The following is a 57,671-nucleotide window of genomic DNA, read 5'->3' as shown; positions in this document are numbered from 1 at the left end:
ATTTAATAAACTAATGTTTTATTTCTAAGCAGCTAAAGGGATTAATTCTTGTAGTTTATTAGGACAGTAAGACTCGTTTCGTCGTGCTATTCCTACAAAAATCCTTGCTAGTTTACCGATCAGTTTCATTATTGATTTCATTTTCTTTATCTTCTTGACCTTCACATTATGGGAATGTAGGGCTTTAAATTCAGGGTTATTCATCACAAGGCTCATGGTTGCTAAGTAGAGGAAACGTCGTAGTCTCGACCTTCCACGCTTCGAAATAACAATCTGACCTTTCCACTTGCCAGAACTTGCTTCAGCTAGATGTAATCCTGCATGACGTAATAGAGAGTTTCCGTGAGAGAATCCACTTAGATCACCTGACTCACCTAGTATCCCAGCTAATGAAATTTCACTTATTCCTTTAATCATAAGTAGTTTTTTTGCAAATGGTATTTTGTTGAGAACTTCTTTTACTTGTTGTTCAACTCTTTCGAGTTGTTTACGAGATAAGTCTTTCCGGTAGTTAAGCGGACAGTTGATTGCTCCACGTTGTAATCGCCTGTAGGTCTTATCGTTATCTCCGTTTTATTTCCAAGATAATTGACCAGTTTTACTTTAATCTTTGGCTCTATTTTTTCGGCTGATACACTTGGTATGAACACGTTAATTAATAGTATAAAGGCAAGAAAACCTGCGCCTAAATTTTTCAAAATCATTCTCCGTTCCTATGAGGATAAAATACTTATATAACGATATTACTTTATTAAACTATTCGTTTACAACATGCTATTATTGGTAAGTCGTTCTACTAAATATAAATAATTGTAGAAATAAAAAACTCACCAAATTAGGTGAGAAAATAGGTTTTCCGACAAATATCTACATATCTCGAGTTGAATCAGCAAACACATTCAAAATATGTTATAATAAAAATAACCTACTGATTTTTCAGTGAGTAACACTAAAGATAGTAGCTCCTAATCGACTCAAATTGCCATAAGTTTCTTAAAAACTGACTCATTGGAAAATCAACTTAATGACTCGGCAACAGAATTTAAAATATAGAAAGGGTGTTTATATGGAAAATTTTATTGAAACGGTTTATTTCTTAGAAAATCCTGAAAAGAATATTATTAAATTTGCAACTGGCACCCAGCTGCGCTATGAGGACGTAATAAAAGAAGTTTTTGGCGTAGCCTGTATCAATGATTTGCATATGATGATCCAGTATAACAAGAGTTTTCAGACAAGCATTTGTAACAGTCATGGCATTAGTGAAAAGAAGATAACTCTTGATAAAATCCTTCGTGTCGCTTCAAAACTGGACATGCTTCGTCTAAAAAAAGAATTGATGGACCAAAAGAATAACTGCCTATATGAAACACCTGCAGATGGTGATTTAGCCATTACTTGCCCTTTTGATGCCACCATAAAGCTTCAAGAAGGTATTTTCCAATGGGATGACAGCAATTTTTCATATAATGCAGTGAAAACTGGTGCCTAATACCTTTGTTGTTAATAAAATAACTAACAAAGGCTAGGTGCCTTTTTTTTGTTTCGGGAGGTTTGGTCCTAAAAAAATCCGATGTTCTAAGGCGACTGCATATCAAAAATAAGTGGTTCCATTGTTTACGCACTTTTTTAGCAGAATTTAAACCCACACAAAACCCCCCCATCTGCTTAAAATGGGAGGTTGAAGGATTGCAGTTAGTTATCGTTGGAATTTAGGTCATTAACGTCGTTTTTTCTTATCCGCCTTAGTCATTCTTCCTAATAGAAATGCCCCTGCTGCTACACCAATCAATGTGTTCGTTTTTTTATTAAAAACTTGTTTAGCGACAAGATTTAAGTTTTGTGGTCTTTCAGCTAGTCGTCTCATAAAATAACCATACCAGTCATTGCCGAAAGGAACATAGGTACAAAAATTGTAGCCTTCACTTGCTAATTGCAGCTGCATATCTTTCCTAAACCCATAAAGCATTTGAAATTCGAATTTCTCATTCGGAATATCGTGCTTCTTAACAAATTCTTTCACATGATTAATAATTCGATGATCATGTGTGGCAATTGAAGTGAATTTACCATTTAATAGATGCCATTCGGTAATCTTGATAAAGTTTGCATCAATATCCTTCTTATCTTGATAGGCAATTTCTGCGGACTCTTTGTAGGCACCTTTAACTAGACGAATACGGAAGTTTTTATATCTTTCAAGGTATTCTTGTGCTTTGTGGAAATAAGATTGAATGACGGTTCCAACATTATTATATTCCAGCGACAGGTCGTCCAATAAATTAAATGTTGGCTCCAGATGTTTGAAGTCCTCCATATCAATATTGACAAAAATATCGTATCGATGTGCTTGATCGACGATTTCTCTTACATTATTTAGACAAAATTCATATTCAATATCTAATCCTACTTGAGTTGGTTTTAAGGAGATATGTGCATCCACTTTATTCTCATGAATCGCGTCGATTACTTTGAGGATTTGTTCTTTCGCAGCTGTCGCCTCTTCTTCTTTAAAAACGAATTCCCCTAAGTTATCAACAGTACAAGAGATTCCCTGAGCATTCAGTTCCTTAATACTTTTAATCATTTCAGGTATATTTGTTCCAGCCACAACACTTTGTGCACCTAATTTTAGGCCGTATTTTTTAGCTGTATTATTTAAAAATTGATTTTGAGATAAGCCGATAAAAATATCTTTCAACATAGCGATTTCTCCTTGCTGTTGTTTTTACGACCATTATAGCATACGCTTTCAATAAAATTTATTTTGCGAATTTTCCAACATAAAATGCGTAACACCGGTTTACAAGTTGGTATTATTTTAATAGTTTCTGTCGTACAGAATCAAGGTGAAGGAACATGTGATGAAATGCTTCAAACGGATCCCTTTTTACCAATGCCTCGTAAATAGCTATGTGTTCTTTGAGTGTTCGCTCACGCTCACGATATTTAATTTCGCTATCGATTTTTTTAAAAGTGATAATTAATGAATCGATCATTCCTTCGACAATTGGATTATCTGCACTTAAGGCAATGGTTTGATGAAATTCCTTATCCGCTTCGACATAGTTATTGTCTTTGCTGTTAGCGATAATATCAATCGTCTCTTTTAATTTTGAAAGCTGTTTCTCACTTATTTTCTCTGCTGCAAGTGTCACTAATCCTAGTTCTAATGCCATCCGTGCCTCTATGATTGCTGGCAAATTATCATGGGCCAGAGCTAACATGACTGAAAATGGATGACTGCCGATTTTATTGTTAAAAAAAGTTCCTTCACGGGTTTTACGTGTTATTACACCAAGTGTATCGAGTGAACTTAAAGCCTCACGTAACACAGGCCGGCTGACATCTAGAACTTCTATTAGTTCCATTTCAGTCGGCAATTTATCACCTGGTTTCAATTGTCCACTAATTAATAAGTTAATAATACTTTCAACAACCTGCTTCGATAAGGTATTTCGATTTACGGATTCTACAATTATTTTTTTCGGAGAACCAACCATCATTTCGCCCCTTGAATTTTTTATCTTTATTTGTAAGACTAATAATATTATACCTATATTAGGCAACAATTTATATGAAAAAAAGCTGTCGAAAGCTCGACAGCTACTTTTTTTGGAATAAATATTATATTTTTAATACCCGGCAAATATTTTCTGCTGTGAAAGCAAGATTTGCTTCACCTGATTCTAGTGCTTCATTTAAAGATGTAACACCCCTTAAAATTCCAATAATTGCGGTGAATCCATGATCATATAATGGCTCGATACCAGTTCCAATTCTACCTGCAAATGCAATGACTGGAATAGAATATTTCTGTGCGATGGTAGCAACCCCAAACGGTGTCTTCCCAAATAAAGTTTGGCCATCAATACTGCCCTCGCCAGTAAAAACATAGTCTGCACCCTTAACTCTTTCCTCAAGTCCAGTATACTCGATTATAAGTTCTACGCCCTTTTTTAAATGAGCATTTAGAAATGCCATTAACCCTGCACCTAGACCACCAGCGGCTCCTGCACCTTCCGTATATGCGATATCCTTTCCGAGTTCTTGCTTGATTAAGTCAGCATAAAGAGCTAAATTTTGATCAAGAAGTTGGACTATTTCAGGTGTTGCACCCTTTTGCGGGCCAAAGATTGCGGATGCACCGTTTTCTCCAATTAGTGGATTCGTGACATCACAGGCTACATCAATTTTGACTTGATTAATTCGGTCATCTAAGCCACTTAAATCAATGGAATGTAATTGACCCAACGCACCTCCGCCAAAGACAAGTTCTTCTCCGTTCTTATCCTTAAATGAAACTCCAAGTGCTTGAAGCATTCCAACGCCGCCGTCATTGGTTGCACTTCCGCCAATTCCTATAAGGATACGGGTTATACCCTTATCTAGGGCAGATTTAATTAACTGACCGGTACCGTATGTTGTTGTGATTAATGGATTGCGATCTTCTGGTTGGATTAATTCTAATCCACTCGCTGTAGCCATTTCAATAACAGCTGTTTGCCCTTCCCCTAACAGACCAAACTCCGCAAATCTTTTCTCTCCTAAAGGTCCTAGAACTTCAGTTTTGATGATTTCTCCATTAGTCATACTAACAAGAGACTCAACGGTTCCTTCCCCACCGTCCGCCATTGGCACGATTACGCATTCCGCATCAGGGAAGACCTTTTGGATTCCTTTCTCCATAGCAAGGGCAGCATTTTTCGCTGTCATGCTTTCCTTAAATGAATCAGGCGCTAACACAAACTTCATAGTAATCTGTCCTTTACACTTTAAGTAGAAAAAATTAATAAATAATTACTCAACCGTTCTATGACAAAGTATGAGTTTAATGGTTTTTTAGTTATGTCCCAACCTTGTAGTAAGAGTAAAAAGTTTAGGGTGACCTTTCAGCCACCCTAATTTTTTTATCGGACTAAACAAGGACGTTTATTATCGAATTTCCAGTCTGAAATTAAGAATTGCATTCCGACTGCATCATCTCGAGAGCCTAGTCCCATGTTGTTATACATTTCATGAGCTTTCATGATTTGATCCATATCCACTTCAACGCCTAGACCTGGTTTGTTAGGAACTGTAATGTCACCGTCAACAATTTGGAATGGCTCCTTAGTTAACCGTTCTGTCCCTTCCTGCCAAATCCAGTGAGTATCTATTGCAGTAATCTCGCCAGGAGCTGCAGCGGCAACATGTGTAAACATAGCCAGTGAGATATCGAAATGATTGTTTGAGTGGGAGCCCCATGTAAGTCCCCATTCATTACACATTTGCGCTACACGTACTGAACCCTGCATTGTCCAGAAATGTGGATCGGCAAGTGGAATATCTACTGATTGTAAGGAAATGGTATGGCCCATTTGACGCCAATCGGTTGAAATCATATTCGTTGCTGTTGGAAGACCCGTTTGTCTTCTAAACTCAGCCATAATTTCACGTCCAGAATAACCATTTTCAGCACCGCAAGGATCTTCAGCATAAGCAAGAATTCCATGCATATCTTTACATAGCTCAACTGCTTCTTTTAATGACCATGCTCCATTTGGATCAAGAGTGATTCTTGCATCAGGAAAACGTTCTTTTAATGCTTTGATGGCTTTCATTTCTTCCTTGCCCTCTAATACGCCGCCTTTTAGCTTAAAGTCTTTGAAGCCATAATGCGCTTGAGATGCTTCTGCAAGACGAACAATTGCTTCCGGTGTTAACGCTTCTTCATGACGAATTCGATACCAATCTACATCAGAATCTTGATTACTATAATAAGGTAAATCAGTCTTATTAGGGTCTCCAATGTAGAACAGATAACCAAGTGTTTTTACTTTATCACGCTGCTGACCTTCTCCTAAAAGAGCTGCAACTGGTACATTTAAATGCTTTCCTAAAAGATCTAGTAAAGCTGCTTCGATAGCAGTTACTGCATGAATCGTGATTCTTAAATCAAAGGTTTGTAATCCACGTCCGCTAGCATCACGACCTGCAAACGTTTTTCTTACATTATTTAAGATATTATTATAGTTTCCAATCGATGATCCTAGTACAAGTGGTTTGGCATCTTCTAAAGTTTTGCGTATCCCCTCACCGCCAGGTACTTCTCCAACACCAACATTTCCATTGCTGTCCTTTAGAATGACAATATTACGTGTAAAATAGGCACCATGAGCACCACTTAAGTTTAAAAGCATACTATCTCGGCCTGCAACAGAGTAAACGGACATTTCTGTGACAACTGGAGTAACATTAACTTGGGTCTGAACTTTATTCATATGGAAGTCTCCAATCTAATTTTTTAGTAGATTTTATTGGTAAGGAAAGTGGTATATATTGAAACACTTCCCTTACACTAAATAAGAACTAGCGACTTACTTCTACGTTAGCTAACTTTTCATAGAACTTCACAAGACTGCTGTGATCCTCGAACTCATGTCCATCGACTTTAAGTGCATACATCATTTCTAGGACAGATGATGTTAATGGAAGTGGTACCCCAAACTCATGTGAAGTTTCAAGCGCATTTGTAAGGTCTTTAATATGAAGGTTAATTCTAAAACCAGGATCAAAATTACGATCTAGCATCATTGGACCCTTTGCTTCAAGAACAGTACTTCCAGCTAATCCGCCGCGGATTGCTTCAAATACTGCAGCTGGTTCCACACCTGCTTTTTGAGATAAAACAAGCGCTTCGGAAACGGCTGCGATGTTTAGAGCAACAATAACTTGGTTGGCAAGCTTTGTGATATTTCCAGCACCAATCTCGCCCACTAGCACAACGGAACCAGCCATTGCATCTAAAACTTCTTTACATTTTTCAAACACTTCTACTTTCCCGCCAACCATGACAGACATTGTACCATCAATAGCTTTTGGTTCTCCTCCGCTAACTGGTGCATCTAGCATATCAACGCCCTTTTCAGCTAATCTCTGATACACTTCACGGGAAACACCTGGTGAAATAGAACTCATGTCAATATATACTAATCCTTCGTGCGCACCTTCTATTAATCCGTTTTCTCCCAAGGCAACTGCTTTTACATTCGGAGAGTTTGGCAGCATGGTAATGACGATATCAGATTTTTCTGCGATTTCTTTAGGAGTAGAACCGAGTTCAGCCCCTAATAGTTCTAATTCATGAACAGCCTCTTTATTAAAATCACTTACAATTAATTGATATCCTGCTTTGATTAAATTTTTACTCATCGGTTTACCCATAATTCCGAGTCCAATAAATCCAATTTTCATTTTTTATTCCTCCTGAAGTATGATCTAAGAAGAAGTAAAAATGTCTTTTTTACTCCCAGCTTAGTCTTTATTTTTTTTTAGCCTACAAACATATTTAGGATTAATACCCCTGCTAAACCAAGGATTGCGAGTGCTGTTGTATAAGTGGTTCTTGTTTTAATCGCTTCACCTACTGATAAGTTGAGATATTCTTTATACATCCAGAACCCAGGGTCAGTAACGTGTGAAAATGCGACACTACCACATGTAACGGCAAGAGTCATTAATTCCATACTAACACCAGAAGATTGTGCGATTGGCAGAACCACACCAGCTGCAGTCATTACAGCTACAGTTGCTGAACCAAGGGCAATACGTAACAATGCTGCAATTAACCAAGCAAGGATGATAGGTGAAATATCCCATCCGCCTGTTAAATCTTTGATATAATCAGCAATGCCGCTATCAACAAGTACTTGTTTAAACGCACCGCCTGCACCGATTACAAGAATGATCATTGCCATCGGTTTTACACTATTTGCACATGATTGCATGACATCTTTTAATGAACGGCCTACTCTAGTGCCAAGAAGATAGAATGAAAGTAAAAGTGAAATCATCAAGGCGATTGTAGCAGAACCAAAGAATTCCATGATATGCCTAAAGCTATTTCCTTCTGGAAGTGCTACTTCACATACTGCAGATATTCCCATTAAGACAACAGGGATAAGGGCAGAAGTAATACTTGCCATGAAGCTTGGCATTTCTTCATCTTTAAAAATTTTCGAACTTCCAAGTCCTTCTGGAATGCTTGGATTCATCTTATTAATGAATGGCAATCTTGGCCAAGTTAATGCGATAAAAGCACCAACAGGAATGGCAATGATGAGTCCGTATAATAATGTTAAGCCCATGCTTGATCCGAAAACCCCTACTACTGCAGCTGGTCCTGGATGCGGCGGTAAAAAACTATGTGTTGTGGATAATCCAACTGCTGTTGGAATTGCTACCCAAAGTAAATTTAATTTTGTTTGACGAGCAACGGTGAAAACTAGAGGAATCAATAATACAAATGCGACTTCAAAGAACATTGTAATTCCAAGGATATAAGCAGCAATCAACATGGCGATTTGTACTCGTTTAACACCCATCTTGTCAATTAAAGTGTTGGCAATACGTTGAGCAGCTCCGGCATCTGCCATTACTGTTCCTAACATGGCTCCAAAACCTAGAATTAACAGCAGGTCATCGAGTTGTCCACCAATTCCTCCATAAATGGATTCCATCAACTTTTCTATTGGCATACCTTGGAGAAAACCTACAAATAAAGCAGCAATGATTAAGGCAATAAATCCATTCATTTTAAGTGGAATCATCAAAATAAGTATGAGGGCAACTGCTAATGCAACATATACTAATGGCATAGTGGTTACTTCCTTCCGCTAGGAATTAATGTGTTTGATATAATTCTAGATCTTTCAGTACATTTACTAATAATCGCTTACCTTCAGGACTCATCTCTCCTGCTGGTGCTAATGCATAACCTACATCAATGCCGACCATTTTCAATCCTTCTTTTAAGACAACTGGGAAGGTCGCTTTATCGACACAGAGTCGTAATGGTGAGAGCTTTAATTGCAATTCTAGTGATTTTTGATGATCACCTGACACAAAAGTATTGTAAATCTCTGAAACTAATTTTGGAGCGATGTTCCCTGTACTTGCAATGGCACCAGTTCCCCCGTGACAGAGCCCTGAGTAAATGAGGGTGTCACGACCTGCTAGAACAGAAAAGGTCTCACGATCAGTAACTCGAAGATACTCAGCCATTTTGGTCATGTCCCCGCTGCTATCTTTAATTCCGATAATGTTGTCCACCTTACTTAATTCCTCGCAAGTCTTGACATCGATTTTCACTTGGGTTCGTGCTTCATTTCCATACAGGATAATTGGTAGATCTGTCGATTTTGCAATCGCTTTAAAATGGTCCATTAATTCACCCTGGTTCGGCGTCAAGAAATAAGGAGTAAGGACAGATAATGCTGACACGCCCCCGATTTCCTGAACCATCTGTGCTGTTTGGATACAGTCTCGAGTGGTAATTTCACTTGCACCACAATAAATAGGGACTCTACCTGCTGTGTGCTCAACTGTCACTTCAACAACACGGCGTTTTTGCTCATTCGTTAATCCATAAATTTCACCGCTGCTTCCTAAAATAAACAGCCCATGGACACCACCTGAAATGGTGTAGTCAATTAATTTTCTGAGTGCATCCTCCATTAATTTCCCACTTTTGTCCAACGGTGTTACTAACGCAGGAATGACTCCTTTTGGTTTAAACATTTTTGTTCCTCCTAGTTCTTCCGATTTGGCATTGGAACTCCATCTAAACGTTTCTTCTTGTTTATTTCTAGTAACCGTTTACATTTATATTGTATAATTGTCTTACAAATAAATCATCATTCAAATTAATAATAAATCTACTATTTATTTGTGCAAATAGACAAGTCTTATTTTATTGTTTTACAAGGCTTTATAATTACGGGGGTAAAACTATGAAAATTAATAAGGTATTAGCTCAAGAGATTGCTAACAAAGTAATGAAGGTCCTCCCCTATAATGTAAATATTATGGATGAAATTGGATTAATTATTGGCAGCGGCGATCAGGACCGAATCGGCACCTATCATCAAGGAGCGATAGCAGCCATTGAGAAAGGCACCATTGTTTCCATTTACAATTCAGATGCTGGAGCAAAGCCAGGAGTGAACATCCCCATCCATTTTAGAAATAAAATTATCGGTGTGATTGGTATTAGCGGCGATCCAAATATTGTTGAGCCTTTTGCTGAATTAGTTCGAGTAACAGCTGAACTATTAATCAACCAAGAGTTTTTATATAAAGAACGTAGAATTAAGGAACAAATGAAGGAAGAATTTTTGTATCACTGGATTTTTCGTAACGAAGAATATGATGAAGCATTTATTCATAGCGGTGAAGCGGTTGGGATAAATCTGGAGCTTATAAGAAAAGCGGTAATCGTTAAAGGCAATAACCTTAAAGAACCGTTTTTACTTGATCAAGAATACACCTTTCGTCTGAGCCAAACTACGATACTGTATATTGTTCCTGAAGACAGTGATATTTTAAAAAGATTTGAAGCTATTGTCTCGAAAAGTGAAACAAAAATCGGAATCAGTACAAGTCACATTCACATAGGCAAGTCGGTCAACGAAGCAAAACGAGCCCTTGATATTGCTGAAAAACTCAGGCTAACCGAATGGCACTGTTATTACAACAATTTAAAATTTATCGACTACTTAACAAATAAAAATATCGAGTTTGAAGAAATTAGTGGATTTTATCGAGACCTTGAAACAAGTCCTAAGGGTATGGAGCTGATTGAGACCTTAATTAGTTTTATTGAAAATAGTGGTGATATGAATGCCATTTCAAAGGAACTGCATATTCATCGGAACAGCTTAGCCTATCGATTACAAAAAATCGAAATCCTAACGAACAAAAACCCAAAAAAATTTACGGATTTATTTGAACTTTTCACTGGATACGTCCTTTATAAAATGAAGTATTGCCAAAAGGGTTAAAACCCAAAACTAGTTGCGAAAAGAAATGGAAAAACAGACTTCACACCGATTTGGTCCTGACAAAGTCACTTCACTCCTTTATTGTCGAATAATATTATTTAACTAAAAATGGAAATAATTATAATCTTTTCCATATAACACATCAATAAACTTTAGAAATTGAGGGTTATATAAAAAAAGATGTCTGGCACTTGATGAAAGAATTGATATTATACCCATCTATTTGTTATAATGAGGTGGTTGTAACATTATTGAGGAGGAACATTTTTTTATGTCAATCGAGGTAGGTACTAAGGTACAAGGTAAAGTAACAGGCATCACTAGTTTTGGGGCATTCGTAGAATTGCCTGGTGGCACAACAGGGTTAGTCCATATCAGTGAGGTAGCGGACAGCTATGTTAAAGACGTAAATGACCATCTTAAAGTTGGCGACCTAATTGAAGTAAAAGTAATTAGTGAGAAGGACGGAAAGACTGCCTTGTCCATCAAAAAAGCTATAGATAAGCCCGAAGGACAAACCTCGTCTTATTCCCAACGTCCACCACGTCAGGGAAGAGTAGATAGCCGTCCGAAAGATTTCCGTGCAAAAGGCGGCAGCAATTTTAAACCTAAAGAAAATTTTGAAGACAAAATGGCTAAATTTTTAAAGGCTAGTGAAGAGAACTTATCCACTTTAAAACGCAGTACTGAAACAAAACGTGGCGGCAGAGGCGGAAGACGCGGATAACTGTATCGTTTTTAATACATCACTATATAGCGAAAGGCAAACGTGTTTTAGGCATGTTTGCCTTTTTTATATGCAGATTAAAAATTCCATATGAGTTAAAAGGCAAAAGAGACAGGGATTTTAATTCCCTGTCTCTTTTAGTTAATTGATTAATTGTGAAAATTGGTACCGTCAGTTGTAGCTTCGATCACACCGGCTCGAATGACATAATCACCGAAGTGCTCGCCTTCTTCCCGTTCTTTTGCATAGCGAGGGAGCAACACTTGCAGTTCGTTTAAAATATCTTCTTCTCCAATGTTTTCACGATACATTTTGCTTAGACGGCTGCCATCATGGGCGGCACCAAGATACATATTGTATTTGCCTGGTGCTTTCCCGATAAAGCCAATTTCCCCAAGGGCATGACGAGCACAGCCATTCGGACAACCGGTCATACGGATGGTAATCTCTTTGTCGCTCAGACCGTTTTCTTCGACAATGGTTTCGATTTTACTGATTAAAGATGGTAAATACCGCTCTGCTTCCGCCATCGCCAAACCGCAGGTTGGAAGTGCAACGCATACCATTGAACTGCGGCGCAGCGCTGAAGCATGCTTGCCATCTGTTAAACCATATTGTTTAATCAAATCATCAATTTTTTTCTTTTCCTGGGTTGATACATTGGCTATAATTACGTTTTGATTTCCTGTTAAGTGGAAATCACCGGTATGAATTTTAGCGATTTCACGCAAGCCTGTCTTCAACTTGTAATCATCAAAGTCTGCGACACGGCCGCCTTCAATAAACAGTGTTAAATGCCATTTCCCTTTTACGCCCTTTACCCAGCCATAGCGGTCACCATTATGGTCAAAATGGTAAGGCTTTGCTTCATCTAATGTCCAACCAAGTCGATGTTCCAATTCAGCCTTAACGGTTTCAAGGCCAAGTCTGTCTACAGTGTACTTGAAACGAGCATTTTTGCGGACAGAACGGTTACCGTAGTCCCGTTGAATCGTAATCGTTTTTTCAGCTATATCATACAATTGATCAGGTTTACAGAAGCCAATGACTTTTGCAAGCTGTGGATAGGTTGCTTTGTCGCCGTGCGACATCCCCATTCCGCCGCCAATCGCTACGTTGAAACCGATAAGCTTATCATCTTCAACAATCGCAATAAATCCAAGATCCTGTGAAAAGACATCAATATCATTGCCAGGCGGAACAGCAATTCCAATTTTGAACTTCCGTGGCAAGTAAAGCGGTCCGTACATTGATTCAACTTCGTCGATCTCCGGTGTTCCGGCTACTTTTTCTTCATCCAGCCATATTTCGTGGTACGCTCTTGTTCGCGGTAATAAATCATTGCTCAATTTTTTTGACCATTCATATACTTCTGCATGAAGCTCCGATTGGTATGGATTAGAAGTACACATGACATTTCTGTTCACGTCTCCGCAAGCTGCAATCGTATCCATCAGCGCGTTATGAATCCCCTGAATGGTACTCTTCATATTCCATTTTAAAATCCCATGCATTTGGAATGTTTCACGAGTAGTCAGTTTTAATGTGCCATTCCCATATTTATCTGCAAGCTCATCCATAACAAGCCATTGATCCGGTGAGGCAACCCCACCAGGCAAACGGACACGCAACATGAATTGGTAGGCAGGTTCTAACTTCTGTTTTTGACGTTCATTGCGGAGATCCCGGTCATCTTGCAAATAACTACCGTGATGTTTCATCAGACGGTTATCATCATCCGGTATACCGGCGCTAATCCGATCGAGCATTACTTCTTTTAGAGTTCCGCGCAAATAATTACTTCTTTCTTTAATACCTTCTACATCACTTGGCGGGCCATCTGGCGCCTTTAATTTTTGATTTACCATGTTGTTAAAACTCCTTTCCATCCCAAATCAGTATACATCACGCTGATAACGTTTTTGCTGCTGCATCTCGGCTAAATAATCTTCGGCCTTTTCACGACTCAAGCCGCCTTCTATTTCAATAATCTCAAGTAAAGTGTTATGAACATCATGTGCCATGTGTTTTTCGTCACCGCAAATATAGAGGTGAGCACCTTCTTGAAGCCACTCAAATAACTCTTGACTATGTTCTAACATACGTTGTTGAACATATACTTTTTGATCTGTGTCTCGTGAAAATGCAACATCCATTTTTGTAAGTACGCCGTTTTCCAGCCACTTTTGCCATTCTGTTTGATAAAGAAAATCCGTCACGAAATGCTGGTCTCCAAAGAACATCCAAGATTTACCTGTTGCTCCGGTTTCTTCACGTTCTTGCATAAAGGAACGAAACGGTGCTGCACCTGTCCCCGGACCTACCATGATAATTGGGGCATCTGCGTTCTTTGGCAACTTAAAGTTTTCGTTATGTTGAATATACACTGGCACTGTTTCGCCTGGCTGCAGACGTTCCGCAGCTAGAATGGAACAAACACCCTTTCTCTCACGTCCATGTGCCTCATAGCGGACCGCACCTATCGTCAAATGGACTTCATCAGGATTTGCAGATAAACTGCTCGCGATTGAATAAAGACGGGACGGCATCTTTCGAAGGATTGAGACAAACTCTTGAGCTGAGCCAATCCATGGTGTAAAGTCCCGAACCAAATCAAGCAAATCACGTCCATCAATGTACGTTTTTAATTGATCTTCATTCCCCGCTGATATAAGTTCCTGTATTTTCTCATTGGCAGAAAGTGATGCTGCCTTCTCAAGAAGCGGTTTGGTTAAGGTCGTTATTTCAAAGTTTGAGAGAAGTGCGTCTTTAAGTGAAAGCACATCTCCCTTTTTATTAACAGTCACCACTTGTTCCGGATCCCAGTTCATTTCTTCTATAAGTAAATGAACTAGCGCGGGATCATTTTCCGGATAAATACCAAGACTATCCCCTGGTTCAAATGTAAGTCCAGAACCTTCGAGTGACAACTCAAGGTGACGAGTTTCTTTATTAGATCCACGGCCGTTTAGATTTATATTTTCAAGTACTTCTGCTTTAAACGGATTGGTCCTTGAATACGTTGATTCAACTAGTTGTGATGCTAATTCTTGTTCAGGAATTGGAATGACGCCCACGGCTTCATTTAGGCTGATAAGGACACCTGCCAGCCATTCAGCTGCTGGCTCATCATAATCAAGGTCACAGTCAAAGCGTGGATATAGCCTTGTTCCGCCTAATTCTCCCAACCGGGCATCGAAGTCTTTACCCGTTTGACAGAAAAACTCATATGAGCTGTCTCCTAGAGCCAAAACGGAGAAGCGAAGATTATCAAGCTTTGGAGCCCGCTTTCCGTTTAGAAACTCATGAAATGACAGCGCGTTATCAGGCGGAGTGCCTTCACCATGGGTACTTGTAACAATCAGCAGGTTTTGGACCTTTTTTAAATTATTAGGTTTAAAATCGCTCATCGACTGAATAGTTACTTGAAAGCCCTCTCCCTCAAGCTTTTTGCCTGCCTTCTTAGCAAGGCCCTGAGCATTACCCGTTTGTGATCCAAAAAGGATGGTCACATCTTTGGAAATCGTTGGGGTGTTCCCTGCTGAAAGTTCTGCCACCTGAATACTTCCTGAACCTGGAACCGAAGCAAATTGGGCTGCTGCCAAAAACCCGCTCAGCCAGACTTTTTGTGATTCTGTCAAGGTAGGCAGAATGCGGTTGAGGAGCTCTGCCTGCTCCTGATTAAAAGGACTGTTCAATACTTGAAGTTGCACCAAAATCCACCTCACAAAGAATTATTAACTTACAGTGATCATTTATTTATCATGACTAGTTTCAACAATCTTACAATACATACTTTTCAGTCAAAAAATGATTAATATAATAATAGTTTTACTATTCCTATAAGTCAAGTCGGTTTTAACGATTTAAACGATTAAAATCAGATTATTTCTTATTTTTATTAAAATATTTTATTGACTATTGCCAAATTATAACAATGGCGCAAGGTAGGAGTTCACCGGGACATCTTCCTATTTAGGCTGTTGTCCTGTGCACACTACTCATTGCGCCGGATGCAGGAAATGCTATCGATTCCTTTTGTTTCGGTTACGCAAAAACGTCGGAATGTCGAGCGAATCCTCTGATTCCTGCCCATATTGATCGTTAACATGAATTGGTTCTTCATGTCTCACTTGCTCACGTCGGGTTGGGGCATTTATTTGTGATTTTGATTGACTTTCCATTTGTGAATGGGTGGATGGTTTGGTTCGTGCCTGTTTATCAACAAAACCAGTAGCAATGACCGTGATCATAATTTCATTTTTAAAATTTTCATTAATAATTGAACCAAAAATCATATTTAGTTCCTTATCTGCTGCAGAAGCCACAAGGTCGGCTGCCTCTTGCACCTCATAAAGACTTAAATCTTTACCACCTGTGATGTTCATGAGTATCCCTTGAGCTCCGTCAATCGATGTTTCTAATAATGGACTAGAAATAGCTTTTTTTGCTGCTTCAACCGCGCGTCCATCCCCTTTTGCAACCCCTATGCCCATTAAGGCTGTCCCTTGATTACTCATGATTGTCTTAACATCTGCAAAATCCAGATTAATTAAACCTGGGACAGCAATTAAATCCGAAATACCTTGAACCCCCTGACGAAGGACATTATCCGCCTCCCGGAACGCTTCAATCATCGGTGTTCTTTTGTCAACAATTTGCAATAATCGATCGTTAGGAACAATAATTAAGGTGTCAACAGCTTCCCTCATTAATTCAATACCGTTTGCTGCATTTTGCGCACGTTTACGTCCCTCAAATCCAAACGGACGAGTAACGACACCGATAGTCAATGCACCAAGTTCGCGTGAAATTTCAGCAATCGCTGGAGCAGCACCGGTTCCCGTACCACCACCCATTCCAGCGGTAACGAACACCATATCTGCTCCTTTTAATACATCTTCCAACTGCCTTCTGCTTTCTTCAACTGCTTTCCTGCCTACTTCTGGATTAGCACCTGCCCCTAATCCTCTTGTCAATTGTGCACCAATTTGCATTTTTATCTCAGCATTTGATAGGTTAAGAGCTTGTGCATCAGTATTCACTGCAATAAATTCGACCCCTTGAACTCCACCTTCAATCATACGATTGACAGCATTATTCCCTCCGCCGCCAACACCAATTACTTTAATTCTTGCAACTTGATCTATATTCATGTCAATATCCCACATATTCTTCCTCCTCATCATGCGTTTATTTAATTGCCTCACTATTCAAAAAAATACTCGTAGACTTATGATCTAATTGAAGATTTTAATGATCTAGTAGTAGAGATTGTTGAATGATTAACTTTACAACTAATCTTTTTTGAGTATGTATAATTTTGCTTATTGATATTTTACCAAAATAATGGAGGATTTAATATAGAAAGGTGACACTTGAATTAGATTATTTTGTAGAAAAATGTAGAAATATTTAACATAAATGCAAAATTAATAAAACGTGCAGAAAAAGTAGTTCTTTTGATATACAACCAACGATATATAAAGAGAAACCCGGTAATAGGATAGCAATATCAAATATATATTAGTTTGCTAGCACTATGATACATTGCACTAGCACGTTAGGCATAAAAATAGCACACCTTTGTTAAGTGTGCTTGAGAGTCTAGTATGTACATTACATTTATAGTGCTGGAGCTTTCATCCCCATTTGACTCCATTCGTTTCTTGATGGGCCATACACTCCAGGGACATTTAATCCAGCTTGGCGCATTAAGACTGTCATTTGTCCGCGGTGATGAATGATGTGTTTGATTAAAAGAGAAAGTGTTATTGCTTTTTGCATATCCATCCCGAAGACATTTTTCATTTCTTTTAAGGATGCATCTGTCCACTGCTTCTTGACAGCGTCCATAGTGTCTTCACTAACCTTGCGAAAGGTGTCCGCTATTTCTTTTGCTGAGGACGGAACCGTACTTGAGTTTTCAACATTTTCAACCGTAACTCCGAACTCGTTAAGCATTTCAGGTGTACTTGTTACGACATGCCATGCTATTCTCCCTAGTGTACGGTCATCTGGGGACACCGCTTGTTGAAGTGAACCATCTGTCAAAGCATCCAAAACCTTTTGCGTAGAAGCCGCTTCTTGATTCCAATCCTCAATAAATTCAGATATAGAAGTATACATTATTCATTCCTCCATCATTCAACAGTTTTACAGTAAAAAGTATATCATTGTTTAATTATATAGCAAAATTTCCCACACGAAAGAAGTTTTAGAACCCAATCCCTAACACTCTTCAACAGTGGAGATATGAGGTAAATTTCTATACTTTTGGGCAAAGTCAATCCCATAGCCGACAATGAACTCATCTGGGATTACAAAGCCAACATAATCCACCGGTAAATCGACTTTTCTTCTTTCGGGCTTGTCTAACAATGTACAAATTTTAATTTGCTTTGGCTTGTGTGATTTTAAATGGTCCCGTAAGAAATGTAATGTCAGGCCGCTGTCGATAATATCTTCAACCACGAGGACATTCTGATTGGTAATATTCGAATCAAGATCCTTCAATAACCTTACTTTTCCTGTTGACTCGGTTTCATCTCCATAGCTGGAAACCGAGATGAAATCAATTTTTATTTCCCCCTTCATCTCACGAATCAGATCTGCAGCAAAAACAAACGACCCCTTCAGGACAACGATGAGGATAATTGCTTCGTTATTAAATTCACTTTCAATTTGCTCTGATAATTCCTTCACTCTGTCTTTAATCTCTGTCTCGGAAATCATCACATCTTTAATTCTGTACCCCACAAAATACACCCTCTTCTTAAAAAATAAAATGCCAATACGAAAAACCAATTAGTTTGATTTTTCGTATTGGCAATGATTATTATACCCCTTTATAGGCTTGGCGGTAAATTTCAGCCAATTCTGTTACTAATGGAAGCTTAGGGTTTGCAGTGGTACATTGGTCTTCGAAGGCCCGGTCTGCTAAATAGTCAACCTTGCTTTCGAACTCGATTTTATTTATATTATTTGCTTCAAGGCTCATTGGAACTTCAAGTTCCTTCGCCAATTTAATAATGGCTTGAACGAGGCTCTCTACACCTTCCTCAGTAGAACTAGCAGGTAAATCTAGTATTCTAGCAATTTCAGCATACCGTTTGTCAGCTTTGAAATGATTGTACTTCGGAAAGGCTGTGAATTTCTTCGGTTTAGTCGCATTATAGCGAATCACATGTGGCATAAGTACAGCATTTGCCCGTCCGTGGGCGATATGGAATTCCGCTCCCAGCTTATGTGCAAGACTATGATTAATGCCTAAAAATGCATTTGCAAAGGCCATGCCGGCAATGGTTGAAGCATTATGGACCTTTTCGCGCGCTTCTTCATCCTGACCGTTTTTGTAGGCTCTAGGCAGGTATTCAAATACAAGCTGGATTGCTTTTATTGCAAGGCCATCCGTGAAATCATTGGCCATACAGGATACAAATGCTTCAATCGCATGTGTCAACACGTCCAATCCCGTATCAGCAGTAATATGTTTAGGCACCGTCATCACAAACTGCGGATCGATAATGGCTACGTCAGGAGTCAATTCATAATCAGCAAGCGGATATTTAATATTGGCCTCTTTATCCGTAATAACCGAGAATGACGTTACCTCCGAGCCTGTTCCAGAGGTGGTAGGAATGGCCACAAATTGTGCCCTTTGGCCGAGATTCGGATATTTAACAATTCGTTTTCGAATATCTAAGAACTTTTGTTTCAAGCCAAAGAATTCTGTATCTGGATGTTCATAGAATAGCCACATTCCTTTAGCCGCATCCATTGCAGAGCCACCGCCAAGCGCAATGATAACATCTGGCTGGAAGTTAGCCATCATTTCTGCACCTTTCATCACTGTTTCAATCGATGGGTCTGGTTCAACCTCTGAGAAAATTTCGCAGTGAACATAATCTTGACGCTTTCTTAAATAGTAAAGGACTTTATCCACATATCCTAATTTTACCATTCCAGGGTCAGTAACAATAAATGCTTTCGAAATTTTCGGCATTTTGGCAAGATATTGAGTTGAATTTTTCTCGAAATAAATTTTAGATGGAACTTTAAACCATTGCATATTAATATTCCTTTTCGCCACTTTTTTAATATTAATTAAGTGAATAGTACCTACATTTGTAGAGACAGAATTTCCACCATACGTTCCACATCCGAGGGTTAAGGACGGCATATAGGCATTGTAGATATCACCGATCGCACCTTGTGAAGATGGGGCGTTGACAATAATACGTCCCGCTCTCATCCGCAGTCCAAACTTCTTAATCACTGTTTGATCAGTGGTATGAATAACAGCTGAATGACCTAGCCCGCCGAACTCCAGCATTTCTTCGGCCCGTTTTAATCCTTCCTCAAGACCACTTACCTTGTAACAAGCAAGCACTGGGCTCAATTTTTCCCTTGAAAGTGGGTATCCTGGTCCTACACCTTTTAATTCTGCAATAAGGATTTTTGTATCATCAGGAACCTTTACTCCTGCTAACTGTGCAATCTTTGAAGCAGCCATCCCAACAATTACTGGATTAACAGCACAGGATTGCTCATTAATAACTAATTTTTCAACCTTCGCTTTTTCTTCTTCATTTAAAAAATAACAATTATTTGCAATCATTTCTTGTTTTACAACGTCGTATATTTCTTTATCAATAATAACTGCTTGTTCGGAGGCGCAAATCATTCCATTATCAAACGTTTTTGATAAAATTAAGTCATTAACTGCCTGATGAAGATTGGCTGTTTTTTCAATATAACAAGGGACATTTCCTGGCCCAACTCCGAGTGCTGGCTTACCTGAACTGTAAGCAGATTTAACCATCCCCGCACCACCAGTGGCAAGAATTAAAGATATTTTTGAGTGGTTCATTAAGGCTTGTGTTGCTTCAAGCGACGGTGTTTCAATCCATTGAATGCAATTTTCTGGTGCACCCGCCTTGATTGCAGCATCTCTAAGCACTCTGGCTGCTTCACTACTGCATTTCTGTGCTGATGGATGGAAGGCAAAAATGATTGGATTTCTTGTTTTTATCGAAATGAGTGCTTTAAACATGGTGGTCGATGTTGGATTGGTTACAGGTGTAACTCCTGCAATCACCCCAACCGGTTCCGCAATTTCAATCATTCCTTCATGTTCATTTTCGTTAATGATACCAACGGTTTTATCATATTTGATATTATGATAGACATATTCAGTAGCAAACATGTTCTTGATGATTTTATCTTCGTACACGCCTCTTCCTGTTTCTTCAACGGCTAGCTTTGCAAGTGGCATATGCTGATCAAGACCGGCCAAGGCCATTTCTTTAACAATATTATTAATCATTTCTTGGTCGAAGCTTCGGAATTCTTTCAATGCTTTTAGACCATTTTCCACCAAAACGTTAACCATTTGTGTTACCGTTTGATTTTCTTTAACTGCCTTTTCTACTACTGCCATCGTAATACCTCCATTTGATTAAGTGTTTGTGAAGTTTTTCACAAGTATTTTTAAAAAATAATACACAATCAAGCTGGGATTTTCTGGATGCATGTATCGTAATGTTTGTGAAAAATTTCACATTTGTGACTAAAAATAATAACACTCTACTTGATTTTTATTCACAAACTGGATTGCGTGGAATCTTTTCAAATAAAATGTCAGTTAGAACCTTCGAATACTTTTTAACAATAACCACGTAATTCACGGTCCAGATATAGGCGGGGATTTCTTCATTTTCTTTAAGATACATTGCCTCAAATTCATCCCCAACTGCTTCTTCAAATACTTCTAGGGTATAAGTTTCAGAATCTGTAGAGAAGGTTTTCCATTCACATACCATCATGTCTTATCACTCCTTGTTTGTTTATGGATTTATCATAACATGTATTTTGAATAACAATTTGTGAAGTGTTGAACAAATTGTGAATTGTGATTAATTTTACTAAAAATAGGACTATGTCCTTATATAACAATGGTTACCAATGATAATATTGGTATGTATTTGGTGTAATACTATATTACCTGAAAACACTTACAACTATTTTATTATATCAGAATAGTATTCAATAAATGAATTTATCGATTGTATATGTACGGTTATTGAAAACGAACAGTTAGTGACTGTGACATTATTTGAAAGAGGGTTACGGTCTAATCCCTCTATCTTTCTTATATTTCATTCCCTTAATTTTTTCTAATAGACTGTTATGTACTTTTGATAAGATGAGTAACGCGAAGATTGAACCAATAAAGGTTAACAACATATCCCATTGTGCGTCCCAAATATCACCTTGTGCTCCTAAAAACTCAGTGGAAGTCTTTCTGTTCTTTGTTAATTTAGTCGATAACCATTCGATAATTTCATACATAGCTCCAATTGCGAGTGAAAAACTTAATATCACAGAAATTAACCAAGGACCTTTTTTAGTCACTCTTTTTCGGATTAATATTTCTCTTATTACAATGGCAAACAATCCTTTTAAGAAATGACCAAAGCGATCATAGTGGTTTCGGTTTAATTCAAAATAATCTTTTATCCAAGTAAAAAGTGGAACCTTTGCGTAAGTATAATGACCACCAATGAAGGTAAGAATCGAAAGAATGGCAATTATGATATAGGATAGCGAAGTAAGACGAAACTTATTATAGGTAATAACTACGATCATACATATCACGATGGCAGGAAGTACTTCCATCGCCCATATTAAATATCCTGCTGGCTTATAGATTGACCAACTAAAAACGGCAATTACAATCAAGATAAGTAGTAAATGAAAATAAGCACTTTTATCTCTTTTCACTCAACTCACTCCTAATGATATTACAGATGTAAAGTTAAAAACTAACTAACTTGCTCTCCTGTGAAAAAGTTAAAAATAACTTTTATAGGTTGTCCATCCTTTCATTTATTAAACAACATTGCTTTTTAAATTTCTGTTCAAAATGAATATCAAAAGCGGTGGGTTTTAAATCAATGGAGTTATCTAGGAGTAGAACGAAATAGGAATAATAAACCGCAGGTATTTTTCAAACATCATAGGTATCCTCTCCAACAAGGACCACTAATATAGAAAATAAAAATAAGCCATCAAATACTAGATTCATTCATCCTCTAGTATTTAATGGCTTATATATGCTACGCCTCAATTAAAAAAATGTATTACAGGTAATTTGCAAACATGTTTTCCTAATTCAGTTGGAAAACCATATTGTAGTTTAAAGTACCTTGCTTAAAAACGCTTGGGTTCGTTCATGCTGAGGGTTACTGAATAACTCATTCGGTTCATTTTCTTCAACAATGTAGCCACCGTCCATGAAGATGACCCGATCGCCAACTTCCCTGGCAAAACCCATTTCATGGGTAACCACAACCATTGTCATACCTTCTATAGCAAGCTGTTTCATTACTTCTAAAACATCACCAACCATTTCAGGGTCAAGTGCAGATGTCGGTTCGTCAAAGAGCATTATTTTTGGATTCATGGCTAGTGCCCTTGCAATCGCAACGCGCTGTTTTTGCCCCCCAGATAGTTCCCCTGGAAAGCTATTTGCTTTTTCTCTTAGCCCCACTTTATCTAATAGATCAAATGCCAATTTTTCAGAAGCTGCTTTATCAATATTGTGAATTTTAATAGGTCCCATGGTGATGTTCTCTAATACACTTTTATGAGGAAACAGATTAAATTGCTGAAACACCATTCCTACTTCTTGTCTTACTTTGTTAATATTGATTTTTGGGTCTGTTATATCCTGTCCGTTTATGACTACCTCTCCGCCTGAAATGTCTTCAAGGCGATTTAAACATCGAAGGAACGTACTTTTACCTGAGCCAGATGGACCAATAACACAAACTACCTCTTTTTCTTTAACTTCTGCATTGATATCTTTTAATACCTCAACATTACCGAACGATTTTCGTAAGTTTTTAACTGTGATCATGCTCATCTAAGCTGAATCCTCCTTTCGATGAAATTAGCAAGCATGGTTAATAAATAAATAATAATAAAGTAAATGATACCTACAGCCAGCCAAATCTTAAATGCTTCGAAGGTGGCAGAAGCTTGAATTTGTCCTTGCTGTGTTAAATCTGCAATCCCAATTACAGATAAAAGTGACGTATCCTTTAAACTGATAATGGATTGGTTTGTAATCGTAGGAAGCATTCTTCTAAAGGCCTGTGGAAGCACCACATATCGCATGGTTTGTGCGCCTGTAAAACCGATCGATCTTGCTGCTTCTGTTTGTCCTTTATCAATTGATTGAATTCCCGCTCTGATAATCTCAGCAAAATATGCACCCGCATTAATGGCAACAGTGATGATCCCAGCAGTAGTGCTATTTAGGGACACCACTTGTAGAGAATTTACACCGAAATAAATAAAAAACAATTGCACAATAAATGGTGTTCCACGAATGGCATCAACATAAACCTTAGAAATCCAATTCAAGATCTTGATCGGAGCTAAACGAAATAACGCTATGACTAAACCAATTAAAAAACCTAGAATAATGGCAATTACAAATATATATAGGGTCACTTGAAGACCATTTAATAACATTGGCAGTGCTGCAGAAATAATATCCATCCTGTTCATCCCCTTTCAAAAAGAAAGCGCGCATTAAGCGCGCTTAATCATTTCGTATCCTCTACTCACCTAGATACGTTTTAATAATTTTATCATACGTACCATCTTTCTTTAACTTAGCAAGACCATTGTTAATTTTTTTCAAAAGATCCGCGTTTTGTCCTTTTAGAACAGCAATTCCATATTGATCTCCATTTAAGCGATCACCGACGATTTTTAATCCAAGGTCTTTTTGGGCAATTGCATACGAAATTACAGGATAATCTTCAATAAGTGCATCTGCATTTCCGTTAGATACCTCTTGGAACATGGCAGGGCTATCATTAAATTGAACAACAGTAATTCCTAATTTCGCAGCATTATCTTGTGCATATTTTGCACCAGTTGTACCTTTTTTAACAGCAATTTTTTTGCCTTTTAGGTTTTCGACTGATTTAATACTTGTATTATCCTTTTTAACAACCACTGTTAACCCTGCATCAAAATATGGTGTTGAGAAATCTACTACCTTTTTTCTTTCATCCGTAATACTCATTCCGGCAATAGCCACATCTAGCTGATTTGCTTGCATCGCTGGGATGATACCACCGAAATCCATTGGGGAAAGTTCGATTTTAAAGTCTTGGTTTTTAGCAATTGCATCGATTAACTCAATATCAATCCCCTTATAATCGTTACCTTCTTTAAATTCAAACGGCGGATAAGTTGTATCAACACCAACTTTATATACTTTTCCACCTTTTTCTTTCTCGTCTGCTGTGTCTTTGCTTCCACAAGCCGCGATAAAGATTGAAAGGATTAATAACAAACTTAATAGACCTAACTTTTTCATTTCATTCTCCCCTTAATTTTCAGATTGTTCTCACTTGCTGAATATAGCAAATTTACTTATTTAATATATCACAGATAGTTAACAGAAAAAAGAGATTAAACTATATGAATATACAAAAAAGTTTAATAATATGCATAATATAATAATTTTGATGTTTATGATTTATTGAAAAAATAGAGATTTGGATTAAAAAAATCAATAATATTAATGCTATTATTTTATCCATACTTTAGAAATGCATTCATTAAAGGAAAAATTCACTTTTCATTTTTTAACTAATTTATATTTCAATATTAAATATCCTATAACTTTTCCTCACCTTTTCCACAAGACAAAACCACTTGGAATATAGAAACAAGTGGTTTTGGTTATAACTTCACCTATTAATTGACATCCTCGAATTCTCTTGCAATCCTTTCAAATGCTTCCTGGATTAATGGACGAGGGGACGGGATACAAATTCTTTGCCATTGTAACCCTTCTTTACCAAACATCTTCCCATCTTCCAGTAGAACATTTGCTTTATTATAAATTCGATTGTGGACTTCTTCTGGGGTTAGTCCATACTCACTAAAATCCAGCCACATAATATAAGTTCCCTCTGGGATTCTTACCTTAACTTTCGGCATTTTCGCCGCTAAGAATTGGACTGCCCATTCCATTGTCCCATCGATATATTCCTTTAATTGTTCTAACCAATCTTCACCCTCATTGTATACGGCTATCAGTGCAGAAACGGTAAAAGGTGAGGGTAAATGCATCCCCATAACAGTATTAAAGGTTTTTCTAAGTTCAGGATTTGAGATGATTACATTTGTACAATGAAGCCCAGCAACATTGAATGTTTTATTGATGGCAGTAAAAGTAATAATACGATCACTATGTACGCTAGCTTTTGCCATCGGAATAAATGTTTGATTACGTCGTACTAAATCTCCATGAATTTCGTCAGCAACGATAAGGACATCATTTTCCGCACAAATATCGGCTAATTTCCTTAGTTCTTCCCGAGTAAAAACTCTGCCAGTTGGATTATGAGGGTTACATAGAATGAACATTTTCGTCGTTTCTTCTTTTGCCTTCGCTTCAAAATCCTCGAAATCGATTTGATAATAGCCTTCGCTATTCGCTTTAAGTGCATTATTCCGAACTTTTCGTCCGTTGGCTTCAATCGCCGAAGTAAACGGAGGATAAACCGGTCGTTGGATAATGATGCCATCTCCTGGATTGGTCAATGCTTTGACAGCAACATTCAAGGCATGGACAGTTCCTGGACTAAAGCTGATTTCTTCCTGCGGAATATCCCAATCATGTCTCTTTTTAAACCAATGCTGGATGGCTTCAAAATACTCTTTTGGAAAGATGGTATATCCGAAAATGCGGTGATCGACCGTCTTATGTAAGGCATCTACTAACGGCTGAGGCACTGGTAAATCCATATCAGCTGTAAACAACGGAATCGTCTCATCGTCATATCGTTCCGTCAGACCAATCTGTTTAATTAAATCCCCGCCATCCCATTTGATTGAATAGGTTCCTCTTCGGTTGACAATTTCATCAAAGTTATATTTCATTTACATCCACCTTTCATTTTTCATTCCTGCGAATGATTCACATGTAAAAATTTATTGATTACTCCAATTATAACGATTAATAGAAATGATTAAAAATTTGGATAGCTAAATTTTTCAAAAATGTCGGCGATGACACTAAAAAAAGAGCAGGCCCAGTATATGAACCTCGCTCTTTAATGCGCGTTAATCTTCCAAAACCTCGTTATTTTATTGGTCCGTTCCGATTAAAATGGGAATTGATTTGACCTATAATCATCTTATGTTTTTCCCGTTTCGCTAAATCCCTGCGAATTTCGAGCGTTTGTACCCCTTCTTCTATTTTTTCCGCTATTTCAATCAGTCTTTCAATATCCGCAAATGAATACTTACGGGTCCCATTTGGGGTCCTATCTGGAAAAATTAGCTTCCGGGTTTCATAATAATGAATTTGTCTGCTTGAAAGACCTGTTAATTCTGTCACAATTCCTATGGTGATAACCTTTTGATCACGATAGGATGGATTTTCGTTTTCCAAGATACCACCTCCTATTTTGTTTTAGTTTATTTGAAAAAATGTGAATTTTAAAACAATTACTATGTTATGTATTCTAACATAAGATGTCATACACTGAAACAAAAAATTCCTTTCTTACAAAAATATTTATTCCAAGCTAACGCTACTATTATCTTAAAAAAGATTTAGTCTAAAAATGTAAGCGAATTCAGCATGACACTTATTTAACACGGTAAAATCGTATAAATTTAGATTTGATAATTATGAGTAGATTATTAAAGATTTTGTTGAGCGCTTACACAAATAGATTCTTTTTGATATACTACTATAATCTTGATTCATCAAAAAAATTGCTAACTTTCAAATGTCGTGATTCCCATGGTTTTTTTATCAATTTTCGATTCCAATATTTTCTGAATTGTTGACTCTTTAAAAATTCTATGTCACTTTAAAAATATATTCATACTTACAGCTACAAAAGGAGAACTCAATAACGATGAAAAGAAAAATACTTGCTTATAATTTTGAATTCTCTGAGACCCTAGATCGTTTAAGAGACAGTTTTGACGTTGAAATTTTTGAAAGAATAAATCCCAAAACAGACCCGGCTTTTTTACAGGCCCTCAAGCAAGCTGTGGGTATTGTCGGTCTTGCCCTTCCAGTCGACAAAGAATTACTAGATCATGCCCCAAATTTAAAAATTGTTTCTAATAACTCAACTGGATTTAATAACCTTTCCATTGATGAGATGACAAAACACGGTGTTATGGGAACAAATACACCCGGTGTACTTGAAGATACTACCGCTGATGCGATTTTCGGGCTACTTCTTGCGGCGGCTAGACGTATCCCTGAATTGGACCAGTTCGTGAAGGTCGGAAATTGGAAGCAGCATTTAACTAGAAATGAATATGCCATTGATGTTCATCATAAAACCTTAGGAATTATTGGGATGGGAAAAATCGGGTCATTAATTGCGAAACGCGGGCATTTAGGCTTTGATATGAATATCCTGTACCATAATCGCACGCGCAATCTGGAGGCTGAGGAAAAATATCACGCTGTCTACACAGAGCTTGACCGCTTACTTATGGAAAGTGATTTTGTTTGTTTAATGACACCGCTCACACGTGAAACAGAAAATTTAATGGGTGCACGGGAATTTAAATTGATGAAAAAGTCTGCTATTTTCGTGAATGGTTCCCGCGGAAAAACAGTTGATGAAAAGGCACTAATTGAAGCATTAAGAACGAACGAGATTCACGGAGCGGCATTAGACGTTTTCCAAAGTGAGCCAGTCAAAGCGGACCATCCGCTTCTCCAATTTCCAAATGTGGTGACAACCCCGCATATTGGGTCATCCACTTTCGAAACGGAATTTAAAATGGCCAAGCTTGCAGTCGAGAATTTACTAGCAGGACTAACGGGGAAACGCCCAAGGAACCTGATTAATCCCGAGTTACTGAATTAATATTACGAAGGAGTTAAACACATGAATTCACCGAAAAGTGTTGTTGAAAAGCTAAATTTGAATAAATATCGACGGAAGCTTGTTCTGCAGAAACCGGAAGATTTGGATGACTTTAATGAATTAGACTATGACTCATCTATTAATAACGATAAATATGATCTTATATTTATGTTCGTTTTTAGTTTAGAGGAATTTTCGCGGCAACTTCAATCGGTTATTGCAAACCAATTACTCGAGAAAAATGGTTATTTGTATTTTGCCTATCCAAAGAAGAATAATCCAAAATATAAAGAATACATTGAACGCGACAGCTTGTTAAACGTAGTTGCTATGGATGTTGAGGGATATACGCTTGAAAGTGATATAAAGTTTTCTAGAATGGTCAGTCTAAACGATGTTTTTACAGTGGTGGGCTTAAAGTCTGCCCCAAAAAAGACAAAAAAGGCTGACAGCAGTAAATCTAGCCAATGTGTGGATGACTATATTGTTCATGTGGATGATATTAAACAGTACTTAAACAAAAATGAGGATCTATTGGGAGCTTATAGTCAATTAACTTTTGGATATCAAAAGGATTGGGCCCGTTATGTCTATAGTGCGAAAAGAAAAGAAACTCAAGATAAGCGTTTGTTAGAAATGGAGACGGTTCTTGGAGAAGGCTATAAATCAATGGAATTATATCGAAGGAAGCAGAAATAATCAGAGGGGGCCCACTATCTCCCGCAGGAGTCTTCGCGCCTTCCGCTCCAATCAACTTGTGCCAAAATCAACAATGAGCTTTAACATAGCCTTTTCTTAAAAAAATCCCGATCATATCGATATCAGGAGCATCTTGTATTTCAAAAAAAATAACACATAGGGATCAAGAATAATGTTCCCCATGTGTTATTGTTAAATTAAGTTACTCGTCACCTTTTACCCCATAGGAAGGAGCCAACTTCGGGACTACGGCTCTTACCTTATAGTCGTTTGCCTGTGGTTCGTATAATTCCCATAGTTTCTTTAAATCTTCCAGCGGATTTTCACTATAATCGATTCGTAAATCTACATATGCAAACGGTTCATCAGTGAATACCAGAAGTCCAATCGAATGCTCCTGATCAAGCTCTCCACCCATCTGGAAGCCTTTTTCAATCGCCAAAATTAATCTTTCAGCCAAATGGTGTCCTTCCGTGCGTAAAAATTCGCGCCCCATTGCTTCCGGGATTGTGGGATCGCTGAGCAGATTACCGATACTGGCAACATTTTTATCACAAAATTCTCCATGTACACCCAGCGCCCTGCTTCCTGTGAAGGCAGCTGAATTACCTTTCGCATCCACCACTGCTATTTGTCGATACTCTGGATAGGGTGAAGCCTCCTTCATCGACCGTATAGCTGATTGGGCATCAAACCCGTTCTCCAACACAGATAATCCAATCGTTGCTAATCTAGGATCGGTAACATTTTGTGTTAAAATAGCACCTACTCCAGTCTTTGCCCATGGGCACCTTGCCCCAACCGATGGACTGCTGGAAGTAACAATGACTCCGAACGCACCGGTGGATGAACAGCGGCCTGCTACCGAAAATGTCAAAAAAATCCCCCCTTGCTGAAATAATCTTCATTTTATTTATTACTATTTTTATTATGAAAAGTAATAAATCACAATAAAAAAACTTTACTCACTAATAACGGCCTCAACATCGATCTCCATTAGCATTTCAGGCATTGCAAAGCCGCTGACTAGTAATCCGGTACTGCATGGATAAACATCTTTGAAATGTTTTCCGATGACTGGATACACTTTACTGCGATCTTCACGATTCATTAAATAAACAGTAATTTTACAAATATCTTGAATCGTGCCTCCAGCCTCTTCGATTAGCTGCTTTACACAAGTACATGCCATTTCTGCCTGTGCTTCTACATCACCAATACCATGAAAATTTCCATCTAAATCAAAGCCTGTTTGCCCTCTTAAAAAAATGCGATTCCCGGCTCTAACAGCCATACTAAATTCGTTAGCAATGTGGTGTTCCGGTTTTCCTAAATTTTTTGGATAAAACTGATCTGTTTTAAACTTTCTGAATCTCTGAATCTCTACTTTTTTGGTCTCACCATGGACTGACATATTTAATTTTCCTCCCTAAAGTTAGATTGTATTATTTAAGGAATTAATCCTTAATTGTTCCCTAAACAAAATATATAGTTTTTTCCGAAAATTGTCAATATTACCAGTAATAGTTAAAGGTATTTTTTATCCCAGATAAGAACGCTGGACAATTTCGCTTTCCTTTAGATCTTTTTTTGTCCCGTGACCTGCTAAACGCCCCGCCATCAGCACATACCCACGGCTGCAAAAGTCAATGGCCATTTCCGCATTTTGATCAACTAATAAAATAGTCGTACCCTGTCGATGTAATTCAGTAATTTTGTCATATACTTCAAAAACTAGTTTTGGGGACAAACCCATGGATGGCTCATCAAGTAGTAATAGCTTCGGCTTTGTCATCATTGCACGGGCTATCGCCAGCATTTGCTGCTCTCCACCCGAAAGCAACCCTGCTAGTTGATCTCTTCTGTCGCGGAGGATAGGAAACGGCTCTGTAACCTCTTCCGCTCTTTGCTGACGTTCCTTCGCGGGAAGTGTATAACCTCCTAACAGCAAATTGTCCCATACAGAAAGTAAAGGAAAAACATGGCGGCCTTCTGGCACAAGAGTCATGCCGCGGTTGACAAGCTTAAACGTTTTTTCTTTAATAATAGATTTACCTGAAAGCTTAATATTGCCGCTTTTCGGACGGAGCTCGCCGATAATTGTTTTCAAGAGAGTGCTTTTTCCTGCACCATTGGCACCGATTACCGAAACGGCTTCCTTTTCTTCTACAATCAAACTCACATTGTCTAAGGCACAAATCTGCCCATAATAGGTACTTACATTTTCAACATTAAGCATTTGCTTCAGCCCTCCCCATATAGGCTTCCAATACTGCTGGATGACTCTGAATCATTTCAGGAGGACCTTCAACCAACTTTTCTCCAAAATTAATCACGGTGATTTGGTTGGACAACGTATTTACGAGATGCATGTCGTGGGCAATAATTAAAATGGTGATGCCCTGATTATTTACCTGGGAAAATAGCTGCATAAGCTCTTTTGTCTCTTTCTGATTCATACCTGCTGTCGGCTCATCCAGTAATAATAGATCAGGGTTTGTTGCCAAAGCACGAGCAATTTCCACCCGCCTTTGATTTCCATAAGATAACCGGGCTGCATACTCATGGCGCATTTCCCACAGTCCAACGAATTTTATAATTTCTTCAATTCGTTGTTTTGCTTCCCGTTCCTTTTTTCTGAAGCTTTTAGTACGGAATACCGCAGGCAGCAGCTTTCCTCCTGTCAGAAGATAGGTTCCAATTAATACGGTTTCAAACACAGTCATATCCGGAAATAGTCTAATATTTTGGAAGGTTCGTGATACCCTACGCTCCGCAATTTTATCAGGTCTCAACGATGTAATATCTTGATTAAATAACTGAATCTTCCCTTCATCAGGGGTAATTACACCCGTAATCAAGTTGAATAGCGTACTCTTCCCAGCTCCATTGGGACCAATGATCGCATGGATGTTATTTTCTTTAACAGAAAATGATAGATTGTTGACCGCCTTAACGCCTCCAAAAGATTTTGAGAGATGCTTGATTGTTAAAATGGCTGAATCATCAACAAGATTACTGCTCATAACTCAACCCCTCTTTCTCGATAACGGTTTTTTCAACTTGAATACCTCTCTTTAAAAGACGCTGCTTGGAAATTTGGAACAAACCCATGATTCCCTTTGGAAAAAACATGATCATAATGACGATCAAGAAGCCATAAATTAACATTCTCAATTCTGGTGTTTCCCTTAATGCCTCGGAGGAAACTGTGAGTATCGCCGCTCCAATAATCGCTCCTGCAATTGATCCTTGACCTCCGATCATGACCATCGTTAAAATAGTTACAGACATGCCAAAAGCAAAAGTTTCCGGACTGACGACATGAAGGAAATGGGCATATAATGCACCCGCAGCACCACAGAATGCCGCCGAAATGGTAAACATATTTACTTTTGTTTTAAATACCGGGATTCCCATCGCTTGGGCGGCCAGTTCATCATCACGGATTGCCGTACAGGCACGGCCAAATCCGGACTTGATAATTAATCTAGTAATTAAGATGCCTAGATATACGAAGATTAATAATAATGGGTAATAGTCATGGTATTGTATAAACGGAAATTCCAAGGTTCCCAATTTAATAGTTGGAGGAGCTGATATTCCTGCAATTCCCATTGGGCCTCCCGTTAAATCGGTCCAATTTAGAAAAACTAGCCAGATAATGGTTCCAAACGCGAGGGTGGCCATTACCAGGTATTCTTCGATTAATTTCAACCCAATAAATCCAATGATAAACCCGATAATCGCAGTGATGATAATCGAGAATGGCAGTGTTAACCATAATGAGAAACCTAAGTTTTTAGCCAGGATCGCAGCTACATAGGCCCCTATTCCAAAGAATGCCCCATGGCCAACAGAAACCTGGCCCGTATAGCCAACAATGAGATCAAGACCTAAAGCTAGAATGGCATAAATTAAGATCAGATTAATAATATACATAAAGTACGGATTTACGATTCCAAACGGTAGGAGAAATAATGCAATCCCTCCAAATAGAAGCACGATTTTTCGGAAAGCCGGTTTTTTGATCAGTTCCATTTCCTCTCCCCCCTTTATACTTTTTGTTGGACAATTTTTCCGAATATTCCTTGAGGACGAACTAATAAAATAAATAACAAGATCACCATTGCGACCGCATCACGATAACCAGAGGAGATGAATCCGGCGGCAAAGCTTTCAATGACGCCAAGTAATAACCCCGCAATCATGGCGCCAGGTATATTTCCCATTCCGCCCATAACGGAAGCTGTAAATCCTTTTAATCCTGCAAATACCCCCATGGTTGGATAGACTAAGAATACGGGTCCCACTAAAATACCAGCGAGTGCGCCAACTGCAGACCCAATAGCAAACGTGATTGAAATGATCTTATTGGCATTAATCCCCATTAACTGCGTTGCTTTTATATTCTGGGAGGCTGCTTGAACCGCTTTCCCCATAAGTGTTCGATTAATAAATAACTCCAAAACGATCATGACAAGAATGGTCAGGATAATGATAAATATATAATGCTGATTAATCAGCATATCTCCCACCGCTATATTTTTGGATAGAAATGGAGAGGTTAGACGCTCTGGTGTTACCCCCCAAATATATTGAGCTAAATTTTGCAGAACAATCGATATCCCTATTGCTGCAATCAGCAGATTTAATTTGGGCGCATTTCTCATCCTCATATAAACCATTTTTTCCATTAAATAACCGAGTAACGCTCCTGCACACACCCCGCCAAGATATGCCAGCCAGATTGGTGTATCTAATAAAAGAAGATAAAGGGACACGAATGCCCCTCCCATATAAACCTCGCCATGTGCAAAGTTAATAAAACGTAATACATTCCACACCATGGTGTAACCAATGGCCATTAATGCATAAATACTTCCGAGGACAATTCCATTTATGAGTTGATCAATAAACATTAGTAATCACCCTATTCCGATTCTTTGATAACCTTGAAGTTGCCTTTTTGCACTTGCATAATCATTGGGGTATTGGAACGGTCACCGTTTTTATCGAACTTTATCGGCCCTGTTATGCCTTGATGTTCAATTTTTGCTAGTGCGTCACGGGACTTATCAGCGTCGCCATCGCCTTCGGTTAATGCTTTTGCAAGCGCCATGGCCGCATCATAAGAAATCGCCGTATTCGCTTGAGCAGGTGTATTATTTTCCTCGGCTAATTTTTTAAACTCTTTCATTTCTTCAGTTTCAGCATTTAAATCAATCATCGAAGCAAAAATATGATTCTCAACCGCATCGCCGCCTAAAGTGATGAGTTGCTTAGAATACATGGAATCATCTGGTGAGAAGAATTGAATGTTTAATCCTGCCTGCTTTGCTTGTTGCTCAATTAAGGCAACTTCATTGTAAAGACCAACAACCATTACTGCATCTGCATTTAATGTTTTAATCTTTGATAATTGTGATGAGAAGTTTTTATCACCTGGGTTATATTTTTCAGCAGCGATAAATTCTACGCCTTGTTCTTTCGTAGACGCTTTGGCTGCATCATACATGGTGATTCCGTAATCCGTATTTTCATAGAGTGCTGCGATTTTCTTTACCTTTTTCTCTTCCGCCATATATTTCATAACTGCCGGAACGTAGACGGAACCTGTTAAGATTACGCGGAACAGGTATTTGTTGCCCGTTTTTGAAAGGTCTGGGCTAGCCCCCATGTTTAAATGAAGGACTTTTGCAGGTCCTGAAACATCCTGTGCAGCCAATGTTGGAGATGAATTATATCCTCCAATAATCGCCTTAACTCCATCATTCATAATCATTTTATTCACGACGGCAACGGCTTCAGACGGAGTCGCTTTATCGTCACCGACGATCAACTCAAGCTTCTTCCCATTGATTCCGCCATCACTATTAATCTTTTTAAACGCAAGTTCCACACCATTTTTCATATCCTGTCCATACTGGGCATTATCACCTGTCATTGGTGCTTGTAATCCTACCTTGATCGTGTCGCCGCTCTTGGAAGAAGAATTACTATTTCCCGATGAAGAATTCGTTGCCGAACACCCTACCAACATTACGGCTAGCACCAAAAACATAAACAATTTTTTGGCAATTAAGCTTTTAGAGAATACCAATTTCATTCCTCCTCTTTCTTCTTCGTTTTTTAATTTTTATAAACTCAACTACTGCGGCGGTTTAATGAGCATTGATTCCTTTGCGATAATTGATAAGCTCAGAGATTTTTTCTTTGACAGCTTGGAGATGAGTTAAACCTGTCTGTTAACATTTAATAGCGCAACACCAATTAAATAATCAGCTCTGCGTAAGATTCTAAGGGTGTAATTAAAGGCAGAATAACAATGAAGTGTGGAAAGGATATAGGCTGCAGATTCTAAGGAGCGGTGGAAAAGGACATTTTCCCACGGAATTAAGACGTTATCAAAAAATAAGTAAGGTATCAATTTCTTCGAATTTCGTGGCGATTGGATAATCTTGAGGATTTCGACCTGTTCCAAGGGAGGTCCGGCAAATTTGCTTTAGTCCCGGTGCCCCCATTTATTAATGCCACACGTTTTCCTCCCTCCAATATTTATTGACTATCATTCTTATTTCTATTTACGGATTTTTTCTTTAATTATTCTTTAATTATTCTTTAATTAAAAATAACAAATTCATAGTGTTAATGTCAATTTAATTTTCTAAAAATTCTCACTTTTATAACTTTTAATTTTTTACATTCTATAACATATTTTGTTCTAAAACTTGTTCTACCAAATCATCCAAAAATAGACCTTAATAGATAATAATTAGTTTAAGTTTTAGTAGTATAATAAGGTCCTGCTAATCTATTTTCCATGACAAAAAATAGGCTGTCTCATTTATTAACAACAGCCTTAATTGTTTTTTACTAAAAGAATGCAATGTAAACTACTTCATTCACAACTCATTTCGTCTTATTAATAGGCAGACTATACTCTGTTCTATAAAGAGTACGATCTAAATTAATAATTCCCTGTAAAATAAAATTACCCGCTTTTTCAATATCCTCGGGCAAACTATACTCCTCAGGGCAATGACTTTTCCCTTCTATGCTTTTGACAAAAACCATGGCCGACTTGGTGACACTTGCCATATGGGCTGCATCGTGAACAGCCATACTTGGAAGAATCAAACAAGGTTCATTCATTTCCCTAGCTGTCTCGACAAGGCTACTCACAATATCCTGATCTAAGACCACTGGTTTTTGATCAAGAAACACTTCCTGTTGTATTTCCACTTCTCTTCTTGCGGCAATTTCCTGCAAAACCTCTTGGATCGCCTCTACCGCTCGTTGAATAGTCACCGACTTTTCGGCTCTAACCTCTAAGATGAAATCAACTTGACCTGGAATAATATTGGTGGCATTCGGACTAATCGTTAACTTTCCGACAGTACCAACAACATTCCCCTGACCTTGACAATATCTCTCCACAGCAAGAATCATTTCGGAGGAAGCCGTAAGTGCATCTTTTCGATGTTCCATCATCGTTGTACCCGAGTGGTTAGACTGTCCTATCACTTTAACAGTACTACGGTATGTCCCGACAACACTGTTAATCACCGCCATAGGAATATTAGCACTTTCTAACCGCTGTCCCTGCTCAATATGGAGTTCAATAAATGCCTTTTTATCACTGTGCATATCCATCATCAAGGCAAATTTGTCGAGTCCGCCGTTAACCTTCTTCAATTCATCGCTAAGGCGTGCTCCTCTTGAATCACATGCGTCCTGTAGCATTTCCGCCGTTATTCGGCCAACAAATGACCGGCTCCCGAATGTGGATAAATTAAAATCATTGGATTCCTCAGCTGTGAAGGAGACAATTTCGATATCATGTTCAAGGCGAATATTTAATTCTATTAATCTTTTCACAATTTCTTTAGCCATTAACACACCTAACGGCCCATCATATTTACCACCATTAGGAACAGAATCCAAATGAGAGCCTATGACGATACTACCGGGGTTTTTCCCCGTTCCTTTATATTTACCCCAAATATTCGCAGCTCCATCAATGGTCACTTCTAATCCCAATTCCTTTATTTCTTCAATAAATAATTGACGAACCTCATGATCAGCTAGAGAAAAACTAGGCCTGGTTACACCCCCCTGTTCATTTTTCCCATACGCCGCATATTTCTCAATATCCATCAGTAATCGGTCTAGATTTATCCTCAAAGCTGTACCTCGCTTTCCTATCCTGCCAATTTCGATTCCAGTTTTTACGCAAAAATAAATTGAAGCAACAATATGGAATAAATCCAGCATTGCTGCTCCATGTATTATTAATTATGTCTTATCTATCAAGCTGCTAACCCATTTATTCTATTAAACCGCATAGTTTTTTTCTGCTAAAAAGGAAATATATCGGATATCTCCAAGTAATTTTTTTGCTAAAGAATAGTTTCCTTGCTGTAAAAGGAGGCGAATCCTTGTAGAAGAGATTAATTCACCGTCTTCACATTGAAGCGGTTTTAAAACCCCCACATTGAAATTGGTCCGTAAATCCTCGATGGTTCCCCTTCGATCTTTACCAAATTGAAAGTTTGGACCTTCCCAAATTTCAAGAGGTCTAATCATCATCACCTCATCTATAAATGAAGCGACGCTTTGTTTTGTATACGCCTCATTAAATTGACCAACAATGACATGGTCAGCACCTATCATGTTAAGCCTGCTTAGCTTTTCATCCAGCGAAGTTATCATTTGGCATTTTTTAAAGAAAACCTTCGGAGGCGGGTCAAAGGTATAGACGACAAAAGGGACACCACGCACCTGCGCACGTTCTTTTGTTTTTAAAAGTAAGGCCTGATGACCTCGATGAACGCCATCAAGGGCCCCGATTGTTAGTACGGATCCAGGGAGCTTTAATGTACCAGATGTATGAACTTTCAATGACAAAACTCCTTTCTTACATTAGTTACTAGAAACAGGCGCAGTCAGATTCAGCCCTGCTGCCTTTCGGACTAACTCACGCTGCGGCTCCATATTAAAGTTATTAAACACGGCCATCTGTTGAGCAAATGGCGGACTTTGCGCAAATAATTCAAACGTGGTTCTATGTCCCGCATAAGAGGAATTTAACAAATCCCTTGCAAAATAAAGTAATCTTCCTCGATCTTCAGGCGACCACTCGCCAACGGAATAATATTGATCAAAATATTGCTTGATTTCTGGATCTGCCATCGTGGCAGAATCTGGAGTGACCGCTAATTGACCGCCAACGAGCTCTCTCGTTAAATGGGCCATAGCCGGGAAATTGGCCAATGCAAAGACACGACCTGTATACAAAAGCGATGGATTTGGCATCATTAACCCGCCGGGACTTCTTTTCGCATCCGCTACGGCAGCAGTTAAATGGGCATTGATTCCTTCGCGATAATTGATAAGTTCAGAGATTTTTTCTTTGACAGCTTGGAGATGGGTTAAACCAGTCTGTTCAACATTCAGTAGCGCTGCACCAATTAAATAATCAGCTCTGCGTAACATTCTAAGGGTGTAATTAAAGGCAGAATAACGATGAAGTGTGGAACGGATATAGGCGGCTGATTCTAAGGAACGGTGAAATAGGACATTTTCCCACGGAATTAGGACGTTATCAAAAATAAGTAAGGTATCAATTTCCTCGAATTTCGTGGCGATAGGATAATCTTGAGGATTCCGATCCGTACCTAAGGATGTACGGCAAATATGCTTTAATCCTGGAGCACCCATATCGCAAATGAATCCACAGGCGAAAGGTGCCATTTTTTCGGATCCAGCATTCCAATCTAGGATTGTTGGTTTTACAAATGCTTGGTGCGCATAAGCAGCGGCTGTCTCAAACTTGGCCCCTTTTACCACGATTCCCTGGTCATTCTCCTCGACCACGTGAAGCAAGGTTCCGCCATCTTTTCCGCTGAACAATCTGCTTCGATCACCTTTTGGATCCGTGTTTGCCGAAACATGGAACAAGTCTTCTCGTGCGACTCGGTCAATATGGTACCTAATATTTTTTGCATAGGTCGGATCGATTTCATTTAATTTATCCTGAGCGTCATAAAGGGACCACATTTCACCGATTGTTTCATCGCCGACGCGATAAACAACCCCGCCAAGATCATCAAGAACGGTTTCAACATGTTTGCGAATCGCAGTCAAATCATCTTTTGTTTCAGGCATTTTATACGCCCGTGAAACAACTTCGCCGTCTGGCAGTCTGGTTGTTAATGTATCAGCAAACTTCGTTTCATGTGCCATATCATACATCCTGGCTTTTACATCCACAATGGGTTTAAAGGACGGGTGATCGGCCACATTTCTAACCTTTTCCCCATCGATATAAACCTCGCGTCCATCATTCAGTGACTCCTGATATTGTTTACCTGTCATTAATGCCATTTTACAACCTCCTATTAATTTAATTATTCGCACAATTCTATTTAACACTTTAATTGAAGATAGTTAAGCTTCTTCAAATTTGCCAAATTTCCCGCGATAGTAAACTAAAGGATCTCCATCAGCTGCATCGGCCTTCTGGACCTCGCCCAAAAAGACGGAATGTGTGCCTCCTGTTATTTCTTCGACAACCCGGCATTCGAGCGTAGCAAGTGTTTGACCTAAAACAGGATTGCCTAACTCTCCATATGAAAAGTCAACTCCATCAAATTTATCCGTATTTGCTCTGGCAAATCTTAATGCTAATTCTTTTTGAGTTTCATTGACTATGTTTACCGTGAAGGATTCTGCAGCCGATATGGCATGACAAGTCCCGGTGCTTTTATTGACGCAAACTAGCAGCATGGGCGGATCGACTGAAACGGAACACACGGCACTTGCAGTGATCCCAAAATCTACTCCATTATTACTGACGGTGATGATCGATACACCGCTGGCAAAATGACCTATAACCTGTTTAAATTGTTGTTGGTCCACCAACGGGACTAAATCTTGGTACTCCTTCGATTTATTCATAACTAACACTCCTAATCATTTAATTTACGGAATTATTCTTAATGTGTTCCTTAAATAAAACTATACAGTTGAAAAATACTGATGTCAACAGAATTTTCTAAAAATTCACTATAATTAACTTAAAAATGTTAGTATAAAAATATGAAATATTTCAACTAGAGAAAATTAATGACAAAAGGATTTCCATTATTGTTATAATTAAATAACTTAATCTTTTTGGGAGGGAAGTTTTTTGAAACCAAGAGCCGGAATCATTGGACCAAATGACTCTGTCCATCTTATTTCTGAAATAGCAACTGAATATAGTGACCGGCTGCAATCAGTACCATTTATCTACCAGAACCCTGAAGAAGCCACTAGCATCGTGCAAAAAAATCAACATGCAGTTGACCTTTGGATTTTAGCCGGACCTGCCCTTTTTAACCCATTTCAAAAGAGCGCTGTCAAACAGCCATTTTTTTTACTTCAATTAGATGGTGCCAGCTTGACCAAAACCTTAGTTGACATCAGTTACAATGATAAAAGAAGTTTAGAAAGGATTAGCATTGACACGCTGACTGAACGAGATGTTTATGAAACATACCGCGACCTTAGCATACCAAGCAACCAGGTTTATGTTCATGAGTATACAAATGAGACCCCTCTTGATAATCTTCTAGCATTTCATCAAAAACATATTCAAGATGGGAAGGTAGATATTTGTATAACAAGCCTTCGTTCCCTTTATGATCAGCTTTGTTTACATAACATAACCGCCTATTGGGTTTCACCAACACGAAGCAACATACGCGAAACCTTGTCGACAGCCCTCCAGCAATGGGAAACGATGCATTTTAAACATTCACAAATTGCTGCCATACTCGTGAAAGTTCAAGGGATGGAGAAAAAAGAAGATCATAATATGGTATCATACGATCTTCATCGATTAAATTTAGAGATCCAGGCAGCTATATTAAACTTTGCAGAGTCGATATCTGGTTCCTTTGTTACAATAGGAACAGGAATATTTGTTATTTTTTCGACAAGGGGTTCGTTGGAAGAAACAGAGAATTCCATTGCCTCTCTTTTGGAAAAATTATCTTTACTTGCAGATTTACCATCCAATATTGGAATTGGTTACGGAGATACTGCATTGACGGCAGAAGAAAATGCTCGGCTTGCATTAAACCATGCCCAAAATTATGATTCTTTTTGCGCTTTCTTGGTGGATAATAATGGAACGATTGAAGGTCCATTAAAAGAGCAAGAGGCAATCTCCTATCAATACCGAACAGAAAATAAGGAAATAAGTGAAAAGCTTAAAAATAGCGGCATAACCATTACTACCTTTAATAAAATTTTATCCGTTCAAAAAAGAATGGGAAATGGTTCAATTACTGCAACCCATATAGCAGAATGGCTGAAAATGACACCAAGAAATGCTCGGCGTATTCTAACAGGTTTAGTGGAAGAAGGAATAGCTGAAATTATTGGTGATGAGGCACCTTCCTCCAAGGGACGGCCGCGGAAGATATATCGAGTTAGCGATACTTCTGAAATGATTAATAAGTAGGCTTGACCAAGCATGAGACTTTTACCCTTATACAATTACCAATATTCGAGAAGTTAAAGGCACTATCCAATTTGAGATAGTGCCTTTATAACCTTTTGTGTACTGATTTTAGAATTTGTATTACAGCCATACCGTTCCCTTTATTCCCCCCAAGCATATTACTTATACATTTTATCTAGATTGGGTACAATTCTAATAGAAATGGAGGAAATATCATGGTTCGTTTACTTGCGATTATCTCATTTATACTTTTGTTTTATGTTTCATTGCCAGTTATTGATAAACAGATGGGGAAAAACGATATAGAAAAAAAGATTGATTCTGTTCAATCTGAAATGAATATAAAAGATAGCTCTACAGTATTAGAAACACTTAATAGTTTTTATGAAAAGGTTCAACAATTAGTTGGGCAACTTGGCTTTCAGGCGGGTGAACTTCCACTCACTAAACAACAGCAGCAACCACAAAAAGAAAAAGTAGAATTAAATATCCCTACTAACCAAGTATTTTCAGTTAATAATATAGAACTTGGTAATCTAAAAGAAGATATAGATCATAATTTAGGCAAGGCAAATCGGTCATCTCTTAATGAATATGGGACGAATTGGTACGCCTATCATGAAAATTACCATGATTTTTTTATGGTCATGTATGATGAAAACAACAAAGCAGCAGGATTATACACGAACCAAGATTTAATTGCATCCACTAAAGGAATCAAACTCGGAAGTTCCAAGATAGATGTTCGCGCAAAACTAGGTGAACCGATCACCAACATCCAAAAAGGAATGACAGTTTATCAATTACAGGAAAATAGTGACTATGATGTGTTCTTGCTTGAGGGAACTTACGTAACCATCTTTTATGATAAACATGAAAACAATACGGTAACAGCGATACAATTAATCAGTAAAGACTTTGAGCAGAAGAAAACAGGCTTTTACACCAAAGCCAATTCAGCGTTAAAAGAAGGCTTTGAATATCAATTATTCGATTTGACCAATGCAGCACGAGTCAATCATCAGCTTACAGTTCTAACATGGGATGAGCATGTTAGAGGAACAGCCCGTAAACATAGCACCGATATGGCGGTCCATCAGTATTTCGATCACACCAATCTGAAAGGACAATCACCGTTTGACCGGATGAAAGAGGATGATATCAGTTTTCATATGGCTGGGGAAAACCTTGCCTATGGGCAATTTAGCAGCATCTTCGCCCATGAAGGTTTAATGAACTCCCTCGGGCATCGTGAAAATATTTTGCGGGAGGGTTACGAGTTTTTAGGAGTTGGCGTAGCTTTTAATGACGAATCGCAGCCCTATTATACAGAAAACTTTTTTGCGAAGTAGTAACGACTTGGATGATTTAATCAAAACTCAAAAAAATCCACAGAACCGTGTGTTTTGTGGATTTTACTTTTACGATGGAAAAATGAGGAACATCTTGTAAGGCTGTTGTCCGGTCTCAGTTTCCTAGTTTTTGATCCAATAAGGACAAGGTTTTCCCGATAGACTCTTGAATAACATATGTATTACTGTCTGTATCATAAGGAGTTTCTCCTATATTAATAATAATTAATGGAACTCCTTGCCTTCTGTATTGGGGGAAAGTGGAGAATGGCGTTACTTTTAGACTCGTCCCTAATACCAAAACACAATCCGCCTCATGAATCATATTTAAAATCGCATCAAATCCCTCCACAGTAAACCACTTGCCTGTATCACCGAACAAAACGACATCCGGTTTTATAAAACGTTCTCTTTTATCGCTGGTATCACAATGGTCACAGATATAGAATTCATCGATGGTATTGAGACGATTTTCCATCTCTTCTGTCGAATAGCTTTTACCGCAATGCAAGCAAGTTGCTGTTTTTATGGTTCCATGGAATTCTATGACTTTCTTACTGCCCGCCTTTTGATGAAGTCCATCAATATTTTGGGTAATTATATGAGAAACCTTCCCATCTTTTTCCCACTTCTCCAAAATCCTGTGCCCTACATTCGGCACAGCATCCGGATGGTAAAGATTTTCGAATGCAAATTGATAAAACTCCCTTGGATTTCGATAAAAATAATCCAAGGAAAGGATATATTCCGGCGCAAGTTGATAAACCCCAGACCTTGAACGAAAGTCTTTTATGCCAGATTCTGTACTAATCCCCGCTCCAGTTAGCACAACGATTTTTTTTGTATTTTTAATGAGGCTTGTACAGGTTTCAATCAGTTTGTTTTCCATCGATTCCTTCTCCTTTAAATACGCTGTTAGGGCAACAATAATACTACTTAGTTTATAGGAAAAAACCAATTCCTAGTCATATGTCAAGTATAGTATTTACAAATCAGGATTTATTTCATAAAAAAACTGCCCTAAGTTAAACTAATGGGACAGCCTTTATAAATGGTGCCTGTCCCTCTCTACTTTACAACTTAAAGCACTCGAGGTAGGCCATAATAGATGCTATGCAAATGCACGTAATTTTTTATTTTTTTTCAAATGCAAAGGTTTATGAGTGTAATAGATTTTTGCTAGTGCATGATTATCACAAAGTGAACATTTAATTTGATAAGAAGCTTTGCTAATATGGGGAGTTTCTAAGAAGGTTAATATTTCTTTCATATGTTTATCACAGGCCCACATGATCTCACCCCGAATTCATATTTTTCTTTAACTAAGCTTACTAAATGGTAGAGACTTCTTTCTGGAGTTTATCAGGCTTCCTTTTCTTCACGACTTCTGTAAATGCATCTTCCCAAGAAATCGAAATATCTCCATTTGTCACAAATGTTTGACAACCGAGGCGATATCCTTCTCCTAACCACTCTTCACCTAATTTTCTTCTTTCCTGTACCTTGACTTTATCGAGGAATTCAGCGCCTTCTTCCGCCTTAAAAACGCAGCTGCCGCAAATTCCCCCGCCACATCGGTTTGGGAGTTCTCCATCGTAACGAAGGGACATCCTCAAGATATTCGAATCCTCGGGTACCTCTAATTGTTTATTGCTGTTAATGAAATTTATTTTTGGCATGCCTCGTATCCTCCCTAAAATTAATCTTCTTGGTATACAATATACCATATCTATAATTTTCAGACAATACAAATATTTTAAATTTTTTCATTTCAAAAAAAGATAAATATAAGACCACATCGTGAAGTCGGTGTGGTCATTAACAAAGATGATATCTCGCTACGAGAACTTTCATTGGTATTTTTCAAGTGAACATCAATTTTTCTTTTTTATACAGCTTTTCTTTAATATTTTCAATATAAGTGATATATGCTTTTTTCGAGTTTTCAATATGAATTCTCATTAAATATTCTGCCATTTCCGCTTCTTTATCGCGCAAGGCTTTCATGATATCAATATGTTCCCTTAAGGATTCTTTTCTTCTGCCTGGTGTCTCATATCCCATATTTGCAGCCATATGTATATAGTCAATCAGACCAGAGAGAATCTCAAACAATTTAGGGCTTTTCGACGCCTTATTAATCAGACGATTCATTTGTATATGTTCAAGATTAAAGTTTTCTTCGGCTTGATCTCTTAACAACATCAGTTCTTCGATCTTTTGATCCAATTCTAGTTGCGTTTCTCTATCCATCCGCCCCGCAGCTAATTTAACGGCCAAAACTTCTAAAGAGGCAAGAATTGTAAATACCTCGATGACTTCACCTTCGGAAATATTGGAGACGACGACACCTTTTCGGGGAACCGTTTTTACAAAGCCTTGGGATTCTAACCGGAACAAAGCCTCCCGAATCGGTGTCCGGCTGATGCCTAATTTCCCGGCAAGTTCTCTTTCAATTAAACGATCGCCCGCTTTTAATTCACCCTCCAGAATCATTTCCTTTAAATAAATATATGCATGCTCCCGAATCGATAAAAGATTGTTTTCCTCCCATCTTACGTCCATAAATTCCACCCGCTTATTTTTTATTATTTTCTAACATTCATTTTTACGAAAGAAACACTCCACCATAGATCAAGCAGCAAACAATTAGAAGGGATGGATGTATTTTTACTCTAACCAAAGCAAAATAACTAACCACAGCCAAAAAGACTAAATGAAAAACACCACTATTCTCATAAGCTGTTAAAAAGAATTGATAGGCCATCACAGCAAGTAAAATCGCAATAATCGGTTGTACTGACTTTGTCATAAGTGCTACTTTTGGAGAACCTTTAAATAGATTTACAAACTTAAAAAGTAAAATAACGGCGAGAGCAGAAGGAAGGATCGTTGCGATTAGAGCAATTACTGCACCAAGAATCCCCCCCACTTCATAACCAATATAACCGCCCATTTTGGTGGCAATCGGTCCTGGCAAGGCATTCCCAATCGCCAATACATCCCCAAACTCGGATAAACTCATCCAATGGTAATTGTTGACCACTTCATTTTGTATTAATGGAATGGTTGCAGGGCCGCCGCCGTATCCCAATAAATTAGCAATAAAAAACGCCCAAAAGATATGCAAATAGATCATGAACTTTTTTCCTTTCTCTGAAGAAGCAACTTAGCGGAAGCTTTTGCCGCTTTTTCTTTTCGATCCGCAATGAAATAGGCAGTGATGAGAAATACCGCAATCAAGATGCCGGGATGCCAATCAAGAAACTGGACAAATATTAAAGAAACGACCGAAAGTGAGAGCATAATTGGAAAACCTAACCCTTTCCGGCCATTTTGGAAAAAACGATAAGCCATCTCCAAGAGCATAAATCCGATCACAGGTGTAACCCCTTGAACCATCCCGCTGACAATTGGTGATTCTTTAAACCTATAAAGCACACCCAATAAAGCGATCATGGCAATAATTGATGGTAAAATGTGAGTAAGAATAGCCACGGTCGCACCTAAATACCCCTTCACTTTATAACCAATATACGCCGCCATTTTGGTGGCAATCGGTCCTGGCAAGGTATTAGCTAATGCCAGGATTTCGACAAATTCCTGTTCGTTCATCCATTTGTATTTTTTAACAGCTTCAAATTCAATCAGCGGTATCGTCGAGGGTCCGCCCCCATAACCGGTCACACCGGTGCGGGCAAATCCAATTGCTAACTCAACATATGCTTTCAGTTGACTCTCCCCCTTTTTATACCAATATAACATTCTGTCGCATATTTTAATAGAACCGAAGATTAAGATAGACCCCATTCTGCTAAAACAAATGCTTTGAATGAGGTCCTATTATTATTATTTTTTTATGTCTGCTTCCGTAATTACTTCCAGCCCATCACTTTCAAGATAACTTTGCAATGCTTGCAGGGCGGCAGTACCCACAGCCGTGTCTTGCTCGCCGTTCCCGCCACTTACACCAATTCCACCTACCACTTCACCATTGACAACAATTGGGAATCCACCAACAAAAATAGCGAATTTCCCTGGAAGCATCTGTTGAATTCCAAAGGCTTCATTTCCAGGAAGTGCAGGTCCATTCGGCTCCTTGTTAAATAAATGGGTAGAGCGTTTATGGCCAGCAGCCGTATACGCTTTAGCAATCGAGATTTCAGGCCCCGTGATGCGTGCTCCATTCATACGTTCAAGCGCTAGCAGGTTGCCGCCATCATCGACAATAGCGATGGTTTCTAGAACATTGATCTCTTCTGATTTTTTCTTAGCTGCCTCAATCATTAACTTTGCTTCTTCTAGTTCTAATTTCAACACAGATTTCATGGCTGTTCTCCTTTACCTAATGTATTATTTTAATAGCCCATATAGACAGTTTTTAATTGCGTAAAGAACTCTAAGCCCACTCTTCCGGATTCACGGAATGTAGAAGTACTTGATTTTTTCAGGCCTCCAAATGGTGCATTCATTAAATTCCCTGTCGTTGTGCGGTTAACCTTGACTGTTCCCGCTTGGATATCCTTTGTAAATTGGTTGGCGATTTTGAGATTATTGGTAACAATCGAAGCGGATAAACCATACTCGACGTCATTCGCAACGGCGATGGCTTCTTCATATGTATCTACTTCAATCACAGCCACGACTGGGCCAAAGATTTCTTCTTTCGCAATCCGAGAATTAGCGTTTACATTGGTAAAAATAGCAGGCTGGACATAGTATCCCTTTTCGAATTCTCCAGTCACTAATGGCTCACCGCCATATACTAATTCAGCACCATCTTCTTTTCCGAATTGGATGTATTTCAAGACATTCTTCAATTGTTTTTCATTGGCAAGCGGACCAATTTTCACGCCTGCTTCAAACCCATTACCTATTTTTAGTGCCCTCGTTTTTTCAACAAGTTTCTGAACAAATTCTACTTTTACGTTTTTCATGACGATGACACGACTCGTTCCCGTACAAGCTTGCCCTGTTAAAGAAAAGGCCCCGTTTACGGTCAAAGTGGCGGCTTGATTGAGATCGGCGTCATCCATAACAATTAAAGGATTCTTCCCGCCCAGTTCCATTTGCGTCCGGGTTGTAAAGCCTGCTTTTTTATGAATGTCTTCCCCAGCTGCGGTTGAACCTGTGAAAGTGACGGCTCTAACAGCAGGATGGGTTACCAATAAATCACCGACGTCTGATGCTTTTCCCGTAACAAAGTTAATCACGCCTTTAGGAATTCCTGCTTTATCTAGTGCTTCGACTAGACGGAAAGCGATCAGTGGAGTATCTGAGGACGGTTTAAAAACAACCGTATTCCCCGTGATTAGAGCTGGAGCGATTTTTCGGGCTGGTATAGAAAGCGGAAAGTTCCATGGAGTGATGACACTTACTACTCCGAGCGGTTCTCTTTCCGTTGAAACTTTCATATTCGGATCATCATTTGGAAAGGTTTCCCCCGTAAAGCTTTGTCCTTCTACTGCATAATAGCGGAGCGTTTGCGCAGAACGTAACACCTCATTCTTGGCATCATCAACATGCTTTCCTTCTTCTCTAGTTAACTCTTCAGCTAAAGCCATTACATTTTGTTCTAGTATGCTGGCGGCTTGATTTAGGATGGCAGCACGCTTGGAAGGTGCCGTTTGGGACCAACTAGGAAAAGCATTCTTAGCCGCTTCAATCGCAATTTTAACATCCTGTTCGTTTGATGCCTGGAATTCCCCAACAAGATCTTCGGTATTTGCAGGGTTCACACTAAAAAATGTTTTCCGGCTCACGGATTCCTGCCATTCTCCATTTATATAGTTATTGAATGTCTCTACTTTTGTAGTTATCACAACTATCACCTTTTTTCATTTATTTGTTTCCATGTCTTTTATAAAAAAATGGCCGTCACTTAAACCTTTAAATTACAAGATTAATAGGACGGCCGGTAAAGTTTTCTTATTACTTTGTTTCTACTAGTGCTCCTAAATCCTGCTCACAATATTCTCTCCAAAGCCCATCCATGTACATACGGCGCATTTTTGCACCTGTACGAACGACTTCTAAGCAACGTTGTTGCAACTCAGGAGTATCGGCGTGGTCAAGAACAATTTTATAACCGCGCTCACCATGGATTTCATCAGATACGATGTGTAAATCAAAAAATTCAATTTCTTCATCTGTAAACCCATATTGTTCACGTAAAGCAGGTGTTTGCTTACGGTAAATATCTGGTACTTGTGATTCCAAGCCTACAACTAGAGCTGCTGTTGCTACGACGAAATTCTCGCGTGCTGCAACTGCGAAACACCAGCTTTGAAGCCCTAAAGTGGTTGGAGCCATATTGTTTGGATCGATAATTCTTTCTGCAGTCGTACCACATGCTTCCGCAAAACGAATCAATAAATCAGTGTGACGGTCAGCTGCAATTTCTTCTTCATACATGTTCTGTAAAGTGAAATCTTTTGCAGCGGCAAATTTTGGATCTGATGGAGTGTTGTGATAAATATACGCTAAGTAATCTGCGAATGGTCCTACATAATGGTAGTGATTTTCAGCCCATCTAGAAAAGTGCTTTCTTCCAAGTTTGCCCTCAGCCCAAGCAACTGTAAATGGAGCCTTCTGGCTATGGTTACCTTTAATTGCTTCTTCTAATTGTTTGCGAAATTCATCTTTAGATAATAATTCTGTCAACTGAAACTCCTCCTCTAATTTTATGTAGGTACCCAAGTTTAACTTGGCATTTGATATTTTGTATACCAAATTAGATTAAAAATAAAAAGATTGTGGATTCTTCCCTATTCCAGCACTCTTTTATTCGGTGAAAATATCGTTTTGGTATACCTTACGTTTATACTACCAATATATTGTTTATTTGTAAATATAATTTTTAGAATTTTTTAAAGATTAATAATCTTCCCTCTCTACTACTAAAATTATGGACGGACATCCACTTTCAGATCTAGTATTTTGAAGAGTTCTTTTGAAAGATTAGCTAAGGATTCCTCCACGATCTGCTGGCCCAATTCCCAGCTTGCTTTTGTGGCATCCCCGATACAGCCGTTATTCGTCATTTCTTCATAATAATAAAATCCTTGAATCGCTTTTCCAGGTCGAAGCTGCTTCCATCTTCCCTCTTCTTGGATATCACCTTTTTCAAGGTCTTCAAGACGGACAAGGTCGGGCGCTAAATATAGTGCTTCGGAAACTTCTCGTTCACAGCTATGTCCATATAATGGTGAAGTGATATTTTCCTTTATCGCCTTTTTAGCAGATGCAGTCGTCTTTGCATAGTAAATTTCAACATCCATTTCTTTGGTTAACATCATTGAGGCAACATTAAGCGTCGACTGGTTACCTCCGTGAGAATTTAAAAACAAAAACTTTTTAATGCCGTGATGCTTCAATGATGAGATAACATCCTTTAAAACCGCAATTAATGTCGTGGGCTGCAAGGAGATCGTTCCCGGAAAATTTAAATGGTGTTGGGAAACACCCATATTAATGGTTGGTGTGACCAATGCAAAAGGAAACATTCGTTGGCCTAACTTCTTGGCCATCTTTTCAGCTAAGACAGCATCGCAACTTTCTACCATATGGGGACCATGTTGTTCGTGAGCACCAATTGGAATGATCGCAAATTCAACAGTCTTAAGCGATTCTTCTACTTCTTTCCATGTCATGCTGGTTAAATCATAACAATCCATTTTAACTCACCTACTTAAGTTGATTGTATTTTGTATACCATTAATAAATCTAAAATAAATTCCTTATCAAGATTGGATAGCAGATTGTTTCTTCGGGGCTTGGATCGAGATATTTTCTTGAGAAATTTCAATATCTTCTTTAATGGTTAATTGACATGTTAAGCGGTAGCCCTCATTGACCTTATCCCCAAGCATTTTTTCTTCTTTCCAATTCGGTGGAGATAAAGACTCAGCTCCGTTTACGACGATACAAGTGCATTTTGTACATCGCCCCATTCCGCAGCCATACTTTAATTTTGGTAATTGACGGGTCCCTGCTAATACTACTAAATTGGCATTGTCTTTCACTTCTTGTTCAATTGTTGTTCCATCAACATGAAGAATCACTTTTGGCATATTGTTACCCCTTTCTGTTTATTCTAAAAATTTTGATACTTTTCTGAAGTATACAATCTTTTTGTTAGATAAGCAAACTAGAATTTTTAGTTAGTACGAATTTTTTTCATGTAAATCAGTAGTCTATCTACAACTTTGGTAATTATTTAAATATTTAGAATATAACCTTGAACATTTTAACATCCTGATATAAAATACACATAAGTAGTTTGGTATACAATATTCCTTGGAGGTGAGTAAAGAAAAAAATTAAGGTAGGAAGTTACTATACTTAGAGTAACAGAAATTAAATACTTATCTGACTTAAAATTTAAGGTTATAAAAAACTCAAAGGAGTGTTCTACATGGGGAAATATATTGTCTTAACTAATAAAGATACCTTCCAAACAATTCTCGAAAACGATGGGTTAAAACCGATTGAAACCTACCATTTCTATTTCTTTGACAATTTAAAAGCAAAATATACGATTGCTGAAGTCCTTGATGAAACGATTAAAATTCGATTATTTGAAAATTTTGAAGGAAAAGAATATGTTAATCAAATAGCTGTAAAGTTTTTTGAAAAGTTTGATACCATTGAAGCTGCTCGCGAGGAATTAAATGAGATTGTCAAGGCGTCCGGGAACAGCGAGGATTCTGTCAACTCCAAACTGGTAAGATCTGCTGAGGCAGCCGTTTAGAATATATATTGTGCAAAAATATAGCTTTTCTATATATAAAATCCGGAGAGGTAGCTTGGCTCTCCGTTTTTTTGTCTTGATATTGTTTTTAAAGAACAAAAAACCGCCGGCTTTTAGGCGGCGGTGGAATAGTAACGTTAGAACTTAAGAGTTTTTCTTAGTGCAGCTAGTTTTTTCTCAGCTTTTTTTGCAGCCCTTTTGGATCCAAATAGAAAGTTGAACATTTAAAATCCCCCTATTAATTGAGTTATTTGATAATGTAATTGTATAATGGAATTAACAATAAAACAAGATTTTTGTATACCAAATACCATGTTTATTCATAATTAATTGCAAATACGTGACAAATTTAGCCTAAATAATAAGATTTGGTATACAATCCATAAAAGTTAGGGTGGTTGATATGCTGAGGTATATGTTTTTTATCGTAATTTTATTGTATCTATTCTCTGTGCTGGTGCCTGTGCTAAATCTTGGTGTACTAATCTCCTGTCTATGTCTTGCGATTGTGATTATTACCTTATTTCAAGCCAAGCGATTTGTTCAAGTTTTAGGAGGTACATTTTTGCTGCTTGGAGTGGTCTTATTATGGACAAGCGGGGCTTCCTGGCATCAATATATTCTTTCTTTTGGCCCTATGCTGGACATGCTAACCATGTTTACACTGATTCCGGTTTTAGGGATACCGATAAAACTAGGCGGTTATAGCGGGGGCATACAAAATATTATTCAAAAAAGAGTAAAAACCTCAGGTCAACTGTACATGATTACGTCTGGTATATCTTATTTTTTTAGTATTTTTATGAATCTGGCCACATTACCAATGACATACTACTCGATTAGGCCTGCATTAGATGTCATTCCCGTAGAGAATAAAGAACGGTTCATGAGCCGAGCGATTACGCGCGGGTTTGCCATGCCTTTACTTTGGGCACCTGTTACACCAATTGTCGGGATAGTTATCACAATGACAGGAGTTAGCTGGGTCTCGATACTCCCGTATGTCATTCCATTAAGCATCGTTGGTATGGGGGTGGATTGGTATATCGGCTCACGTAAGGCAAATTTCATGATCCAAAACAAAAAGGACCTATCCGTCCACGAAACCGCTGCTACGATAGAATCATCGGGTCAGATGAATCGTTCGGGTAGAGTCTTTCAAATTCTCCTGGCAATCATCATTTTTAACGTGGTCATTTCTTTAGTAGAAACAAAGTTTCCTTATCCGTTTTTAATTTTAGTATCCCTACTTGTCATTCCATTTTCCTTTTCTTGGTCTCTATTCTTAAAACAGGGGAAAGAGTTCGGGGCCCAATTGGTTAAGCATTTTCAAACCTTCTCTGTAAGTATGAAGGATCAATTTTTTATTTTTTTATCGACAGGATTTTTTATCTCAACCATTAATGTTTCTCATACTAATGTATGGCTGGATACTTGGGTAAATAAGTTTATTAGTTTAGCAGGTGTAGAAATCTTTTTGATTTTATTGCCTCTAATCCCGTTGGCTTTTGCTTTTCTAGGACTCCATCCCGCAGTTTCACTAGCCCTAATGACAGAGGGTTTGAACCCAGAGGTGATTGGGATATCACCGCATATCTTGACTGTGGCGATGTTAGCAGGAGCTGTTTCTGCTTTTCTAGTGGGCCCTTATAATGCGACATTAGGTCTTATGTCAAACATCGTTAAGGAAAGCTCCTATAAAGTGTCTAACTGGAACCTGCCATTCGCAAGCATTTATATTGGCTGTGTCATGTTGTATCTATTTATTTTACAAGTGTTTTTTGCCTAACGCAGCCGCTCATAACTAAAGGTGTCAATCATTTGATTGACACCTTTAGCAATTTAATGGCTTGTAGGACCATCACTAGATTTCTCTGCTTTAATTTCTTTGACTATTTCCTTAGCAAAGTGACCAAGACTCCCCTCATTATAGGAACGTATCACTTCGGGTGCTAGCGATGTTAGCGCTCTTTTAAGATATTCTGGGGATAATCCTCTATCCTCAAACTCAGTCTCGATATTGATGGCCGTTTTTAAGGCAAAATACGTGGCTAATTTATTTACCTCTGTTAAACAACTTTCACGATCAATCTTTACCCTTCCAATCTCCTCAAAAAGCTCTTTAATTTTTGGGGTTAATACGGATTCAGTAATAAATAAACCATTTGCGTGTTCCAATAAATCTCTCGAATGCCCCATATACTTTATACCATGGACCTCTAAGCTTGGAAACTTGGTCGTTAGCTCATTGGTAGCAAGGTTCGTGGCCATATTAATGATAGATGGTGAATGCTGAGCATTGCTCTGGAGCTTTAAGCTTGAGATAAACGGAATAATCTCCGGAGCAGGAAGTGCGAGAACTAAGATATCTACATTACTTATTTCACTTTCTGTTAAGTGATAGCCATTTTGAAATAAGTGGAGATAATTTCTGGCTTTTGTTTCCACTGGGTGGTAAACACCTATTGGGATTGATTTTTTATCCCAATGAGTCATCAACGCTGTTCCTAATTTTCCTATCCCTACTAAACCAATCCTTTGTTGTTTCATCCTTTATCCCCTCTCATCTTTTCATCCTATGTATTTTGTCTTCACAAGATAACAAATTGTCATCATTCAAATTAAAATAATAAAGCTATCCCAAAAATCAGTTTTGTGCTGACTTTTGGAATAGCTTCTTTATTTATTAGCGACCCCTAATTTCTGTATCTAGTATACTTAAATACATTAAAACTGTTAATTTACCAAATGATAACGGCCAGTATTGTAGCAATGGTAAGTCCGGTTATAACTGGGAAGAAGTTCTTTCTGGCCAGTTCTAACGGTGATATTTGTAGGAACCCGGCAACTGCAACAAGAGATGACCATGCAATCAGCGTACCTCCGCCGCTCCAAACTGCACCCATCTGCCCAATAGCTGCCAGAACGGAAGGATCGATATTACTTCCAGGTCCAATCGCTCCAGACAAAGCACCTGTTAACGGTAGCCCTGCAAACCCAGAACCATCTAACCCTGTAATGATTCCAACGATTAAGATACTAAATGCTGCAATAATTGGGCTATGTGGAATATAATTTTGACCTGCTTGGATCAAATCAAATAGAAAGCCTGGCTTGGCAGCATCTTCACCTAAAGATAGGATAGCCCCTGAAAAGTCTCCACTTCCCATAAAGAAGTAGCCAGCAATCGGAATGACGGGTGCCATCGCTCTAAATGCGAATACAAAACCTTCGGTAATATGTTCACTGATTTTATCGAGTGCATGAATTCGGTTAAAAGCAATCGTCGCCAAAACTAAGAGAATCGTTGCAACACCTCCAATAAAGGCAGCGCCATCGCCTCCCTCAAATCCAGCTCCTCCGCCAATTTTGGTTTGGAACATAAAAATCATAACAGCAAGCATCGCTAAAGGCACAATAATCGCAAATATTTTTCCCCACTTTTCCTTTACCTTGATAACTTCGGCAGTCTCTTCTACCGTGGCAGCAAGTTCCTCTGAAACTTGAAAGAATGCATTTTCTGCTTTATTGATCTCATTAACAGATCTTTTTGTAATGGATTTTCGATGTGTCACATACACAATCGCTAGAGAACTTATTCCAGTAATGAGAGAAAGAATGAAGGCCTTATCAGATACTAAGGTTTTATCAATTCCTGCGGCTTTCGCACTAAGCATTGGGGCTACTTGCATAATATAGTCTGATGAAAGTGCCATACCCTGTCCTGCAATAACAATAACCATTGCTGATGTCATGACTGGCAATCCTGCACTTACTGCAGCAGGCACTAACAAAGCACAAATTAATGGAACAGCTGGGGTTGGCCAGAAAAAGAGTGAAATCACATAGGTTGTAACCATTAATACTAGATAAGAAACGTGACCGTTTACCATTATTCTTTTTATCGGTACAACCATCCTCTTATCTGCACCTAGATCCTTCAAGGAATTAAGGAGACCAATCATAATGGAAATGATTAGGAAAATACTAAATAATTCCTTAGCGGCAACAAGGTTAGCATTAAAGACGGCTTGAAACCCTGAGATAACACTACCTTTATACACGGCTGCTACTATAAAGGTACCAACAATTAGAGGTAAAACAACACCTTTTCTAAAAAGCATGATAATAATTACGGCTACAGTGACAACTAGATAAACCCAATGAGCTGCTGTTAATTCCATATTTCCCCTCCATGTTTTAAAAAATTTTTAAAACGATTGTAGCGAAAGATTTCCTTAATTATTGGAAAAGGACCGTAGGAGAGGAATATTAGTTATAAATGGATGGCTATCATGGTGTATATCCTCTACTTCTGATTTGCTTTTCTTATTCCTATAAAGATAGACAATTGCGATTCCATTAAAAGAATAAATCGAAGAGATAATATTTTGAATATTGTAGATTGTATACCAAATATTTATAAATTTTTTACGGAATTACATGACAACCAAACACTAAGTTGAAAGCTCTTTACTTCAGAACATTTTCTAGTTCCTAAATCATTCAATCTACAAACAAAGAAAAACTAGTGCAAACACTCTAAGTTGCGTTTTATGTAGTTTGATTCTTTAGGAATGATTATGATCAACCCCTTTCTTTTCACTATGTACACCTTGTTTACTATAAGGTTGAAAATAATATACCATTATTCTCTAATATTTGCAAACAATTTTGAAAATTTAGAAGTTTATATAAATTTATATGATTACTATTGCTTTTGTGGATCGAATCGACTAAAATGTAGAAAATTGATGGTATATGGTATACAAAACACTTTTAATACATAGATTGGTAACTTTATAGTTCATTAGTATAAAAAATTTTAATCCGAGGAGAATGAATATGCTTAGAGCTGGTATCATTGGATATGGAACACTTGGAAAGAGTATTAGCGAGTTAATTGAGTCAGGACATGCGGGGGATGTTGCCCTTCAAGCCCTTTTGGTTAGAACCCCACTAGGTCCTTTAGGCAATCCACCTAGTCAATGTACAGTAACTACTAATGAAGATGTTTTTTTTAACCAAAATTTAGATATCATTATTGAAGCAGCCGGTCATCATGCCCTCCAACTATACGGTGAAAAAGCCCTTTCCTCAGGAAGTAAATTAGTCATCCTTTCAGTCGGTGCTTTAGCTAACATAGACTTTTATGAGTCCTTACAGGCGGCCGCAACTAAATACAATCAACGAATAATTATTCCATCTGCTGCCATCGCAGGTTTGGATCGGATCGCTGCTGGGGTATTGGGTGAAATCGATGAAATAACCTTAATTACAAGGAAACCAACAAAAAGTTGGTATGGGACGATTGCGGAGGAGAAAGTAGATTTGGAAACAATTACTGAACCTTTTTGTGTTTTTGATGGTAATGCCAGAAACGCTGCAAAATTATTCCCTGAAAACGTAAATGTTTCCGCGGCACTCAGTCTTGCCGGGATTGGATTCGAAGAAACGAAGGTTCAAGTTTATGTGGACCCAACGATTCAAATGAATACCCACACAATCATTGCGAAGGGCTTTTTTGGTCAAATGGAAATAACGATTCAAAACAAGCCTTTTAAGCAAAATCCTAAATCTAGTCCTATTGTGGCGATGAGTGTCGCAAAAGTATTACAGAATCTAACCACCTCAGTTGTAATCGGACTTTAATAACATGCAGACAGAAATAGAAAAACTCCACCAGTGGATGGAGTCAGGCTGTCGAGAAACTTTCGACAGCCTCTTATTTTCTACAATAACTTTAACCATTCACCGCATTAATTTATTATAATATTATTAATATATAGGCTTTGCAACATGTCTGTTGATTTGCGCTCCAGGCACGCAGACTCCTGCGGGAGGACGGGGAGGGCACTGAAAAA

Annotated in this window: 54 protein-coding genes and 1 pseudogene; 10 read left to right on the top strand and 45 right to left on the bottom strand. The window is 38.3% G+C overall.

Features of this window, described 5'->3' with window-relative positions; all coding sequences use genetic code 11:
- Positions 1-24: 24 nt before the first annotated feature.
- Both J7E66_RS20130 and J7E66_RS20125 read right to left on the bottom strand, forming a co-directional pair.
- Positions 25-501, bottom strand: a pseudogene (locus J7E66_RS20130) (IS110 family transposase); the annotation flags it as partial.
- Positions 459-698 (bottom strand): hypothetical protein, encoded by a 240-nt coding sequence (locus J7E66_RS20125; protein WP_215003127.1) that lies wholly within the window; start codon positions 696-698, stop codon positions 459-461. The gene J7E66_RS20125 and the pseudogene J7E66_RS20130, both read right to left, overlap by 43 nt.
- A gap of 368 nt (positions 699-1,066) precedes the next feature.
- Between J7E66_RS20125 and J7E66_RS20120 the strand changes: the two genes are divergently transcribed.
- Positions 1,067-1,492: a hypothetical protein gene (locus J7E66_RS20120; protein WP_215003125.1), complete on the top strand. Its 426-nt coding sequence runs from the start codon at positions 1,067-1,069 to the stop codon at positions 1,490-1,492.
- 228 nt (positions 1,493-1,720) lie between these two features.
- On the opposite strand, the gene J7E66_RS20115 is transcribed toward J7E66_RS20120, so the two are convergent.
- From J7E66_RS20115 to dapA, 7 genes are all read right to left on the bottom strand, one after another.
- Positions 1,721-2,704, bottom strand: a complete 984-nt coding sequence (locus tag J7E66_RS20115) for a proline dehydrogenase family protein (RefSeq protein WP_215003123.1) — start codon at positions 2,702-2,704, stop codon at positions 1,721-1,723.
- A 112-nt stretch (positions 2,705-2,816) separates the two neighbouring features.
- Positions 2,817-3,503: a FadR/GntR family transcriptional regulator gene (locus J7E66_RS20110; protein WP_215003139.1), complete on the bottom strand. Its 687-nt coding sequence runs from the start codon at positions 3,501-3,503 to the stop codon at positions 2,817-2,819.
- A gap of 124 nt (positions 3,504-3,627) precedes the next feature.
- The gene (locus tag J7E66_RS20105; RefSeq protein ID WP_215003121.1) at positions 3,628-4,755 is read right to left on the bottom strand and encodes a glycerate kinase family protein; all 1,128 of its coding nucleotides are present in this window, start codon (positions 4,753-4,755) and stop codon (positions 3,628-3,630) included.
- A 155-nt stretch (positions 4,756-4,910) separates the two neighbouring features.
- Positions 4,911-6,263: a glucarate dehydratase gene (gene gudD, locus J7E66_RS20100; protein WP_215003119.1), complete on the bottom strand. Its 1,353-nt coding sequence runs from the start codon at positions 6,261-6,263 to the stop codon at positions 4,911-4,913.
- An 88-nt stretch (positions 6,264-6,351) separates the two neighbouring features.
- Positions 6,352-7,236: a 2-hydroxy-3-oxopropionate reductase gene (garR, locus tag J7E66_RS20095; RefSeq protein ID WP_215003117.1), complete on the bottom strand. Its 885-nt coding sequence runs from the start codon at positions 7,234-7,236 to the stop codon at positions 6,352-6,354.
- Between the two features lie 77 nt (positions 7,237-7,313).
- Entirely contained in the window at positions 7,314-8,639 is a 1,326-nt protein-coding gene (locus tag J7E66_RS20090; protein WP_215003115.1) for a gluconate:H+ symporter, read from the bottom strand.
- 25 nt (positions 8,640-8,664) lie between these two features.
- A complete protein-coding gene (dapA, locus tag J7E66_RS20085) occupies positions 8,665-9,561 on the bottom strand; it encodes a 4-hydroxy-tetrahydrodipicolinate synthase (protein WP_215003113.1) in 897 nt (298 codons plus the stop codon).
- A gap of 212 nt (positions 9,562-9,773) precedes the next feature.
- Here dapA and J7E66_RS20080 point away from each other — a divergent pair, with 212 nt between their 5' ends.
- On the top strand, positions 9,774-10,823 hold the full coding sequence (locus J7E66_RS20080; protein WP_215003111.1) for a CdaR family transcriptional regulator: 1,050 nt from the start codon (positions 9,774-9,776) through the stop codon (positions 10,821-10,823).
- Between the two features lie 271 nt (positions 10,824-11,094).
- Entirely contained in the window at positions 11,095-11,550 is a 456-nt protein-coding gene (locus tag J7E66_RS20075) for a S1 domain-containing RNA-binding protein (protein ID WP_215003109.1), read from the top strand.
- A 149-nt stretch (positions 11,551-11,699) separates the two neighbouring features.
- On the opposite strand, the gene cysI is transcribed toward J7E66_RS20075, so the two are convergent.
- The 13 genes from cysI to J7E66_RS20010 form a co-directional block, all read right to left on the bottom strand.
- Positions 11,700-13,418, bottom strand: coding sequence for an assimilatory sulfite reductase (NADPH) hemoprotein subunit (cysI, locus tag J7E66_RS20070; protein ID WP_215003108.1), 1,719 nt, complete (start codon positions 13,416-13,418; stop codon positions 11,700-11,702).
- Between the two features lie 27 nt (positions 13,419-13,445).
- Positions 13,446-15,263, bottom strand: coding sequence for an assimilatory sulfite reductase (NADPH) flavoprotein subunit (locus J7E66_RS20065; protein WP_215003106.1), 1,818 nt, complete (start codon positions 15,261-15,263; stop codon positions 13,446-13,448).
- Positions 15,264-15,575: 312 nt separating this feature from the next.
- Positions 15,576-16,721: a cell division protein FtsZ gene (gene ftsZ, locus J7E66_RS20060; protein WP_215003104.1), complete on the bottom strand. Its 1,146-nt coding sequence runs from the start codon at positions 16,719-16,721 to the stop codon at positions 15,576-15,578.
- A gap of 454 nt (positions 16,722-17,175) precedes the next feature.
- Positions 17,176-17,679 carry a DinB family protein gene (locus tag J7E66_RS20055; RefSeq protein ID WP_215003102.1) on the bottom strand — a complete coding sequence of 168 codons (504 nt, stop codon included), beginning with the start codon at positions 17,677-17,679 and terminating at the stop codon, positions 17,176-17,178.
- 102 nt (positions 17,680-17,781) lie between these two features.
- Entirely contained in the window at positions 17,782-18,309 is a 528-nt protein-coding gene (gene hpt, locus J7E66_RS20050; RefSeq protein ID WP_215003100.1) for a hypoxanthine phosphoribosyltransferase, read from the bottom strand.
- 79 nt (positions 18,310-18,388) lie between these two features.
- Positions 18,389-20,992 carry a bifunctional acetaldehyde-CoA/alcohol dehydrogenase gene (gene adhE, locus J7E66_RS20045; protein ID WP_215003098.1) on the bottom strand — a complete coding sequence of 868 codons (2,604 nt, stop codon included), beginning with the start codon at positions 20,990-20,992 and terminating at the stop codon, positions 18,389-18,391.
- Between the two features lie 157 nt (positions 20,993-21,149).
- Positions 21,150-21,377 carry a hypothetical protein gene (locus tag J7E66_RS20040; RefSeq protein WP_215003096.1) on the bottom strand — a complete coding sequence of 76 codons (228 nt, stop codon included), beginning with the start codon at positions 21,375-21,377 and terminating at the stop codon, positions 21,150-21,152.
- A gap of 301 nt (positions 21,378-21,678) precedes the next feature.
- Positions 21,679-22,335, bottom strand: coding sequence for a DUF2238 domain-containing protein (locus J7E66_RS20035; RefSeq protein ID WP_215003094.1), 657 nt, complete (start codon positions 22,333-22,335; stop codon positions 21,679-21,681).
- A gap of 415 nt (positions 22,336-22,750) precedes the next feature.
- On the bottom strand, positions 22,751-23,479 hold the full coding sequence (locus J7E66_RS20030) for an amino acid ABC transporter ATP-binding protein (RefSeq protein ID WP_285289236.1): 729 nt from the start codon (positions 23,477-23,479) through the stop codon (positions 22,751-22,753).
- Positions 23,476-24,120 (bottom strand): amino acid ABC transporter permease, encoded by a 645-nt coding sequence (locus J7E66_RS20025; protein WP_215003093.1) that lies wholly within the window; start codon positions 24,118-24,120, stop codon positions 23,476-23,478. Before J7E66_RS20025 ends, J7E66_RS20030 begins: the two co-directional genes overlap by 4 nt.
- A gap of 61 nt (positions 24,121-24,181) precedes the next feature.
- Entirely contained in the window at positions 24,182-24,952 is a 771-nt protein-coding gene (locus J7E66_RS20020; RefSeq protein ID WP_215003091.1) for a transporter substrate-binding domain-containing protein, read from the bottom strand.
- 383 nt (positions 24,953-25,335) lie between these two features.
- Positions 25,336-26,526: a MalY/PatB family protein gene (locus J7E66_RS20015; RefSeq protein ID WP_215003089.1), complete on the bottom strand. Its 1,191-nt coding sequence runs from the start codon at positions 26,524-26,526 to the stop codon at positions 25,336-25,338.
- A gap of 202 nt (positions 26,527-26,728) precedes the next feature.
- Positions 26,729-27,040 (bottom strand): MerR family transcriptional regulator, encoded by a 312-nt coding sequence (locus tag J7E66_RS20010; RefSeq protein ID WP_215003087.1) that lies wholly within the window; start codon positions 27,038-27,040, stop codon positions 26,729-26,731.
- Between the two features lie 475 nt (positions 27,041-27,515).
- Here J7E66_RS20010 and J7E66_RS20005 point away from each other — a divergent pair, with 475 nt between their 5' ends.
- Positions 27,516-28,490 (top strand): 2-hydroxyacid dehydrogenase, encoded by a 975-nt coding sequence (locus tag J7E66_RS20005; RefSeq protein WP_215003085.1) that lies wholly within the window; start codon positions 27,516-27,518, stop codon positions 28,488-28,490.
- A 21-nt stretch (positions 28,491-28,511) separates the two neighbouring features.
- Positions 28,512-29,189 (top strand): YdeI/OmpD-associated family protein, encoded by a 678-nt coding sequence (locus J7E66_RS20000; protein WP_215003083.1) that lies wholly within the window; start codon positions 28,512-28,514, stop codon positions 29,187-29,189.
- A gap of 202 nt (positions 29,190-29,391) precedes the next feature.
- Here J7E66_RS20000 and J7E66_RS19995 read toward each other — a convergent pair whose 3' ends face one another.
- The 11 genes from J7E66_RS19995 to J7E66_RS19945 all read right to left on the bottom strand — a co-directional run bounded on the left by J7E66_RS19995 (position 29,392) and on the right by J7E66_RS19945 (position 40,151).
- Positions 29,392-30,066, bottom strand: a complete 675-nt coding sequence (locus tag J7E66_RS19995) for a DUF1028 domain-containing protein (protein ID WP_251033029.1) — start codon at positions 30,064-30,066, stop codon at positions 29,392-29,394.
- Between the two features lie 84 nt (positions 30,067-30,150).
- Entirely contained in the window at positions 30,151-30,603 is a 453-nt protein-coding gene (locus tag J7E66_RS19990) for a RidA family protein (RefSeq protein ID WP_215003081.1), read from the bottom strand.
- A gap of 126 nt (positions 30,604-30,729) precedes the next feature.
- A complete protein-coding gene (locus J7E66_RS19985) occupies positions 30,730-31,428 on the bottom strand; it encodes an ABC transporter ATP-binding protein (RefSeq protein WP_215003079.1) in 699 nt (232 codons plus the stop codon).
- A complete protein-coding gene (locus J7E66_RS19980) occupies positions 31,421-32,215 on the bottom strand; it encodes an ABC transporter ATP-binding protein (RefSeq protein ID WP_215003077.1) in 795 nt (264 codons plus the stop codon). Before J7E66_RS19980 ends, J7E66_RS19985 begins: the two co-directional genes overlap by 8 nt.
- A complete protein-coding gene (locus tag J7E66_RS19975; RefSeq protein ID WP_215003075.1) occupies positions 32,205-33,230 on the bottom strand; it encodes a branched-chain amino acid ABC transporter permease in 1,026 nt (341 codons plus the stop codon). The genes J7E66_RS19980 and J7E66_RS19975 overlap by 11 nt, the downstream gene beginning before the upstream one ends.
- 14 nt (positions 33,231-33,244) lie before the next feature.
- Positions 33,245-34,111 (bottom strand): branched-chain amino acid ABC transporter permease, encoded by an 867-nt coding sequence (locus J7E66_RS19970; protein ID WP_215003073.1) that lies wholly within the window; start codon positions 34,109-34,111, stop codon positions 33,245-33,247.
- An 11-nt stretch (positions 34,112-34,122) separates the two neighbouring features.
- Positions 34,123-35,292, bottom strand: coding sequence for an ABC transporter substrate-binding protein (locus J7E66_RS19965; RefSeq protein WP_251033027.1), 1,170 nt, complete (start codon positions 35,290-35,292; stop codon positions 34,123-34,125).
- A gap of 809 nt (positions 35,293-36,101) precedes the next feature.
- Positions 36,102-37,466, bottom strand: a complete 1,365-nt coding sequence (locus J7E66_RS19960; RefSeq protein ID WP_215003069.1) for a Zn-dependent hydrolase — start codon at positions 37,464-37,466, stop codon at positions 36,102-36,104.
- A 60-nt stretch (positions 37,467-37,526) separates the two neighbouring features.
- Complete coding sequence (locus tag J7E66_RS19955) at positions 37,527-38,093, bottom strand: FAD synthetase (RefSeq protein WP_215003067.1); 567 nt, start codon at positions 38,091-38,093, stop codon at positions 37,527-37,529.
- Positions 38,094-38,114: 21 nt separating this feature from the next.
- Entirely contained in the window at positions 38,115-39,578 is a 1,464-nt protein-coding gene (locus J7E66_RS19950; RefSeq protein WP_215003066.1) for a 4-hydroxyphenylacetate 3-hydroxylase family protein, read from the bottom strand.
- Between the two features lie 63 nt (positions 39,579-39,641).
- Positions 39,642-40,151, bottom strand: coding sequence for a flavin reductase family protein (locus J7E66_RS19945; protein ID WP_215003064.1), 510 nt, complete (start codon positions 40,149-40,151; stop codon positions 39,642-39,644).
- Between the two features lie 232 nt (positions 40,152-40,383).
- On the opposite strand from J7E66_RS19945, the gene J7E66_RS19940 reads away from it, so the two are divergent.
- Positions 40,384-41,703 carry a helix-turn-helix domain-containing protein gene (locus J7E66_RS19940; protein WP_215003062.1) on the top strand — a complete coding sequence of 440 codons (1,320 nt, stop codon included), beginning with the start codon at positions 40,384-40,386 and terminating at the stop codon, positions 41,701-41,703.
- A gap of 215 nt (positions 41,704-41,918) precedes the next feature.
- On the top strand, positions 41,919-43,055 hold the full coding sequence (locus tag J7E66_RS19935; RefSeq protein WP_215003060.1) for a CAP domain-containing protein: 1,137 nt from the start codon (positions 41,919-41,921) through the stop codon (positions 43,053-43,055).
- A gap of 115 nt (positions 43,056-43,170) precedes the next feature.
- Here J7E66_RS19935 and J7E66_RS19930 read toward each other — a convergent pair whose 3' ends face one another.
- From J7E66_RS19930 to J7E66_RS19885, 10 genes are all read right to left on the bottom strand, one after another.
- Positions 43,171-43,944, bottom strand: a complete 774-nt coding sequence (locus tag J7E66_RS19930; RefSeq protein WP_215003058.1) for an NAD-dependent protein deacylase — start codon at positions 43,942-43,944, stop codon at positions 43,171-43,173.
- A gap of 442 nt (positions 43,945-44,386) precedes the next feature.
- Entirely contained in the window at positions 44,387-44,734 is a 348-nt protein-coding gene (locus J7E66_RS19925; RefSeq protein ID WP_215003055.1) for a 2Fe-2S iron-sulfur cluster-binding protein, read from the bottom strand.
- A gap of 184 nt (positions 44,735-44,918) precedes the next feature.
- The gene (locus J7E66_RS19920; protein ID WP_215003053.1) at positions 44,919-45,620 is read right to left on the bottom strand and encodes a GntR family transcriptional regulator; all 702 of its coding nucleotides are present in this window, start codon (positions 45,618-45,620) and stop codon (positions 44,919-44,921) included.
- A 43-nt stretch (positions 45,621-45,663) separates the two neighbouring features.
- A complete protein-coding gene (locus J7E66_RS19915; RefSeq protein ID WP_215003051.1) occupies positions 45,664-46,194 on the bottom strand; it encodes a chromate transporter in 531 nt (176 codons plus the stop codon).
- Positions 46,191-46,787: a chromate transporter gene (locus tag J7E66_RS19910; RefSeq protein ID WP_215003133.1), complete on the bottom strand. Its 597-nt coding sequence runs from the start codon at positions 46,785-46,787 to the stop codon at positions 46,191-46,193. The genes J7E66_RS19915 and J7E66_RS19910 overlap by 4 nt, the downstream gene beginning before the upstream one ends.
- Positions 46,788-46,904: 117 nt before the next feature.
- A complete protein-coding gene (locus J7E66_RS19905) occupies positions 46,905-47,384 on the bottom strand; it encodes a GlcG/HbpS family heme-binding protein (protein ID WP_215003049.1) in 480 nt (159 codons plus the stop codon).
- A 29-nt stretch (positions 47,385-47,413) separates the two neighbouring features.
- Positions 47,414-48,877: an aldehyde dehydrogenase family protein gene (locus J7E66_RS19900; RefSeq protein ID WP_215003047.1), complete on the bottom strand. Its 1,464-nt coding sequence runs from the start codon at positions 48,875-48,877 to the stop codon at positions 47,414-47,416.
- A 109-nt stretch (positions 48,878-48,986) separates the two neighbouring features.
- Positions 48,987-49,718 (bottom strand): iron-containing redox enzyme family protein, encoded by a 732-nt coding sequence (locus J7E66_RS19895; RefSeq protein ID WP_088087939.1) that lies wholly within the window; start codon positions 49,716-49,718, stop codon positions 48,987-48,989.
- A gap of 242 nt (positions 49,719-49,960) precedes the next feature.
- Positions 49,961-50,731 (bottom strand): creatininase family protein, encoded by a 771-nt coding sequence (locus tag J7E66_RS19890; RefSeq protein WP_215003045.1) that lies wholly within the window; start codon positions 50,729-50,731, stop codon positions 49,961-49,963.
- Between the two features lie 66 nt (positions 50,732-50,797).
- On the bottom strand, positions 50,798-51,127 hold the full coding sequence (locus J7E66_RS19885; protein WP_166258927.1) for a 2Fe-2S iron-sulfur cluster-binding protein: 330 nt from the start codon (positions 51,125-51,127) through the stop codon (positions 50,798-50,800).
- Positions 51,128-51,471: 344 nt separating this feature from the next.
- On the opposite strand from J7E66_RS19885, the gene J7E66_RS19880 reads away from it, so the two are divergent.
- Both J7E66_RS19880 and J7E66_RS19875 read left to right on the top strand, forming a co-directional pair.
- The gene (locus J7E66_RS19880) at positions 51,472-51,807 is read left to right on the top strand and encodes a hypothetical protein (protein WP_215003043.1); all 336 of its coding nucleotides are present in this window, start codon (positions 51,472-51,474) and stop codon (positions 51,805-51,807) included.
- A 403-nt stretch (positions 51,808-52,210) separates the two neighbouring features.
- Positions 52,211-53,596 carry a hypothetical protein gene (locus tag J7E66_RS19875; protein ID WP_215003041.1) on the top strand — a complete coding sequence of 462 codons (1,386 nt, stop codon included), beginning with the start codon at positions 52,211-52,213 and terminating at the stop codon, positions 53,594-53,596.
- A gap of 53 nt (positions 53,597-53,649) precedes the next feature.
- On the opposite strand, the gene J7E66_RS19870 is transcribed toward J7E66_RS19875, so the two are convergent.
- Positions 53,650-54,357 carry a hypothetical protein gene (locus J7E66_RS19870; protein WP_215003039.1) on the bottom strand — a complete coding sequence of 236 codons (708 nt, stop codon included), beginning with the start codon at positions 54,355-54,357 and terminating at the stop codon, positions 53,650-53,652.
- Positions 54,358-54,548: 191 nt separating this feature from the next.
- Positions 54,549-55,991, bottom strand: a complete 1,443-nt coding sequence (locus tag J7E66_RS19865; protein ID WP_215003037.1) for a hypothetical protein — start codon at positions 55,989-55,991, stop codon at positions 54,549-54,551.
- Positions 55,992-56,652: 661 nt separating this feature from the next.
- Here J7E66_RS19865 and J7E66_RS19860 point away from each other — a divergent pair.
- Positions 56,653-57,459, top strand: coding sequence for an aspartate dehydrogenase (locus tag J7E66_RS19860; protein WP_215003035.1), 807 nt, complete (start codon positions 56,653-56,655; stop codon positions 57,457-57,459).
- Positions 57,460-57,671: the final 212 nt, after the last annotated feature.

It is taken from the genome of Bacillus sp. ISL-7 (assembly GCF_018613065.1).
This window is presented reverse-complemented; position numbering and strand designations above follow the sequence as displayed.

Coding starts and splice junctions, on each gene's coding strand:
- J7E66_RS20115 (WP_215003123.1), bottom strand. CDS start 2,704: ATGTTGAAAGATATTTTTATCGGCTTATCTCAAAATCAATTTTTAAAT.
- J7E66_RS20110 (WP_215003139.1), bottom strand. CDS start 3,503: ATGGTTGGTTCTCCGAAAAAAATAATTGTAGAATCCGTAAATCGAAAT.
- J7E66_RS19890 (WP_215003045.1), bottom strand. CDS start 50,731: ATGGATTGTTATGATTTAACCAGCATGACATGGAAAGAAGTAGAAGAA.
- J7E66_RS20090 (WP_215003115.1), bottom strand. CDS start 8,639: ATGCCATTAGTATATGTTGCATTAGCAGTTGCCCTCATACTTATTTTG.
- J7E66_RS20025 (WP_215003093.1), bottom strand. CDS start 24,120: ATGGATATTATTTCTGCAGCACTGCCAATGTTATTAAATGGTCTTCAA.
- J7E66_RS19875 (WP_215003041.1), top strand. CDS start 52,211: ATGCTGAGGTATATGTTTTTTATCGTAATTTTATTGTATCTATTCTCT.
- J7E66_RS19945 (WP_215003064.1), bottom strand. CDS start 40,151: ATGAATAAATCGAAGGAGTACCAAGATTTAGTCCCGTTGGTGGACCAA.
- J7E66_RS19990 (WP_215003081.1), bottom strand. CDS start 30,603: ATGTCAGTCCATGGTGAGACCAAAAAAGTAGAGATTCAGAGATTCAGA.
- J7E66_RS19975 (WP_215003075.1), bottom strand. CDS start 33,230: ATGGAACTGATCAAAAAACCGGCTTTCCGAAAAATCGTGCTTCTATTT.
- J7E66_RS20020 (WP_215003091.1), bottom strand. CDS start 24,952: ATGAAAAAGTTAGGTCTATTAAGTTTGTTATTAATCCTTTCAATCTTT.
- J7E66_RS19985 (WP_215003079.1), bottom strand. CDS start 31,428: ATGCTTAATGTTGAAAATGTAAGTACCTATTATGGGCAGATTTGTGCC.
- gudD (WP_215003119.1), bottom strand. CDS start 6,263: ATGAATAAAGTTCAGACCCAAGTTAATGTTACTCCAGTTGTCACAGAA.
- J7E66_RS19885 (WP_166258927.1), bottom strand. CDS start 51,127: ATGCCAAAAGTGATTCTTCATGTTGATGGAACAACAATTGAACAAGAA.
- J7E66_RS19870 (WP_215003039.1), bottom strand. CDS start 54,357: ATGAAACAACAAAGGATTGGTTTAGTAGGGATAGGAAAATTAGGAACA.
- J7E66_RS20105 (WP_215003121.1), bottom strand. CDS start 4,755: ATGAAGTTTGTGTTAGCGCCTGATTCATTTAAGGAAAGCATGACAGCG.
- cysI (WP_215003108.1), bottom strand. CDS start 13,418: ATGGTAAATCAAAAATTAAAGGCGCCAGATGGCCCGCCAAGTGATGTA.
- J7E66_RS19935 (WP_215003060.1), top strand. CDS start 41,919: ATGGTTCGTTTACTTGCGATTATCTCATTTATACTTTTGTTTTATGTT.
- J7E66_RS20005 (WP_215003085.1), top strand. CDS start 27,516: ATGAAAAGAAAAATACTTGCTTATAATTTTGAATTCTCTGAGACCCTA.
- J7E66_RS20120 (WP_215003125.1), top strand. CDS start 1,067: ATGGAAAATTTTATTGAAACGGTTTATTTCTTAGAAAATCCTGAAAAG.
- J7E66_RS20000 (WP_215003083.1), top strand. CDS start 28,512: ATGAATTCACCGAAAAGTGTTGTTGAAAAGCTAAATTTGAATAAATAT.
- ftsZ (WP_215003104.1), bottom strand. CDS start 16,721: ATGTGGGATATTGACATGAATATAGATCAAGTTGCAAGAATTAAAGTA.
- garR (WP_215003117.1), bottom strand. CDS start 7,236: ATGAAAATTGGATTTATTGGACTCGGAATTATGGGTAAACCGATGAGT.
- J7E66_RS19980 (WP_215003077.1), bottom strand. CDS start 32,215: ATGAGCAGTAATCTTGTTGATGATTCAGCCATTTTAACAATCAAGCAT.
- J7E66_RS19960 (WP_215003069.1), bottom strand. CDS start 37,466: ATGCTGGATTTATTCCATATTGTTGCTTCAATTTATTTTTGCGTAAAA.
- J7E66_RS20075 (WP_215003109.1), top strand. CDS start 11,095: ATGTCAATCGAGGTAGGTACTAAGGTACAAGGTAAAGTAACAGGCATC.
- J7E66_RS19930 (WP_215003058.1), bottom strand. CDS start 43,944: ATGGAAAACAAACTGATTGAAACCTGTACAAGCCTCATTAAAAATACA.
- J7E66_RS19970 (WP_215003073.1), bottom strand. CDS start 34,111: ATGTTTATTGATCAACTCATAAATGGAATTGTCCTCGGAAGTATTTAT.
- J7E66_RS20015 (WP_215003089.1), bottom strand. CDS start 26,526: ATGAAATATAACTTTGATGAAATTGTCAACCGAAGAGGAACCTATTCA.
- J7E66_RS19860 (WP_215003035.1), top strand. CDS start 56,653: ATGCTTAGAGCTGGTATCATTGGATATGGAACACTTGGAAAGAGTATT.
- dapA (WP_215003113.1), bottom strand. CDS start 9,561: ATGTTTAAACCAAAAGGAGTCATTCCTGCGTTAGTAACACCGTTGGAC.
- J7E66_RS20030 (WP_285289236.1), bottom strand. CDS start 23,479: ATGAGCATGATCACAGTTAAAAACTTACGAAAATCGTTCGGTAATGTT.
- adhE (WP_215003098.1), bottom strand. CDS start 20,992: ATGGCAGTAGTAGAAAAGGCAGTTAAAGAAAATCAAACGGTAACACAA.
- J7E66_RS20080 (WP_215003111.1), top strand. CDS start 9,774: ATGAAAATTAATAAGGTATTAGCTCAAGAGATTGCTAACAAAGTAATG.
- J7E66_RS19920 (WP_215003053.1), bottom strand. CDS start 45,620: ATGGACGTAAGATGGGAGGAAAACAATCTTTTATCGATTCGGGAGCAT.
- J7E66_RS19905 (WP_215003049.1), bottom strand. CDS start 47,384: ATGAAATCTGTGTTGAAATTAGAACTAGAAGAAGCAAAGTTAATGATT.
- J7E66_RS19915 (WP_215003051.1), bottom strand. CDS start 46,194: ATGATCTATTTGCATATCTTTTGGGCGTTTTTTATTGCTAATTTATTG.
- J7E66_RS19925 (WP_215003055.1), bottom strand. CDS start 44,734: ATGCCAAAAATAAATTTCATTAACAGCAATAAACAATTAGAGGTACCC.
- J7E66_RS19950 (WP_215003066.1), bottom strand. CDS start 39,578: ATGGCATTAATGACAGGTAAACAATATCAGGAGTCACTGAATGATGGA.
- J7E66_RS19865 (WP_215003037.1), bottom strand. CDS start 55,991: ATGGAATTAACAGCAGCTCATTGGGTTTATCTAGTTGTCACTGTAGCC.
- J7E66_RS20040 (WP_215003096.1), bottom strand. CDS start 21,377: ATGATGGTATGTGAATGGAAAACCTTCTCTACAGATTCTGAAACTTAT.
- J7E66_RS19880 (WP_215003043.1), top strand. CDS start 51,472: ATGGGGAAATATATTGTCTTAACTAATAAAGATACCTTCCAAACAATT.
- J7E66_RS20055 (WP_215003102.1), bottom strand. CDS start 17,679: ATGTATACTTCTATATCTGAATTTATTGAGGATTGGAATCAAGAAGCG.